Here is a 56,827-nt window from a genome sequence, read left to right on the forward strand (position 1 = left end):
AAAGTTAAAATTTAATCATACAAAGAAGATAGAAGGAGAAAGTACCAACCTCCCTTCAATTGAAGGTTCCTTTTCCAGGCTTCTACCAGAGCGTTTCCTCCTCGTCTTCTTCCTCTTTGCGGGAGCGGTAAAAACCAGCGCCATCGTGCAGAGGAGCACCTTTTCCCTCTAGATGGTTTTGTAGATCCTGATGCATCTTCAGTTGGTCTAAGTGCAGGAACTCCCGCCACAAAACCTGATCATTCAAGGACAAACTCTCCACAATCTCTTCCAGCTTCAGGCTTTTACCTTCGGCCACCTGGCTCTGCAAATGAGGATCTGTAGCTAATTGATGCCGAATTTTGTCCCGGAAATAGCCGTTCAACTCTCGGTAACGTTCTTTATTCCATCCTGTATTTTCCATAATCTTAGTAGGATAAGGTGCCTCCTTGTACGAAGGGGCCGGTCTAAAAGGTAAATAGGTCTTCAGTTTTGGCTTCCTTTTCAGAAAACAGGCACCAAAGGAGGAAAGAGCCAATTAAGTGCCTTACCTCAAGTTACGAAAGCAATATCAAGGGGAAAGATTCTCCCGGTAAGAAAACCCCTTTTTTTGCCGGAAGACTAAGCAGCCCGTCCGCTTCCAGAATACTGGTCAGATCACCCGAACCAGTGGAAGGAATGGGTGTTGCCTTCAGGGTGCCTTGCTCCACCTGCAATTTGACCGGTACATGGTACGTGAGTGCCGGCTTGAAAGTGATGCATTGGGTTAGTTGCGCTGTCCTTTCTTCTGCTTTCAGCCCTAAAGAAGCATGCAACCATGGCCGAAAAAAAAAATGAAAACAAACAAAAGTTGATATAGGATTGCCGGGCAACCCGAAAACTACCTTCGGTCCAGGGAAAGTGCCGAACAACATGGGTTTGCCCGGCTTTTGAGCTACTTTATGGAAAAGAGGCTTTAAACCCAACTCCTCCAAAACTTGAGGCAAATAGTCGAATTTACCCTTGGAGACTGCGCCAGATAAAATCAGTACCTCGTGTTCTGCTAATAAAGAACCAAGGATTTGCAGCATTTGCGCAGGTTCATCGGGGAGGTGGAAGAGGGTAGGCTTGATGCTTTCCTGCAACAGCGCGGCTGCCAGCATGTAGGCATTGGATCTCCTGATCTGGTGCGGAAGCGGAGTTTGTCCTATTTCTACTAATTCATCTCCGGTAGAACAGATAGCTATTCTGGGCAATTGATAAACCTTCACCTTTGCCAGACCCACTGAAGCCAAGGTACCCACAATTGCGGGGGTGATTTTAACTCCGGCAGCTAATAATACTTCTCCGGCTTTTTTGTCTGACCCCTGCCGGTGGATGTTCTGGCCGGGAAGAATCTGATCAATTTCTACAACTGCTACCCCATCCTGAAGGGTACAATCTTCATAGCGTACGACTGCATCTGTTTCCTTTGGGAGCATGGCCCCAGTCATCACTTCAATGCAGTTTTTTGCTTGCTGGAGAATAGTCTGAGGAGCGCCGGCTGGCTGAATCTGCTCAATGGGAAAGGATCTGGTACCCGAGGCGAATGTCTCTGACCGTAAGGCGATTCCATCCATGGTGACCCGGTCGAAGGGAGGAAAATCGCGGTCAGCGGTTACATCCTGGGCAAGTACTCGTCCAACGGATTGTAGTAACGGCGCCACTTCGGTCTGTAACACTAGTGTATGTTGCAGTACCAGGGGTAAAGCTTCCTCAACGGAGATCATGAATGGAAGAAATTAGGTTAGAGATAAGTGAACACCAGTTTCAGACCGATGAAGAGCACGAACACGCCAGTTAGCCCTTTCACCGCCTGCGGTTTAATTTTCTTAAGGCTCACCCGGGTTCCTAATTGTCCGCCCAGAAACACGGCTATTAACAAAGGAAAAAGAGGGGTGGAATCTACATGAAAGTTACCTGCTGCTACCTGGCCCAATAAACCGGCAATTGAGTTTACCAAAATGAAAAAGGAAGCGAGGGCGGCAATGGTGCGGGCATCTGCCCAACGTAGTAAGTGTAGCACCGGAGAAAGCAAGATGCCGCCACCAATTCCTACCAGTCCCGAGACAAACCCTGAACTGGTGCCCAGGAAAACATTGAAGAAACGAGAATGTTGATCATACTGAACTCTTTCGGCGACGGGTTGGGTAAAGAACTGAAGAACCAGGAGAGCCCCTGAGAAGGCCAATACTGCGCCTAAACAAAGAAAGAAAACGCCTTGGGTAAGGTGAAAGGTAGCCCCCAGAAAAGCCGCTGGTACACTGCAGAAGACCAAGGGCAAGAACTTCTTCCGGTCAAATAGACCCTCCTTTAGGAACAGGTAGGAGCCACTGCTGACCACCACCAGGTTGCACAGCAAAGCCGTGGACTTAATCTCCTGGAAATTGGGAAGGAAAAGCGCCAATAAGGCCAGGTAACTGGAACCGCCCCCAAACCCCACTGACGAGTAAAGGGTGGCAATCAGGAAAAAGCAACCGATAAGTAACAACAGGTTCCAATCCATGTTCCTTATTTAGCGACTAATTTGTTTGGCAAGTGCGTGTGCCATGCTTCCATTCCGCCGGTTAAGCTGTAAACCTCGGCTTTTCCATCCTGCTCCAAAAGCAGCTGGGCAGCCTTTTGGCTTCGGCTTCCTTTCTGGCAGATGGTGACAATAGGTAGGTGCTGAGGCAGGTGTTCCAGTTGGTTTTTTAATACCGACAAAGGGGTAAGCAAAGCTTTTTGTAAATGGCCTGTCACATACTCTTCCTGTTCCCGCACATCCAACAGCAGCATTTTCCTGCCTTCCTGAACCCAGCCATATAATTCTTCCGCTGAAACCTCAGGAACTTTGAAGCAGCTATCTACCTCGTAAGAACCCTGCAGAGAAGTAATTTTCTGGTTTTCAGGCCGGGCTTTCAGTTTGATTTTGTATTGACTCTGGTTTAGGTAGTCCCGCACCAGCAGATAACCTGACAGGGACTTGCCTATTCCTGTTAAAACCTTTACTGCTTCCAAAGCCTGCTGTAGACCAATGAGCCCGGGCACTACCCCCAAAACCCCACCCGTGTTGCAGTCCGGGATTTCCTGAGCCGATGGTGGGGTGGGATAAAGGCAACGGTAGGTAGGACCTCCTTGGAAGTTAAACACACTTACCTGACCTTCAAACTGGTGCAAAGCTCCGTAAACAAAGGGTTTATGCAACTGAACACAAGCATCATTGATGAGGTATCGGGCCGAGAAATTATCGGTGGCGTCAATTACCAAGTCGTAGCTCTCCAGTATTACCAGGGCATTCTGCGGGGTTAGGTGTGTAGGATAGGGGAGTAGCCGGATTTCCGGGTTCAGGGCTGCCAGTTTTTGAACCGCCACTTCTACCTTCAGTTGCCCTACCTCATTTGTGCTATAGAGAACCTGCCGGTGAAGGTTGGTAAGGCTGATGGTGTCTCCGTCTACTATTCCTAAGGTTCCTACGCCCATGCCCGCCAGGTACTGCAGCACCGGCACTCCTAAGCCACCCGCACCCACCACTAGAACCCGGGCTTCCTGTAATTTCTGCTGTGCCTCTGGCCCGAAACCCGGAAGTTGCAGTTGTCGGCTATAACGGTTATCCATGGCTTAGCTTTTGGGTGATGTAGGCAAATTCATCGGGGCTGTTGGCGTTATAGAGTTCTTCGTCATCTGCCGGGTAGATGAGTTTGGTATCTGCATTGAGCAGGAACTTTCGCGGGCAAGTTTTCCCGGTTTCGGTAAAAGCCAGAGCCGGTTCATAGGCTTTCGGTTCCCAGATGGCTAGTAAGGGCTCAGGTAAGGGAGAACCGTTAGCGGCGTAAGCAGTTGCCACCCGATGAAGATCCCGTTCGTGTACCAGTTTCTCCAAAGTCCCGGCGTGTACCAGGGGCAGATCGCAGGCCACCACCAACCAAGCTACTTGTGGGTACTGGCGCAAGGCACTTAAGATTCCGTTCATGGGGCCACGTACCTCGTGGGTGTCCCGCAGGAAATTCATCTGGCTTTGTTCATCGGCCACCTGGCCTGGCCTTAGGCTAAGAAATACCTTTGTGCAGAAGGGTTGCAATAAGGAATACAGGTATTCCCTCTGCGGAACTCCGTGGTATTGTAGCAGCCCTTTGTCTTGCCCCATGCGGGAACTCTGGCCTCCGCTCAGTACTAAGCCGTAAATTTCTTTAGACAGCTGCATGTAGGTCTGATTTACCGCCGGTTTTCTGAACCAACTTTATATCTGTAAGAGTGATATCATGCGAAAGGGCTTTGCACATGTCATAAATGCACAACGCCGCCGCCGATACTCCGGTCAAGGCCTCCATTTCCACGCCTGTTTTTCCTTCGCACCGCACTAGGCAGGTGATTTTTAAGGTGAAGTTTGGGGCTGGTTCAATGTCAATTTTACAGGTAGAAAGCGCCAAAGGGTGGCAAAGCGGAATAATATCAGAGGTCTTCTTTGCGGCCATCACCCCGGCAATGATCGCGGTCTGAAACACGGCCCCCTTTTTGGTAAGGAAGTTCTGTCCGGTTAATTGCTCAAATACCTCTTCGGGGAAAAGAACAAACCCTTCCGCCACAGCGGTTCTGGTGGTCAAGGCCTTGGTTGAAACATCCACCATACTGGGCTGGCCTTGTTCATTTATATGCGAAAGTGCACTCATGCTTTCTTACTAGTTTTGAAAGTATTTTCAGGATTTCAGCCCAAAAACAGCATTCTACTTTATTTCATTTTTTGGTGAAAAGAGTCTAAAGCTCCTTTCTTGGGAGGTTTGCGAAACTCATCCACCTAAAACCGACATAGATTCATGCTTGGAATGCACGTAACTAGCCTCAGCCGCGAAACCGTCTTTTTCCCGTTTGCTTACCGCAGATAAAATCTCTTCTTCTAATTGGGCCGGTGTAGCCCCCATCCGGAGCAAGTCTCTGAGGTTGGTGGCAGGAGGGCCGTACAGGCAGGTACGAAGCTCACCGGTGGCGCCCAACCTGATGCGGTTACAGGTGCCGCAGAAGGTTCTGCTGAACGAAGGGATTATGCCGAAAGAGCCTTTATAGCCCGGTACCTGATAGTTTACTGAGGTGGACGTGGGTTCGCTTTGCAGTTTCTCCAAGACCTGGTACTGGTTTTGGATATGCTGGAAAATCTCGCGGTGGCTCCACTGAGGCAAGTCAAAGGTGTCGCTCCCGTTGAAGGGCATCTCTTCCAGGAAACGCACCGCCAGGGCATGTTCCTTGGTCAATTCCACAAAAGGCAGAATGTCCTGGATATTTTTGTTTTCGGCCACCACGCAGTTCAGCTTAAGGTCAAACCCTAACTCCAGGAGGTGAAAGATACTGGCGAATACGGCTTCAAAACTATCGCGGCGGGTGATCTTGAAAAACCTTTCCCGGTCAAGGGAGTCCAGGCTGATGTTGATTTTCCGGATTCCGATTTCCTGAAGTTCCTGTATTTGCTTCCGGGTCAGGGTTCCGTTGCTGGTAACGGTAATTTCCTCTAAACCCGGTAATTGGCTTAATTTCCGGAGGAAAGGGAGAATACCCGCCCGTACGAAAGGCTCACCGCCGGTAATCCTGATTTTAGATACGCCCAAACGGCAGAAGAGCGCCGACAACTGGTACATCTCGTCAAATGACAGTAGTTCCTGACGCGCGGCAAAATCCATTCCTTCCTCGGGCATGCAGTAGTAACACCGGAAGTTGCACCGGTCGGTGACCGAGAGTCGCAGGTAGGTAAGTTGCCGGCCGTATTTATCAATCAAAAGTGGTTCGCTCATGGCAGTTTACGGATGGGCGTTGACCCACACGCTGTTGTCTTGATAATATTCTTTCTTCCAGATGGGCACCGTCTTCTTCAGCTCATCAATCAAAAACCGGCAGGCAGTGAAAGCAGCGTCCCGGTGCGCCGATGCTACGCCAATAATCACCACCGGTTCTCCTACCTGTTTCTCACCTACCGCGTGCAGCATCACCAGTTTTTCAATGGGCCATTGTTGCTGGGCGGCTTCGGCCAGTTTCCGCATCTCCTTTATGGCCATAGGCGCGTAGGCCTCAAACACCAGTTTTACTACGGTTTTCCCCTGGGCATGGTCGCGAACGGTACCCACAAACAGGTCAATTCCACCGGCGCTTGGGTCCTGTAAGTATAGGTAGGCTTCGTTCAGGTCTACCTCTTCTACTATCTTTATCAGCATGCGGTATCGATTAACCCCCGCTTACGGGAGGAATGAGGGCAATTTCCTGGCCCGGGGTGAGCGGCTGGGCATCTTCGGCGTATTCACTGTCAACGGCCACGGCCAGGGAACTCAAGTTCTTGATAGCCGGGTACTGTTCTCCCAGCCATGCCTTCAACTGCCCCACCGTTTGGAGTTCTTGTCCGGCCGGAAGCTTCAAAGCAGACTTTCCCACGATCTCCCGGGTAATCCCAAACAGGAGTATTTCCATGATTTTGTACTTAGGTTCATTTGCCCAGGCCTTTCGGGGGGCAATACTTCTAAATTTACGGCTCTTTTCACCAAAGGCCAAACTTGGATGCCCTTAGGTGTGATTTTGAGCTGTTTTCCTGAAAAGGGTCCTAAAAGAAGCTATAGCATTATATCTAACGAGGTAGGTAACTCCTTGTTGTTTGTAGGATAGGAAGGAGAAGAAAAGCAGTAAAGTTATTGGAGGTCTTTAAGGAAGTTTTCAGGAAAATGGCCTTAAAACTAGAATCAAAATAAGTTTCCTTTTAAGCGATAACTGCTGATCTGAAAGGAGTTAAACTACCTAAAGAATTACTTCGACTGGGATTGCTTTAGAGCTGCATAATCTTCCGCCGTGTCAATGTCGATGGCTCCTTCGGGAAAGAGTAAGGAAGCAACTTCCTTTCGGTAAATTGAAAGTAGTTTTTTGGCTCCTTCTTGACCATTTAAAAGCAAAAGCTCGGAAAAAAACCGCTTGGTAAAAAGCACCGGTGCACCCAAGGTCTCCTGATACGAACAAGCCACGATATTTTTTCCTGATTTTTTTTGTCTTTGGACCAAGGCATCCAAGAGGTTAGTGGAAACGAATGGTTGGTCACAGAGCATAAACAAAGCGCCGGAGCTTTGTGGCGCGACCGAGAGCAAGTGGTTTAAACCGGCTCGGATGGAAGAAGCCATGCCTTCTTGCCAATCGGGGTTGGTCACGAGGTGGGTCTCTGGGAATTGCAGTTGGGGCAAGATCGCTTCGGCGTTAGCCCCTAATACCACAATGACGGGAGAACCTTCGGCTTTTACCGCGGCTTGAATAGACCGTTGCAGGAGCGTTTGGCCTTGGAACAAAAGCTGTTGTTTGGCTTGGCCCAATCTGCTGGAGGAACCCGCTGCCAGGATAATGATTCCCGTCATTTGGCTTTATCAGGAAGAAACTGTTTCAGAAACGATTGACGCCGAAGATGCGTGGATGCTCTCTGCCTTTTCCCGGAGGAACCCTGCGTTTCTTCTTGACAGTACCGCTTTGATTTCGGCCATCACGGAAAGGGCGATTTCTTCGGACGTTTCGGCCCCGAGATCAAGCCCCACCGGTCCGAATACTTTTTTCAAATGCTCTTCTTTCAGGTTGATTCCTTCTTCCTGTAGCTCAGAGAACATCCGTTCCATTTTCTTTTTTGGGCCTAAAACTCCAACGTACCGAAGCTCTAACGGAAGCAATTCCCGCAGCATGGCCAGATCATAGTTGTAGTTGTGGGTAAAAAGCAGGAAAAGGGTGTTTTGGTCCACGGGTACCTGGTTAAGAACTTGCTCTGGCTTTGCGACAACGACTTGTTCAGCCAAGGGAAACCGTTCTGCAGTAGCATAGTTGGCTCGTCCGTCTACCACCATAGTTGGCCAGCCCAACAAACTTGCCAGGTTTACCAAGGGCATGACATCGTTCCCCGCACCGCAAATCACCAGGACTGGAGCGGGTTGGATCAACTCCACAAAAGCGGTGAAATCTTTTCCATCGAAACGGAAGTCTTTGGTTACTGAACTTTTTTGTTCAATCGCTTCCAGTGCGGCTTTTTGCAACTGGGGTAAAAGGGTGTCGGGAAGGTTTGGAGTGTAGATTTCTCCTTTAGATTGGGCAAGGAAACAGGTGCCGGGTTGGTCTGCTTTCCGGTCTTGCAGAGAAAACAGGGTGACGATCACAGCCGTTTCCCGTTGACTTATGACTTGCTGAAGCAAAGCCAAGGGATTCCGGGGTTGGGTAAGGTCAATGGGTTCAATCAAAATATGGATGATGCCGTTGCAACCTAGCCCAACGCCTAGTTTAGCGTCATCATCGTCCATGGTATCGTACTTCACAAGAACAGGTTTTCCCTGGCTCATGGCTAAACGGGCTTTTCTCAGGGCATCGCCCTCCAGGCATCCGCCGCTGATGGCCCCGGTTAATTGCCCATCCTCCGAAACCAGCATACGCGCCCCTGGCCGGCGGTAAGAAGAACCTTCCAGGTGCACCACCGTGGCCAAAGCCGTTTGTCTCCCCTCCGACGTATGTTGGGCAAAGGCCCGCACAATATCCTGTATTTCCTTCATGTCTGGACCTGGTACTTTTGGAAATTCATCATCCTGCTAAAAAGGCAGGATAGGCGTTCCGTTCTACTTCAAAGGCTTTATTAAGTTACCCAAAGATAAAAACCAGTATTAAAAGGGCAACCTGACTACTTATTTGTGTTGAAACAAACGAGAGCCCTTTAAAGCTGTTTTTAGAAAATGAGCCTAAAAACGACCACCGGGTAGACGAAGCAAAACTTCAAACAAAGAAGCCTTTTAAAGCCAACGGAGGAACAATCCTAGATAGTACCAAAGCATTGTGCCAATTTCATAGAAACTGCTTCAAAAAAGGAGTCTCTGTTTAAGCCCTGTTTTGTAAAAACGTGACTTAAACAGAGACTCCTTTTTTAAGTAAGTGATGGTTTACTTCAGAACATGAAGCCTATTTTAGCGGACAATCTTTTAAAAGAATGCCTCTCTGTGACAAAGGAGCTGCTCCAGGGAAGGGGCTCGGTGGTGGTGGCACGCTGTACTTTGTAGCCGAGGCTCAAAGCAAAAGCGGTATTGTTTCCGGAGGCCACCTGGAAGCCCAAGGCAGGGTTGATCATCCAGCCGCCATCGTTACTGATCTGGTTTGATTCATCGCTCAGGAAAGTGGAGCCGTAGCCCGCATCAAGGCTGTAGATAGGGCTTACACGGGTTTTCAGGAGGGTGCCCCTGATTCCCAGCGCTAAGGGTGTTACTAAAACCTGGTTGTAGAAATCCAGTCCCAGAGTTGCCCCAATGCTTAAAGCCCGGTGAATACGGTAGCCGTTGAAGATGGTCAAGGTGGGGGATGAATCTGCGGTATTGGGTGCGTTGTTTTTGTTGTCCTGATACAGGTAACCCAATTCTACCATTCCTAGGTAGCGGCTGGGAGGTACGGGCTGGCCGGAGTTCTCCTGTGCCTTCCCTTTTGTATAACACAGAAGCAGGAGGCATAGGGCGAGTAGCGATTTTTTCATTTAGGACTGAGTGGGAGTAACCGGAATTTTACTGAGTAATTTAAGTTGGGAGGGGTTCCTGGAGTCATATTGGTATAGGCCGTCATCGCCCACCATGATCAGGATATTGCCCAAGGGAATCACGTCGTAGGCATGTAGGTCTTTGAAATGCTGCAGTTGGTTTTCGGCAACCCGAAGCGGATTTTTGATATTGAAGGTTTTCAGCCCGAATGCCCCTTCGCAAAGAAAGAGGGTAGAGGCATCAATGCCCAAGCCGTGCGGATGCTGCATGGGATAGGTCTTGATCAGTTGGGGAGCCCGCGGATTACTGATATTGATGACCTCTAATTGGTTTGTGAAACCGGCACAGGCATTTCCGGAGCGAAGCGTCACCCAAGCTAAATCCCCGTCAACAACAACCGGATCGCAGCTGTTGACGTGGGCGTAAGTAGACAGATGCACCGGGTTGGTAGGGTTGCTGTTGTCATAGATGTGCATGCCCGTAGTGGACCCGATGAAAAGTTTATCCTGGTAAGGGAAAATCGTTTCAATGCCCCAGCCCAACTGAATGGATGCGCCCCGTTGTGGGTGAGCCTGATCGGTGATGTTAAACAGTTGCAGGGAGTTGGTGTTAACGATGTAGAGGTGATCTTCAGAAATAGTAAACCTGGCCATAGAGCCCCCCTTTCCAGAGGGTACGGCTCCCCTAAATCCCGAAGAATTGAACTGGGCGGCTGAACCTGTTCCATCAGTAAAAAACACCCGGTCCTGTATGTTGCCGTCGCAATCTAAATAGGTGGAAGGCTCTGTGACTATCCTTTCTTTATACCTGGCCACAAAAGACTCCTGATTACCATTTACTGCATACCCGTTTAGCTGGAAGATATTTTCAACCCGGTTTTGCTGCTTAACTGCTTGGGGATTGCTGATGTCAAAAACCACCAGGTCAATGTAGTTGTCGGCGTAGAGGGTGTTGCCTTTTACGGCAAGGTCCACGTTGCCCGGTATAGCCAGAAAGCTGAGACGCTGCGGTGCCGCCGGGTTGCTGTTATCAATAATGTGGATGCCTTCCTGCTGTTCATTCACAAAAAGGTAATTCCCGAAGACATAGATCTTGCCGGGCTTCTGTAAGGCACGGGCCGGCTCCACTTTCACCGAATTCCTTAACTCGGTTTTCGTCATCATTACCGGTTCATAGGTGGTGTACGTGATGGTGGATTCACATTCATCTGTACAGGAGGTGAGTGAAAGCCCCGAGAACAAGGCCACCCACAGAATCATCAATCGGAGGAGAGGTAGAGGTTTTTGCATATACAGTCTGTTTTTAAAGAAAGCCCGAAAACACGTAAACTACTTTAAAAACAAGAGCCTATTTCTTCCTGAAAGGTTGCATCCCTCTTTTGGTATAGTAAAAACTCAAGCCTTCTGTTTTAGAGTTGATTTGGATAAAAGGAAGCGAAACTGAGCCTAGACCAGCAAAAGATTTTTTATTGGACGAAGTTAAAATATCCCTCAATGTCAGATACCCTCATCATCGGGGTCCTGAGCCTGTACGCCAGGCGGATTGAAGAGACCCCAACGGTCATTGACAAAGTTCCAGGGATCAAAGCCCTGCACCCAATCCACGAAAAGGTACCGGTATTCTTCAATGGCTTCCCGAAGGAGGTTCAGATACTGCACGTCTTTGTACCCAAACATCTCCAGGCTTTTGCACTGGGAGAGCAGGTCCTGGGCAGCCTTCCGGATGAGCGTTGCGTTCTCCATGCGCAAATCATAGAGATCAGCAGCTTCGGCCCCGGCCACTTTGACCGTCAGGAGAGAGGCATCCAGAAGCATGTACTCTTTGAGGGAAGACAGGATCTCGTCCTCTTCCTCAATCAGGCTGGCAATCTTCTTGGTAAGATCGTACACCTCTCGGCCTTTGAGGTACAGCGGAAGTTGCTCTGGCACCGTGAAGCCTTCAAAATCATCAGGAGGTAGCATAGGCAGGAAGCATTTAAGTAAATCTAACAAAGAAATGATAAAAGATTACCATGCCTACTTCCAAAATTTCTTCTGAAACTCAGGTTTTTAGGCGGTTTATTATCCTCCTTCAGTATAATAAAAGCCAGTTGAGTGGCGAATTGACATAGTTAAAAGGAAATTCTTAGGGAGCAGAGTGCCCTCCCGGAAGTAGTCCTGGTTTCAAAAATGAAAAGAGGAATTGAATGCTGCCTTTTGGGCCTATTTTCCTAAAAACAGGCTAAAAGCAGAATTAAGGACTTTGAACCTGCAATTGTTTAGGAATGCCGACACTTCTAACCCCAGATGCTAAAAGCAAAAGGTGCCTCCTGATGAACCTTCTTAAATGGAATAGGTTAAGGTTGTTTTCTTTCCGGAAGGGTAAGCTCAGGGCAAGGTGCCTGCATGTCTGACGTGAAAGGTATGGGGCTCCAGGAGCCGGTCACAAAATCAGTGATATAGTCCGGCGAATGTCCCATCCGGTTCAGCCGCATGGCCAAAATTAGGTTAGCCACAGAAATCTGTGACGAAGGACCTGAATACTGATGCGAGTGTAAATTGCTTCCATACATATGATCCATAAGACAAATAGTAAACCCATTTGGGGGGTGGCTTTTACTACTTTAGTATACGGGAAATACTAACAGAAAAATGAAAAATTAAAGAAAAAAATTTCTAAATCTATAAGTTTATCAGCTTTTTATTGCTTAATAGTCTTTATAAAATCCTTCTTCTTTTCGAAATATAATCCTTAATCACTTGAATTATAGCCTTATAAAAGGCGCTGATTTGTATCTATTGGTTCAATACTGCTTTTTCCTAGTTACTTAGGGGGCTAGATTGCCAAATGGATCCTCAAAATAAAGTTATATTTAAGTGTCTGTAAAAATATTAACCTCCAAAATCTTGGACCTTTTTGGTGATCTCTTCTATCACTTCCTCGCTCCAACGTTCTGCTATTTCTTCCAGCTCCTGGCTTGACCAAGCCTGAAGGTAAGCCTTCTCTGACCATGTGGAATTTTTATCTGGACCTACTTCATAAGACGAGTACTCTAACCTAAACACCAGGTCCTTGCTCAAGTCAAAGGTATTGCCTCCCGCCTGTTGAAATCCCGACAGCCTTAGCCTTAGGCCCATTTGCTGCACGTTGCCGTTCTCCATACTTATTTCCTTTTCTGAAGAGGCGTGTTTGTCTTTGGTCCAGGTGTCTACCACCTTTTCAAGACCGAAATCATCAAACATAGGGAAAACTGGGGTGAGTTGCTGGTAGATGCGTTCCGCTAGTTGCGGCAGGATCTTGTTGTATAGGTGAAGAATGCCTTCTTTGTCTCTGGTGTGCTGCACTTGAGGAGGAGTTTAAAGTTGAGGGATTTATACCTTCTATGGTTTCAAAGATAAGACCAAAGACTTTTAAACTTAATAGAAGCCGGAGAATTTAGAAGTAGTTAAACCATTTGCAAACCCTACTAACAGGAAAGGAATCAGAGGGGAAACAGAAGCACTAGCTTTGAATCCCGATTTCCGTTTGTTAACCATTTTCCTAAAACAAGCAGTAAACCCAAGCAGAGAGCATAAAAAAAAGCCTTGCCAAAAGGCAAAGCTTTTTTTGTTAATGTCTTTATCTCAAAAGACTAAGCGAGTCTAACGTTTACCGCGTTTAGCCCTTTTTTGCCTTCTTTGAGTTCAAAAGTCACTTCGTCATTTTCTCTGATTTCATCTACCAAGCCAGAAACGTGCACGAAATACTCTTGGTTTGAATTGCTGTCTTTAATGAATCCGAAGCCTTTTTCGGTGTTAAAGAATTTTACTTTACCGTTGTTCATATTGTTTTTTGATTATACAGGTACTACCAAGTAAGTAAAAAAATCGTTCAAAAGTATCTTTTAAAAGAAAAATAATTTTCTTTCTGGAAGCAAAATTGGTCAAATTATCTAAAAGTAAGCCAAAATTAACTTAGATAAACAAAAAAAGGCTACTTAGAACGACCCCCTTTTGTTTTTACCAGAAGGTATATCTCGTTAAAACCCTCTTGTTGCTGAACCATTTACCCACTGCAGATACCTTATGCAGGTAAGTACACCTGGGCAGGTTGTCTTCCTTGAAACCACTGAATAAATGAAGGCTACTTTTCTTCGGCTTTCAGTTGCTAACATTGCTCCTGTGCAGGTTGAACACCCCAACGAATACAAAACCTACTTTCACAATGGAGTAGGAGATAGGGGTGCTTCAGGAAAAAGCGTACTTGTAGAAAGTAACCCCATGGGAGTAGTCTATGGCAGCTTACTCATTCAGGTTATCGTCACTTATTTCTTAAACTTTATGATCCAACGCGATTAAAGCGAAATGAAAAATCCTTTTAAAAGAGTAGGTAGCTCTGTGCTAAAAATAGCGGTAAACTGTTAAGAATTTTTGCAGAATACATAAAAGGAGTTTCAAGAAAAGGAACCATCTAAGGGGTCTGTAGACAATCCTAAAATTTTACTATTACATCAATAGGTTCTTTGCTCCTTCCTGCTTCCTAAGTGATTTCCATAAAGAAGGTGATTTAAGGTAAAAAGGAATATAGCCTTACAAATGATTAAGTTTCATTCAATAGAGGTATAGAATCAATAAAACATCAATTATTGGCTTTAAGAAGTGAAATCTCGTCTGTTTAACAGGAAAATTGGTGCAAATTTCAAATCCCTTTTTTTAAAAGCACAAGAAATTAAATTCCAAGTATTTATCCGAAGCGTGGGTTTAAGATTGTAGATATTGTCAGAACCTCTTAATTTTGCCAGAGTAATCTAACCTAACCCTTTATGAAAAATTTTATACTCTCTCTCATGTTTATGGTTCCAGTGGCCGTAGCTGCTCAGGATGTGAAAAAACACAGCCAGCCCCTGCCTACCAAAGACGTGAACATTCTGGATGTTACCTCTAATAAAACCACTGCGGTGATCTATGACACCCCAAAAGAGCTACAGGCAAAAATCCAAAAAGATGCCCGTGCTAAGAAGTGGAATGAGGCAATGAAGAAAGAAGAACTGTCAAAAGTGCCTGTTGGTGGCGTCTTGCAATTTGATATCGCTCGCTATAACATGGCGGCCGTAGATGCGAAACTCTTCACCATCCTTGTTTTGGATCCTTCCGGGAACGAGAAAATGAGAACCAAAATCAATGGTGTGGTATCTTCTACCATTGTAGCCGGTGTGTCGGCTTACAAAACCTCAGGTAAACTGGTGTTGGAACAGCCCCTGAAAACCGGTGACTTCGTGTGCGTACTGGATGAGAAAGAAAACAAGCGCTACGAGTTCCTGGTAAAGAACGATTAAGCTTAAGTCATCCCTTTAGGGAAGAGCTAAAAACATAGGAGATCCCGTTCGTTTCTGCAAGGCAGAATTGGACGGGATCTTTTTTGTGCCCTTTTCAGGAAAACAGGGTTAAATCAAAATTCAAACAAACATTTGATAAATTGGCAAAGGTTTTGTAAAATTGTTCTACAATACGGTTTACCGTTCAACCCAATGCCTCTTTAAAAGGGGATACTTATAGGAGAGGGGCAGTAAGTTGGTTTAGGAACATGACCAGAAAAAAGAAAGACATCCGGCGGGAAGGCATCATGGAGGCGGCAGCGCAGCTTTTCAAGCAGAAAGGCTTCGGGGGCACTTCCATGCGCGACCTGGCCGAGCAGGTAGGAATGGACGCGGCCACCATGTACCATTACATCAGCTCCAAAGACCAGATCCTGCAAACCATTTGCTTTGCCATCGCCAATACCTACGTGACCCAGTTGGCAGAGATAGAGCAAGCCCAGACCTCCTTCAAGGAAAAGCTGAAAGCCTTGGTGCGGCTGCACATTCACCTGATGGTCACCAAAGGAGCTGAGGTTTCGGTGACGAACAACGACTGGAAGTACCTTTCTTCTGGAGCGCTGGAGGAATTCAAAGAGCTGAGAAACCAATACGAAAAGCGGTTTGCCTCTCTTATAGAACAGGGAATTGCGGCGGGCGAGCTGCAGGAAGTAAACCGGTCGGTGGCGTTGTTCACGTTATTGTCGGCGGTGCGTTGGGTAGAACTCTGGTGGAGACCCAACCGCGGCATCTCCCTGGAAGAACTGGAAAACACCATCCTTACTATATTATTTAAGGGGTTGGAGAAAAAAGAAGCATGAGCAGATTCCATAAAGTAAAAATAAAGCAGGTTCACCGCGAAACGCATGACAGCGTAACCGTTACCCTGGATGTGCCCGAAGACCTGAAAGGCACCTTCCGGTATACCCAGGGGCAGTACCTCACGTTTCGGCGGCACCATAACGGCGAGGAGCTCCGGAGGTCTTACTCCATCTGCTCCAGCCCCTTGGAAAACGAGTGGAAGGTAGCCATCAAGAAGGTACCCGAAGGCCGCTTTTCTTCGTTTGCCAACGAGGCGCTGAAACCCGGCGAAGAGCTGGAAGTCATGCCGCCCATGGGCAAGTTTTACACCCCTTTACATCCTGACAAACAAAAAAGCTACCTGATGGTGGCGGCAGGCAGCGGCATCACACCCATTCTTTCCATCATCAAAACCGTGTTGCGCGCAGAGCCCAAAAGCCAAGTGCTGCTTCTGTACGGCAACCGGGGCCGCAACTCCATCATGTTCAAAGAGGAGATTGAGGGCCTAAAAAACAAGTTCCTGGAACGCCTCAGTGTCTACCACATCCTTAGCCGCGAGCACGGTGACACCGACCTCCTATTCGGCCGCATTGACAAGGAGAAAACGGGCTTGTTTCTCCAAAAGCTCATCAAACCAGAGGAAATAGACGAGTGCTTCCTTTGCGGACCCGAGGAAATGATTTTCGGGGCGAAAGAGGCGCTGGAAGAAGCTGGAGTAGCCAAAGACCATATCCACTTTGAATTGTTTACCTCCGGAGAAGCAGGCCAGAAAGCCGCCGAACGCAAAGAAAGGCCTGCGGGCGAGGAAGACCGCAAAAGCCGGGTGCAGGTGCGGCTAGACGGTAATTACCTTAATCTGGAGATGTCGTACTATGGCAACACCATTCTGGATGCCGCCGCCGAAACCGGAGCCGATGTGCCATATTCCTGCAAAGGAGGTGTCTGCAGTACTTGCCGGGCCAAAGTGCTGGAAGGCGAAGTGGAAATGGACGTGAACTATTCCCTGGAACCCGAGGAAGTTGCCGCTGGCTACATTCTTACGTGTCAGGCCCGGCCTTTGACAGAACGCGTGGTCGTGGATTTTGATCAATAAATACAGATAGAGTCAATCCTTGGTGGTTGCCCATTGGTCTTCGGAACTGAAAGGGCAACCACCAGGGATTGCCCCACAAACCAGAATTCCGTTCTAAGCCCGTTTTCTAGAAAACAGGCTCAAAATGAAAAAGCCGCCTCAAGGCGCATCAGAAACGTAAGTATCAGTACAAGTGTTAGAAAGGTATGGAAACGATCATAGATAAATCACTGGAAGAACTGTTTGAGGAGAAGATCGCGAACGAGATCCGGATTGAGCCCAAAGACTGGATGCCGGAACAGTACCGCAAAACCCTGGTGCGCCAGATTTCGCAGCACGCCCACTCCGAAATTGTAGGCATGCTGCCCGAGGGCAACTGGATCACCCGCGCCCCATCGCTCAAGCGAAAAGCCATTCTGCTCTCCAAAGTGCAGGACGAGGCCGGCCATGGATTGTACCTCTACAGCGCCGCCGAGACGCTGGGCACTTCCCGTGACCAGATGATCGCTGACCTTCACTCGGGCAAAGCCAAGTACTCCAGCATCTTCAACTACCCCACTTTGTCCTGGGCTGATATCGGGGCGATTGGCTGGTTGGTAGATGGGGCGGCCATTATGAACCAGGTGCCTTTGATCCGGACTTCGTACGGACCGTATGCCCGGGCCATGGTGCGGGTATGCAAAGAAGAAAGCTTCCACCAACGCCAGGGCTTCGAGATCATGATGACCTTGTGCAACGGCGCTCCGGCTCAGAAGAAAATGGCGCAGGAAGCCTTCAACCGTTGGTGGTGGCCCACGCTCATGATGTTCGGTCCTAAAGATTCTGAATCGCCGAACACTGAGCAATCCATGCGTTGGAAAATCAAGCGGTTTACCAACGATGAGCTGCGACAGCGGTTCGTGGACATGATGGTACCGCAGGCCGAATTCCTGGGCCTCACCGTGCCAGACAAAGACCTGAAATGGAACGAAGCTAAAAACGGCTATGACTTCGGGGACGTGGACTGGGAAGAGTTCTGGAACGTGGTGAAAGGAAACGGTCCCTGCAACAAAGACCGCATCAATACCCGCGTGAAAGCCCACGAAGAAGGGGCCTGGGTGCGCGAAGCTGCCTTGGCACATGCCCAGAAACGTGTCCAGCGCGAAGCAGCAAAGAATGTAGCTTAACCTTTTCCTTCACTCCATCAACAATACAAACAATGAGTCAGCAGAAAGAATGGCCCCTGTGGGAAGTCTTCATCAGAAGCAGACAGGGCCTTGACCATAAACACGTAGGCAGTTTGCATGCCGCAGATGCCGAGATGGCTATACAGAACGCCCGCGATGTGTACACTCGCCGCATGGAAGGGGTGAGCATCTGGGTGGTGGAGTCAAAGCACGTGCACGCCTCAAACCCAGACGAAGCCGCCGCTTTCTTTGATCCCGCCAACGACAAAGTGTACCGTCACCCCACGTTCTACGAGGTGCCCGCCGAAATCAAAAATATGTAAGCCCCATGGATTTACAGCACACCCCCACGGTTCACCTGCAGAACTATTCCCCCGAGCTTCGGGCGCAGTTACTGGACTACACTCTGCAACTCGCAGATACTAGCTTAATCTTAGGCCATCGTTTGTCTGAGTGGTGTGGTCACGGCCCTATATTGGAGCAGGATCTTGCCATGGCCAACATCGCCCTTGATCTGATAGGAGAGACCCGCAGCCTGTACCAATACGCCGCCGAGCTGGAGAGCCAGGGCCGTACCGAAGATGACTTGGCCTATCTCCGGGAAGCCGTGGAGTACAAGAATCCCTTGCTGGTGGAACAGCCTAACGGTGATTTTGGAGATACGGTAATGCGTCAGTTTATCTTTGACGGTTTTCACTTCTTTTTGCTAAAAGACCTGCAAAACAGTCCAGATTCCGGATTGGCAGGCATCGCGGCGAAATCGTTCAAAGAAGCCAGCTACCACATCAAATGGAGCTCAGAATGGATCATCCGCTTGGGCGATGGCACCGAGGAAAGCAAACGCCGGATTCAGAAGTCCCTGGAAAATCTCTGGATGTATTCGGGGGAGCTCTTTTCCATGACTCACACCGAAGAACAACTTTCGCAAGCCGGCCTCATTCCGGATTACCGCACGTTGCAACCCCAATGGGAAGCCCACGTGGGAAAAGTATTTGCTGAGGCAACCCTTGAAGTGCCCCAGAACGTGTTCATGCAGAAAGGCGGGAAAACCGGTCGGCACACCGAACACTTAGGCTACCTGCTTACGGAACTGCAATACCTGCAGCGTGCCTACCCAGGCCTGGAATGGTAAGGTGATTCTGACCTGTTTTCCAGAAGATTGCCTCAAAGCAGCGAATGCTTACTTAAACAAACCAATGGCCTTGTGCCTGAACACCTGCAAATAGCCTTTAAAGAAGTGACCACCGAAACCCACATCTGGAAACTGCTGGAAGATGTCTCTGACCCGGAGATTCCCGTGCTGAGCATCCTGGATTTGGGCGTTCTCAAGAAGGTACAGGTGCAGGAAGACGGAAAAGTGCAGGTGACCATCACGCCCACTTACTCAGGTTGCCCGGCCATGAACACCATCGCCGCGGATATTCGGCTGAAGCTATTGGCCGAGGGGTTCAAAGACGTGGTGGTGAACCTACAACTCAGCCCTGCCTGGACCACTGATTGGCTTTCGGAGGATGGTCGGCGGAAGTTGGAGGAATACGGCATTGCTCCGCCGGTTGAGCCCGATGGAGACATTCATGCGCTTTTCGGGAGAGATACAGTAGTGCGGTGTCCGGTTTGTCAATCAGAAAACACTAAATTAGTAAGCCAGTTCGGTTCTACTTCCTGTAAGGCGCATTACCAGTGCAACGCCTGCCTGGAACCCTTTGACTATTTCAAGTGCCTCAAATAAAACTATGACCCAAAGCAATTTTATTATCTACTCTTTGGAGAACGGCGTGGCAAGGCTCACCTTAAACCGGCCCAACGTCTTCAACAGTTTCAACCGCGAGATGGCCTTGGCCTTGCAGGCCCGTTTGCAGGAAATCGCCCTAGACGAGGCCGTACGAGCGGTGGTACTTACCGGAGAAGGAAAGGCTTTCTGTGCCGGTCAGGATCTCGCCGAAGCCACCGGACCTGAGAGTCTGGAGATTTCCCAGATTGTGGTACAGCACTACAACCCCATCATTTTGCTGCTGCGCCAATTAAACAAACCCGTGATCGCTGCGGTGAATGGCGTTGCCGCCGGAGCCGGGGCAAATCTGGCGTTAGCCTGTGACCTGGTAGTGGCCAAAGAATCATCCTCGTTTATCCAGGCTTTCAGCAAAATAGGCTTGATTCCTGACAGCGCCGGCACCTTTTTCCTGCCCCGTTTAATTGGGCAACAACGGGCTTCGGCCCTGATGATGACCGGTGACAAGGTAAGCGCCCCTGAGGCTATGCAAATGGGCATGATTTACAAGGTTTTCCCTGACGATTCTTTTGACAGCGAGGTAACTGCTTTGGCCCTGAAAATGGCCCAAATGCCTACCAAAGGCCTGGCGTACACCAAGCAGTTGCTGAACGTCACTTTTGAAAATACCTTAGCCGAGCAACTGGAACAGGAAGCCGTTTTTCAGCAGAAAGCCGGGCAAACCCAGGACTTTAAGGAAGGAGTAGAGGCCTTCATTCAGAAACGTAAACCAAACTTCACAGGCCAATGATCATCGGGATTATAGGAAGCGGAGCCATGGGCGCCGGCATTGCGCAAGTCATCGCCTCGGCGGGTAATAAAGTGTATCTGTTAGACAAAAACGGCCAGGCGTTGGAACGGGCCGCCAAAAGCATCAAAGACTCCCTCCGGAAACTATCCTTTAAAGGGAAACTCTCGGAGAACCAAGCGGCAGAAATCCAGGATCGGCTAAACTTTACTGAGAACCATCAGGATTTCGGGGATTGTGACCTGGTACTGGAAGCCGTGGTGGAGGACCTGGAGGTAAAGCAGAACCTGTTCAGGGAAGTGGAAATGATTGTACCAGAGACCTGTATCCTAGCTACCAACACTTCTTCTTTGTCCATCGCTTCCATTGCCGCGGCCTGTGAGAAACCCGAGCGCGTGGTCGGGATTCATTTTTTTAACCCGGCACCATTGATGCCGTTGGTGGAGATCATTCCGGCTGTGCAAACCCGTGAAGGTTTGGCTCAGGAAATCAAGAACATGGTGCAGTCCTGGGGCAAGCTGCCGGTCATCACCAAAGATACTCCTGGCTTCATCGTGAACCGAGTAGCCCGTCCGTTTTACGGTGAGGCCATAAGGCTGTACGAAGAAGGCATCGCCGACATTGCTACCATAGATTGGGCCATGACGGAGTTAGGCGGATTCAAAATGGGGCCTTTCACCTTGATGGACTTCATCGGGCACGACGTGAACTACCGCGTCACTGAATCGGTTTTCACGTCCTTTTTCTTTGATCCCCGCTATAAACCCTCTTTTACCCAGAAGCGGTTGTTTGAGGCAGGCTTTTTTGGTCAGAAAACGGGCCGAGGTTTTTACGATTACCGCGAAGGCGTTGCCCGTCCTGAACCAATTAAAGACGAAGAACTGGGCCGGTACATCCTGAACCGCATCCTGGCCATGTTAATCAACGAAGCCATTGATGCCTTGGCCCTGAACGTGGCCTCCAAAGAAGACCTGGAACTTGCCATGACCAAAGGCGTGAATTACCCCAAAGGTTTACTGGCCTGGGCCGATGAACTTGGCCTGGAGCATGTATTAGCCAACCTGGACGGCCTCTATAAAGAATACCACGAGGACCGCTACCGGGCAAGTCCGCTCCTGAGGAAAATGGTCCGTGAGAATACTAGCTTCTTTCCAGATACTCAGCAAGGGGTTTAGGACCTACTTTGCGGAAAACAGGCTCTAAGCTCAATTATAATTTGAGCCATTACAAGATTCAAGCATAAACCGGCACACAAAAGGTGGCTTAAAGCCACGGAATAAACAAACATGAAGCAAGCATACCTAGTAGACGGCATCCGCACGCCCATCGGGAATTTTGGAGGAACTCTGGCCATGGTGCGTCCTGATGATTTAGGAGCCCTCGTGATTCAGGAACTGATGAAGCGAAACCCATCCGTTGATCCGGCCGCTATTGCCGATGTTATTATGGGCTGCGCGAACCAAGCCGGGGAAGATAACCGAAACGTGGCCCGCATGTCGCTGCTCCTAGCGGGTTTGCCCTTCTCCGTACCCGGCGAAACTGTGAACCGGCTGTGTGCCTCGGGGTTGTCAGCCGCAGTGGCAGCGGCCCGTGGTATTCAGTGCGGAGACGGAGACCTGTTCATCGCCGGAGGGCTTGAAAACATGACCCGCGGACCTTGGGTGATCTCCAAAACCAGCACGCCTTTCGGTCGCGATGCTCAGATGTATGACTCCAGCTTCGGCTGGCGGTTCGTAAACCCCAAAATTCATGAGGTATTCGGCACCGATGGAATGGGCGAAACCGCCGAGAACCTGGCCCGCCGGGAAGGCATCAGCCGCGAAGACCAGGATGCGTTTGCTATGTGGTCTCAGCAAAAAGCCGCGAAAGCGCAAGAAGCCGGAAGGTTTATTGAAGAGATTGTGCCGGTCAAGGTTCCTCAGAAAAAAGGAGCCTTTAAGGTTTTTGCCCTGGATGAATTCATCAAACCTACCACCAGCCTGGAGGTATTGGCCAAACTGAAACCCGCCTTCCACAAAGAAGGGACCGTGACCGCCGGCAATGCCTCAGGGCTGAACGACGGAGCGGCCGCGCTTTTATTCGCCTCGGAAGAAGGACTTAAAAAATATAATCTTACACCCAAAGCCCGCTACGTTTCCATGGGTGCGGCTGGAGTTGAACCGAAATACATGGGCATGGGTCCGGTGCCTGCCACCCAGATGGCACTTCAGAATGCCGGACTCACCCTGAACGACATAGACCTGATTGAGATCAACGAAGCCTTTGCCTCGCAGGTGCTGACCTGTACCCGGGCATTAGGTTTGGATGACCATGACCCTAGAATCAACCCAAATGGTGGCGCTATAGCCTTGGGTCACCCTCTGGGCATGAGCGGAGCCAGAATCCTGAACTCGGCGGCCCTTGAACTGCACAGACAAAACAAGCGCTATGCCTTGATAACCATGTGCGTGGGCGTGGGGCAGGGATACGCCGCTATCATTGAACGGGTATGATCTACGAATTCAACGGTTACGTTCCGGTCGTCCACGAGAGTGCTTTTGTGCATCCACAGGCAACCGTTACCGGTAATGTGATTATCGGGAGGAACGTGTACGTGGGACCGGGCGCCGCTATCAGGGGCGATTGGGGCGAGATCATCATTGAAGACAATTGCAACGTGCAGGAAAACTGTACCCTCCATATGTTTCCGGGTACCACGGTGCTTCTGAAGGAAATGGCCCACATCGGGCACGGAGCAATCATCCATGGGGCCACCATCGGAAGAAACGTGATGGTAGGCATGAATGCTGTGGTGATGGACCGCGTAGAGATTGGTGATGAAAGCATCGTAGGGGCGCTTTGCTTTGTGCGGGCCGATGAAAAAATTCCGCCCAGGAGCGTAGTGGTAGGCAATCCGCATAAGATTGTGAAAGAGGTAAGCGAGGAGATGCTCAGCTGGAAAACCGAGGGCACTAAAATCTACATGCAACTTCCCGCCGATTGCCATACCACTTTAAAGCCTTGCGAACCCCTGCGGGAAGTTCCGGAAAACCGAAAAAGGCAGGAACCCAGCTACCAAACCTGGAACGAGCGAAAGAGCGAATAGTGGTCTAATTTCGGCCTGTTTTCCCGAAAACAGCCTCAAAACCTACGGAAGCTTTTGTTCAAAGCTTGCAGATCAACCCATTTACCATCAGCAACTAACAACCAAAAATATGACCGCAGTATTACAGAATTTTGCCATGGGGCAATGGACCCCGGGTTCTGGAAAAGAAAGCGAGATAGTGGATGCCGTCACGGGCGACCTGATTTGCGTGGCGTACAGCGGCGGACTTGATTTTAACGCCATGATGGAGTACGCCCGGACTAAAGGAAACCGATCCCTCCGGAAAATGACTTTCCAGGAACGCGGTCGCATGCTAAAAGCCTTGGCGCTGCACCTGCAGGAAAAAAAGGAAGACTTCTATAAACTGAGTTACCGCACCGGAGCCACCCGCGCCGATAGCTGGGTAGACATTGAAGGCGGCATCGGGAATTTATTTGCGTATGCCTCGCTGCGCAAACAGTTTCCAGATAAGCCCTATTTTGTAGAGGATGAACCGGTTGGTTTGTCTAAGGGCGGCACGTTTATGGGTCACCACATCCTGGTTCCTAAAGAAGGGGTGGCGGTGCACATCAACGCCTACAACTTTCCGGTGTGGGGCATGCTGGAGAAAATTGCCGTGAACCTGTTAGCGGGCATGCCCGCCATTGTAAAACCGGCGCCCATCACGGCTTTTCTAACCGAAGCTGTGGTTCGGGAAATCATCGCTTCTAAGTTATTGCCCGAGGGTGCCTTACAACTGGTGACCGGCAACGGCGAAGGCATTCTGGACCACGTGACGTATCAAGACGTGGTGACTTTTACGGGGTCGGCGCAGACAGGGCGATTGCTCAAAGCACATCCCCGGCTTATTCAGGAAGCGGTGCCTTTTACCATGGAAGCCGATTCACTGAACAGTTCGGTTTTGGGCCAAGATGCGGTGCCCGGAACCCCTGAGTTCGATTTATTTATAAAGGAAATAAGGAAGGAGATCACGGCCAAAGCCGGGCAGAAATGTACCGCCATCCGCCGCGCGATTGTTCCCGAGAACCTGGTGGAGGATGTGCAGATTGCCTTGGGCAAGGAATTGTCCAAAACGGCCATCGGTAATCCGCAAGCCGAAGGGGTTCGCATGGGATCTTTGGTAGGTCGCGAGCAACTAAAGAAACTTCGGGAGCAGGTGAAAGAACTGGCCAAACAGACGCCCATCATCTACGGCGATCTGGACAAAGTGAACCTGATTGGGGCCGACCAGGAGAAAGGTGCCTTCATTTCGCCCATTGTGATGCTGAACCCCGAGCCGTTCAAATTTACCCACACCCACGAGGTAGAAGCTTTCGGGCCGGTGGCCACGCTCATGCCCTACAAGCACCTGGAGGAAGCCATAGAATTAACCAAGATGGGCAAAGGCTCCTTGGTGTCTTCCATTGCCACGGCAGACCCGACCATTGCGCAGGAATTTGCCATTGGGGCCGCCACGCACCACGGCCGCATTCTGGTACTGGACAATGCCTGCGCAAAGGAAAGCACTGGCCACGGTTCGCCCATGCCCATGCTCACGCACGGTGGTCCGGGCAGGGCCGGCGGCGGCGAAGAGATGGGAGGCATCCGGGGGGTGAAGCACTTCATGCAGCGCACCGCCATCCAAGGCTCGCCCACCATGATTACGGCTATCACCGGCGTCTACCAGCAAGGCGCCCAGCAGATCGAAAAAGACGTGCATCCGTTCCGGAAACACTTTGAGGAACTGGAGATCTCTGAGACTTGGGTAACCCACCGCCACACCGTAACCGAAGCTGATATCACCAACTTCGCGAACGTCTCTGGTGACCATTTCTACGCCCACGTTGACGCCACCTCCTTAGAAGGTACCTTGTTCACCGGCCGTGTGGCCCACGGCTACTACATCCTTTCCAAAGCCGCCGGGATGTTCGTTGACCCTAAAAAAGGCCCGGTCCTGCTGAACTACGGACTAGAGAACTGCCGCTTCACCAAACCGGTGTACCCTGGCATGACCATCGGGGTGAAACTCACCGTGAAGGAGAAAGTAGGCCAGGAGAAACGTAGCGAGGAAGATGTGGCCAAGGGCATTGTGAAATGGCTCGTGGATGTGACCGATGAAACCGGCGAAACCGTGGCCATCGCCACCATCATGACCATGGTGAAAAAGCTGGATCAGAAGTAAGGCCGTTTTCCAGAAAACAGGCCAAAAGCAAATAAACAGAACCTATTTCCACCCAAATACATGAACCCCATGACCGAGACCGGGAACGTTGCCTTTACCGTTGATGAAGCCGGAGTTGCCACCATTTCCTTTTTCCATCCGTCCCATAATTCTTTACCAGGCGCTTTATTAAAAAAGCTGGCCCATACCATATTGGAAGCCGGGCAAGAGGAAAGCGTACGAGTAATTGTGCTCAGGAGCGAAGGAGAACGTACTTTCTGCGCCGGGGCCAGCTTTGACGAACTGATCTCTATTCAGAACAAAGAACAGGGCCTGGAGTTCTTCTCCGGTTTTGCAAAGGTGATCAATGCCTGCCGTACATGCGGAACGATCATTGTAGGAAGAATCCAGGGCAAAGCCATTGGCGGTGGCGTGGGCGTAGCAGCTGCCACCGATTACTGTTTCGCCACGGAACAGGCAGCCGTGAAACTGAGTGAAATAGCGGTAGGAATAGGACCCTTTGTGGTTGGCCCGGCGGTGGAACGGAAGATTGGGTTGTCGGCTTTCTCGCAGCTGGCCTTGGATGCAACAGAGTTCAGGTCGGCGGCTTGGGCAAAAGATAAAGGGCTTTATGCCGAGATCTATGAAACCATCCCCGAAATGGATGCCGCGGTACAGGATTTCGCCCTGAAGTTAGCCTCTTACAGCCCCGATGCTTTGACTGCCTTGAAGGAGGTTTTCTGGAGCGGTACCCAGGATTGGGAAACCCTGTTGGAGCAGCGCGCAGGCATTAGCGGTACCTTGGTTTTGTCTGATTTCACCCGCAACTTCATTCAGGAATTTAAAAGCAAGTAACCTCTTGTAAAAATCTATCGGTAAGTTACTTATTAATAGTTTCTGAAATAAATGGTATAGGGCAATTCAATGCGTTTAGGGCCTGTTTTCTGAAAAACAACCTAATTCTAATCTAAGCTTTTCAAGCAAAGGTCACTGCCTCTTCTTGGCAGTGACCTTTGCTTTTCTGTACTTTTAACAAAAACCATCCTACTTCTCATGCCTACTTCCCAGCTTTCCCTGGAGGACATCACCATCAGAACCTTTCTAAAATCAGGAGACTTGGGCTATCTCACGTACCTCCACGGCATTTTGTACCAACAGGAATATGGCTACACCATGGCCTTTGAATCTTATGTAGCAGCGGGCCTAAATGAGTTTTACCAGCAGTACACCGATGCTCGTAATAGGGTGTGGGTGGCGGAGCACAACGGGAAAATGGTGGGTTTCTTGCTGACCATGGACCGTGGAGAGTGGGCGCAACTGCGTTATTTCCTCATCACACCGGGGTATAGAGGCTTAGGCCTGGGCAAGAAGCTATTGAGGCAGTCAATTGAGTTTCTGGTAGAAGTTGGGTATTCGAAAACCTATCTCTGGACCACCCATGAACAAACCCAGGCGGCTCAACTATACCGAAATGTGGGGTTTGTGCTAAGTGAGGAAAAAGAATCCGATGCCTTCGGGAAGCCCTTGCGCGAGCAACGGTACGATCTGCTTCTTTGATTTTGGTGCAATGGGCTAGTACTGGCTTGTTTGACTTTTTTGCATCGTTTTAAGCAAAACACTTGAAAAACATATGGTAATTAAGTAAAAACCCTTAAAATTAGGTAACTCAAAGGTTTGTTACCTATGTCTTCGGTCTACAAAAGAATAATTGTTAAGATTGGCTCAAACGTTCTGACGCAGGAAAACGGCATGCCTGACGAAGCTCGGATGCAGCACCTGGTGGAGCAGATCTCCACGCTGAAGAAGGAAGGAAAAGAGGTCATCCTGGTCTCTTCCGGGGCCGTGGCCTCGGGCAGAAGCCTCATCCGGTTATCTGAGAAGACCGATGCGGTGAGTGCCCGTCAATTGCTTGCCTCAGTGGGTCAGGTAAAGCTCATCAACACGTATTCCCAACTCTTCAGCCAGCATCAACTGGTCTGCGCGCAGGTGCTGGTCACCAAAGAAGATTTTAGAGATCGGGGCCATTACCTGAACATGAAAAACTGTTTCCAGGTACTGCTTCAGAACAACGTGATTCCGGTGGTGAATGAAAACGATGTGATCTCGGTCACCGAGCTGATGTTCACCGACAACGACGAACTGGCCGGACTGATCGCCTCCATGCTCAACGCCGATGCTCTCTTGATTCTCAGCAATGTGAACGGCATTTACAACGGTGACCCTAAAAATCCGGCAAGCTCCGTGATCAAAGACATTGACAGTTCTATTACCGGGTTTTCTTCCTTCGTAACCACCCAGCGCTCCCAATTTGGCCGGGGCGGCATGATCACCAAATGCCACATGGCCCGCAAAGTGGCGCAGTTGGGCATCACGGTGCACATCGCCAACGGCAAAACTGAGAACGTGCTCCTGAAACTCCTGAAAGGTGAGGCAGAAAACACCCGCTTTCTCCCCGATAAAACAGCCTCTGGCAAGAAAAAGTGGATCGCCCATTCCGGAACGTTCGCCAAGGGAGTGGTCCGGATCAACGAAGGAGCTAGGGTTGCCCTGTGCTGTTCAGACGAAGCGAAAAGTTTGCTGCCTGTGGGAGTGGTTCACATCCAGGGTGAGTTCCAGAAAGGAGACATCGTGAAACTGGTAGATGAGCACAACCAGCAGGTAGGTTTCGGGATTGCGGAGTACGGCTCTGAGAAAGCCTTGGAACGGCTGGGCCAGCAGAAGCAAAAACCATTGGTCCATTACGATTACCTTTTCCTTAACCCGGAGCAAAAATAAAACCCAAGCTTTAAGCCTGTATTTACGAAAACAAGGCTAATAGCATTTCCTAGTGTAAGTTATCGATTTGATTTAAGGCAATGGACTACTCAGAATATTTCAGGAAAACGCAGGAGGCCAGCCGAGGCTTAGGGTTGCTTTCCCAAGCTTTGGTGAATACGGTTCTCAGAGAGGTGGCAGCAGAAACCCTGGAAAAGCAATCATTCATTCTCTCTGAAAACCAGAAAGATTTGGCGAAGATGTCTCCGGAAGATCCTAAATATGACCGCCTCAAACTAACCGAAGCTCGGTTGCAGGACATTGTCCAGGATTTGGAAAACGTTGCCCATCTTACTTCCCCCTTGGGAGAGCTGCTGCTCCAGAAAGAATTGCCCAATGGATTGCACCTCTCCAAAGTTCGGGTTCCGTTGGGTGTGGTAGGGGTGATCTACGAAGCCCGGCCCAATGTCACCTTTGATGTGTTCTCGCTTTGCCTGAAAACCGGAAACGCCTGCCTGCTGAAGGGGGGCCGTGATGCTGATTTCTCTAACCAAGCCATCGTCTCTGTTTTGCGGCAGGTTTTGGAAAAACACGGGCTAAACCCACACATCGTCACCTTACTTCTCGCAGAGCGACAAGCCACCGAAGCCCTGCTCCAGGCCGTTGGCTTTGTTGACGTACTTATTCCCCGAGGAAGTCAGGGCCTGATAGATTACGTGCGGCAAAACGCGAAAGTACCCGTCATTGAAACTGGGGCAGGCATTGTGCACACGTACTTTGACCTTTCCGGTGATCTGGAAAAGGGCCAGCAAATCATCCACAACGCCAAGACCCGACGGGTGAGTGTCTGCAACGCCCTTGATTGCCTTTTGGTGCACCAGCAGCGTTTGCCAGATCTAGGTGCCTTAACCGCACCTTTAGCTAATGACCGCGTGGAGCTCTACGCAGATGAACCGGCTTACGCGGTTTTGGAAAAAACGTACCCTTCAGAATTGCTGCACAAAGCCAATCAGGAGCACTTCGGGACCGAGTTTCTGTCTTTGAGGATGGCGGTGAAAACGGTTCCAGATTTGAATTCAGCCCTTGATCACATCGCCCAACACAGCTCCAAACACAGCGAAGCCATCATCTCGGAAGATCCAATTTCCATTGAAACATTTCTGAACCAGGTAGATGCCGCCGCCGTGTACGCCAATACTTCCACTGCTTTCACGGATGGTGCGCAATTCGGTTTAGGGGCCGAAATCGGGATAAGTACCCAAAAACTCCATGCCCGAGGACCCATGGGTTTGGAGGAACTCACCAGTTATAAATGGCTCGTAAAAGGAGAGGGGCAGATTAGAAGGTAAACTTGTCGCCACGCTTTGTAAATCCTTTGATTACAAGGGCGTATGAAAAATCCCTTGTAACAATTACAAGGTTTATAAACGATGTACAGGCCCTCAGCCAACTTAGTCAAATCCTTCATCAAAACTTCGGCCTAGCCCATCACGCTTTAAGGCTGATTTACGTAAAACAAAATTTTTGTACGAACCCCAGCACTTATGAAAGCGCTTCTGCTGATTGATATTCAAAATGATTTTATACCCGGTGGCGCTCTGGCAGTGCCCGATGGAGATGCCATTCTCCCGATTGTCAACGCCCTGCAGCCGCAGTTTGACCTGGTGATAGCTACACAGGACTGGCACCCGATTCTCCATAAAAGCTTTGCTTCGCAATATGAAGGGAAACAGGTTTTTGAAACAACCCAGTTACAGGGATTGGAGCAAGTGCTCTGGCCCGACCATTGCGTGCAGGGCACCCAAGGGGCTGAGTTCTCACCGGTACTGAAACTGAACAGGGTAGAGGCTATCTTCCGGAAGGGCACTGATCCGGAGATAGATTCCTACAGCGGGTTCTATGACAACGGGCACCTGAAATCAACCGCCTTGGCGGAGTATCTGCGCGGAAAAGGAGTAACCCAGGTGTACCTGGCTGGACTTGCTGCTGATTATTGTGTGTACTATACTGCCTTAGACGCTTTAAAGGAAGGTTTTGAGACCTTTTTTATTGAAGATGCCACCCGAGCCATTAATACAGAGGGTTTCCAGAAAGCCAAGGCCGATGTTCTTTCCAAAGGAGGACATTTCATCCAAAGTTCTTCCCTTATTGCCTAAGAAAACTGCCTTTCCTTTTTAAGAGCCGTTTTCTGAAAAAGGTCCATCAAACAGGAAAGGCATACAGATTAAGCTTCTTTGCTCTGCTCCGTTTTTCTGAGTTCAATGATGAGTTCCATCTTCATGTCGTGGAGTTGCCTTTCCAGGCCTACTTTGTAGATGTGGGGGTTAAGGAAGCGGCGGTACGTTTCATGCAGTGAAGAGAGTTGCTGTTTGGTACGCTCCTGAATGGCTGGCAAATCGGGGGAAGTGTAGACGGTCCGGCCTCCCCGGATAACTGGAACCAAAAGGTCTTCGTGGCGGCACTCCTTAGAGAAGCTTTTTTGTTGAGTAGGGTCGTTGGGGTGCACCATGGTGGCGGCTTCGTTTATCTGAAGGGGCTCTGAGTAAATCATGTCACCCACCATTACGTTCCCTTTGTAGAAGCGGCGCACCTGCAGAATGCCGGGCGTTGAAACCTTGATGAGTTGCTCCGAGAGCTTAAGTTTATATTCCCAGGTTCCACCTTGTTCCCGGATGGCGGCAAGTTTGAACACGCCCCCTAAAGCAGGCTGGTCATAGGCCGTAACCAGTTTGGTGCCGATTCCCCAGGTGTCAATGCGGGCGCCTTGAAGTTTCAGGCTTTGGATCAGGTGCTCGTCCAGGTCATTGCTGGCCAGAATAGATATCTCAGGGAAACCCGCTTCGTCCAGCATTCTCCGGCCTTCAATGCTGAGGTAGGCTAGGTCGCCTGAATCAAGCCGAATTCCTTTCAGCTCGCTGCCGTTCTCCCGCATTCTTTGGGCCACCTCTATGGCTTTCTTTATCCCTTCTAACGTGTTGTAGGTGTCCACCAGGAACACAGAGTCTTCGGGAAAAACATCGGCGTACGCCGAGAAGGCATCCTGTTCTTCGTCAAACGACATTACCCAACTATGGGCGTGAGTTCCTTTCACAGGGATGTTGAATAACTGTCCGGCCAGCATATTGGATGTGGCCCCTACGCCCCCAATGAAGGCCGCGCGGGCCGCTGACAAGGCTCCGTCTGGGCCTTGGGCGCGGCGCATGCCAAACTCCAGCACGCGGTCTCCCTGAGCGGCATCTACCACGCGGGCGGCCTTTGTCGCAATTAAGGTCTGGAAGTTAAGGATGGTCAGCAAAGGGGTTTCCAGGAGCTGGCACTGCAGAACGGGACCTTTGATGCGGAGCAGCGGCTCATTGGGGAAAACCACCGTTCCTTCGGGGATGGCGTCTACATCGCAGCTGAATTGGAGCTGGCGCAGGTGATCCAGAAACCCGTCTTCGAACAAGGGCTGGCCTTTGCTGCCTTTCAGGCTTTTCAGGTAGACAAGGTCTTCCTCGGCAAACCTGAAGTTCTGCAGAAGGTCAAGGGCATCGGCTAAGCCGGCGCTAATGGTATACCCTCCTTTGAAAGGGTTTTTCCGAAAATACAGGTGAAAGACCGCTTCCTGGTCGGCCATTCCTTTCTTCCAGTACCCCTGGGCCATGGTGAGTTGGTACATATCGGTGAGCAGGGCAAGAGAAAGCTGGTACCGTTGGGTAAGGTTCATATACTTCCATTTGAAACGTACTGTATTGCACTACGAAGCTGGCAAGATAAATCTGCTTTTAATGGGCAGTTTATTTAAGCAAATCAAATGAATACGGGGCGATTTCCAAGAATAATCAAAAAATGCAGCAGCATTAACGATGACCATAGATCAACTTGAATCTTGCTTTAATTAATAATAACTAAGTTAAAGTCAACTTAAATTCAAATTTTGAGAATCAAATTGTAAGAATGTAAGACTATAATGTAACAATGGCAAAATACAATCGTATAAAATACCAAGCATTGTTATACATAATGCGATTTTACAATGGTTTGCAATAGGGATCTTAAAACAGGAAATCATGAAAAAAGACCAGTTATCCACCCTGATTGCCGTTGGTTTCTTCGCTGGAACATTTGTGATAGCGTTTACCTCCAATGACAGCGACATAGCCGCCCTGCGGGTTTTAGCCTACCTGGCTATCGGCTGTTTCCTATCTCTCGTAGCTATTTTCTGGGACAAGATCCTTGCCACCGGGCAGGAGGAAGGTCACTCCAAAATAGACCATGTATTATATGACGCAGAGAAATTCTCTGAAGAGTATGGCGACGTTTACGTACTGGCCGATAAGTTGAAAAAACAACGTAAGTTGTCTAAAGGCCAGAAGTTTGATGGCAAAGCTGTTTAAAAGCATTTTCCAGACATTTTAACTAAAAGGTGTATGATGTAAACTCTACAAAATCTTCAAAAAAGCCTCTCAGTGTATGAGAGGCTTTTTTGTTTTAGGCTAATTTTAACCAAAACGGTCCTAAAAGAACCCCTGAAATCAGGTATCATCCGTTATCTTCACTCCAACCCCAATTAACTACCCATGCATAAAGTAAACCTAACCGAGAAACTGGCCCTTTTCACTGACCATTGGAACCCAAGAATAGTAGGCGAACTGAATGGGCAATACGTAAAACTGGCGAAACTGAAAGGCGAGTTTGTCTGGCACCACCATGAGCAGGAAGATGAGTTGTTCCTGGTGGTGAAAGGGCAGTTTAAGATGGAGTTCAGAGACAAAACCATAGACCTGCACGAGGGAGAATTCCTGATTGTACCCAAAGGAGTGGAGCACAGGCCCGTGGCCGAGGAAGAAGTAAGCGTGCTGTTGTTTGAACCGGCCTCTACTTTGAATACCGGGAACCGCGACGATAGTGTTCAAACTCGCCACCAGTTGGAACATTTGTAAAACCTTCGATCTAAAACCTAATATTTTCTTTCAGTGATTTCGCACAAACACGTGGTTTTCTTTGAGGTGGCCAGGCAGCTTAGTTTTACCAAGGCCAGCCAGATTCTGTACATCAGCCAGTCAGCGATAAGCAAGCAGATCAAAGCACTGGAAGACTACTACAAAACGGGTCTGTTTGAGCGGCACGGAAACTCCATTAGCCTCACGCCCGCCGGGCAGCTCCTATTCCAGAAACTAGAAGCGGTTCAGCAGATCCAGAACGACCTGCACCAGGAACTTCCGCTCATCAGCCAGGAGTTTCAGCCGCAGATTTCGCTGGTGTTGGGAGCAAGTACCACCATCTCATTGTACATCTTGCCGCCGGTGCTTTCGGCTTATCTGACCCAGTACCCACACGTACAGTTGAGCCTCCGGAACCGAAACAGCGAGAACATCCTCAAAGCCCTGCTGGACCATGACATTGATCTGGGCATTATCGAGGGAATCAATAAAGTCAGCAATGTCACCTATACGCCCTTTCTTACCGATGAAGTTATTGCGGTTTGTTCGCACCGAAATCCTTTGAAAAAGCATGAGCTGGAAGTGAAGGATCTGTATCAAATTCCACTGGCTATTCGGGAGGCTGGTTCCGGAACCCTGGCGGTGTTGGAGGATGCTCTGGTGCAGAAAGGAATAAAACTCTCCCAGTTGCCGGTTCGGGTGAGATTGGGGGGGACCGAGGCCCTGAAGAATTTTGTGCGCGTAGATACCTGTTTGGCGTTTTTGCCCCGGCAGGCAGTGGTGAAAGAACTGGCATCTGGTGAACTGGTGGAAGTGACCATCAAAGACCTGCATGTGAAGAGAACCTTTAATTTCATCCAACGCAAAGGCACAGAAAACAACGCCCCGTATAAAAACTTCATCCAATTCATGAAACGTCAGTATTCCAAATCGGAATAGACTATGCCTAAAAGCTATTTGATTTGCTCATAGCAGTTGTACTACTTGCCATGGTAAACAAATACCTATGGCAACGCAAGTAGAAACCAACCTCAGCAGTATTTCCACGCTTACCTGTTCTAAGTGTGGCCTGGAACACGACTATGACGTTCAGCAACGGGTTTCCACTTGCTGTGCCATGCCGTTGCTCGCACAGTACGACTTTTCGAGCCCCTTTTCCAAAAACGACCTCCAAAACAGGGAGGCAACCATGTGGCGGTACCATGAAGTACTTCCCGTATTGGACGAAAAGTACAAGGTATCCATGGGCGAAGGGTTTACGCCTATTCTTGAGTTGAAGAATTTAGCCCATGCTTACGGATTCGAAAACCTGATTTTAAAGGACGAAGGCCAAAACCCTACAGGTTCCTTTAAAGCCCGAGGCCTGAGCATGGCTATCTCCAAAGCCCTGGAGCTAGGCTCTGAAGGCTGTATTATTCCTACTGCCGGAAATGCCGGGGTTGCGATGGCAGCCTATTGCGCCAAAGCCAACCTTCCAGCCATTGTGGTCATGCCGAGGCATACTCCTAAGGCTTTCAAAGAAGAGTGTTACTGGTACGGTGCCGAGATCCACCTGATAGACGGCCTCATCCATGATTGTGCGGCCCAAGTCAGGAACCTGAACCACGAAGGGCACCTGTTGGATGTCTCCACCTTGAAGGAACCCTATCGCCTGGAAGGCAAGAAAACCATGGGCTACGAGATTGCCGAACAGCTCCAATGGCACCTTCCTGATGTGATTCTGTATCCCGCTGGTGGCGGAACGGGCCTGATCGGGATATGGAAAGCTTTTCAGGAAATGATTGCCCTTGGCTGGCTGAAGAAAAACGTGAAGCTTCCCAGAATGGTAGCAGTTCAGGCCCAGAACTGTCGTCCTTTGGTAGACACCTACCTGGGCATCCACGCCAATTCCCAGAATTACAACGGATCTCCTACCATCGCCAACGGGCTTGCCGTTCCACGGCCTTTGGGCGAACCGCTTATGCTCCAAGTCCTGGAACTGTCGGGTGGCACGGCTATCTCCATCACCGAAGAAGAAATGTTGGAAGGAGTGCGGGAAATGGCCCGTAAAGAAGGCTTGTTTATAGCCCCCGAAGGAGCGGCCGTCTGGATGGCTGCCCGCAAACTACTCACCCAAGGCTGGCTACAACCCCAGGAACAGGTTCTAATCCTCAACACAGGGTCCGGCCAGAAGTACATGGAAAACATAGAAGGAAGATATTTAAGTTAGTCCTAAGTCTTGAGTTCTGAGGTAAATAAACTGTATCCTGACTCAAGACTCAGGTCTCAGGACATCCACTCTTGTCTTCTTGCGCGATATTGTGTAAACTGGGATCGCCATTCTTGATACTCGTATTGCCTCAACCATGAAAATCTCTTCTTCTTTCCTTGCCGCTTCGGCATTGGGGTTTCTCTTTTCCTGCAACAGTTCCTACCAAGCCCTACATCAAAAAGCCATTTTGGTAGATACCCACAACGATGTACTGTCGCAGGTGGTCATGGAAGGGCAATCCATGGAGCGGGATTTAACCGGCAAAGCCCACACAGATTTAGCCCGCATGAAGAAAGGCGGGGTAGACGTGCAGGTGTTTGCCGTTTTCTGTGATGAGACGTACGGCCCCGGAAAAGCATATGCCTTTGCCAACCAACAGATAGACACCCTGGAAGCCATCGTGAAGCGGAACCCCGATAAGTTGCAGATGGTGTACTCTCCAGCGCAAATACAGGAAGCGGTAAAAGCCGGTAAGATTGCCGCCCTGACCGGGGTGGAAGGCGGTCACATGATTGAAGACAATCTGCAAAATATTAATCACCTCTATAACCGAGGAGCCCGTTATCTCACCCTTACCTGGAATAACAGCACTTCCTGGGCCTCTTCAGCTGCTGATGAAACAAAAGGCACCGGGTTCAACGGGAAGAAAGGATTGAATGACTTCGGGAAGCAGGTTGTCCGCCGAATGAACGAACTGGGTATGCTGGTAGATCTCTCGCATGTGGGGGAGCAAACCTTTTGGGATGTCATGGCCACCAGCTCAAAACCGGTGTTGGTATCCCATAGCTGTGCTGCCGCGCTGTGCCCGCATCCCCGTAACCTAACAGATGATCAGATCAAGGCCATCGGGAAAAACGGAGGCGTTATTCACCTGAACTTCTTCTCTGAATTCCTGGACAGCGCCTTCTCTAAACGCATCAGAACCTTTATGGCCAACCATGAAGCCGAAATTAAGGAGCTTCGGGGAAAAGGATTGGACGGAATGGCCCTGAAAACAGCCCTCTACCAAAAGTACCCTGAGGAGTCTAAAACCATAGAGCCGCCCATTTCCCTTTTGATAGACCACATTGACCATGTAGTGAAGTTGGCAGGAATTGACCACGTAGGCCTTGGCTCAGATTACGACGGCATTGGGTCGGCCCCCATCGGGTTAGATGACGTGAGTACCTATCCGCTGATTACTAAAGCCTTGCTGGAACGTGGGTACAACAAGAAAGACATTGCCAAGATCCTGGGCGGTAACTTTATCCGCGTATGGGAAGCTAATGCGGGTACAAGGGTTGCTAAGAAGTAGGGGTTCGTTTTCAGCCTCTTTTACCTAAATCAGGCTTAAAGTCCCGCATTAGTAGTTTGGCCTGCGAATACCTCTTCCTGTAATTGGGTGATTAGTTGGGGCTTTGACGTAAGGTTTTTTCCTTCCAAGGATTGTATAATCCGCAGCCCTGTTACGTTTCCTGAAAATACCGCATCTGCGGCTGTTAATTCATTGGGCTGGAACAAACCTTCGTTTACTTGCCAGTTCCTTCGGAGCGCCCATTGCAGAAGTTTACGGCGCATAATCCCGTTTAGGCAGCCTGTCTGTAAACCCGGAGTGTAAAGCGTTTCACCTTTCACCCAGAACAGGTTAGAGTAAGTCAGTTCAGCCAGGTTTCCGGAAGGATCAAGCAAAATCAAATCATCGAAGGATCGTAAGGCTTTTTCGCGGCTGGCAAGTACGTACACAGGAGACTGAATTCCTTTAAAGGAAGAGAAAGGAGAAGGCAGGGTACGTACCGTTTGGCAAATTCCCACCTGTAAGGGTGCTATTGGGGCCTTCTGCATGGGGTGAGCGGTCACCAGCCAATCGGCTGCATCTGTTTGTGGCGTGTATAAACCTTCGCCCGCGCGCCAGACCTTTAGTTTTACCCTGGCTAGGTTACCGCATTGGTTCTGCTCGGCTAATTGCCTAATAAGGGAAAGAAAATCTTTGTTTAGGAGCTCTTTTGGCAAAGTAAGCCCCAAAACAGAAGCGGCTTCCTTTATCCGGGCCTGGTGTTCAGGCCAGAACCTCAAAGTTCCGTTTTCAAGGATGATGGTCTCAAAGAACCCGTCGTTGTACTGGAAAGCCCGGTTAGTAAGGGGCAGGCGAAGTTCATTTTCTGGCAGAATCTGACTGTTGTAAAGCAGGAACACGAAAGAAGGAATTAAAATAAAGAGGTAGGTTTTGTTCAACGAAAGAAGGACTACACCAATGCGAACTGCTTACCTGGCAGACTTTTAACCTTGCCGCTAAACTCAAGGGTAAGCAGGATGGTGGAGAGTTGGTTCATGGAAAGTTGGATGTGTCGGCTTAGCACGTCAATGTGGGTGGGACCGGCCTCTTTTAACGCCCGCAACACCCGGCGTTCTTCCTCGGTGAATTGAAAGGAATTAAATTCTTCCTGTAGATCAACTGCCGGAGAGGCCAGTGCTTTGTCCCAGTTCAGGAGTTCCTCCAGGTCTTTGATTTGGGTGAACGGAACGGCTTTTAAGGTTTTAATGAGTTGGTTGCAGCCCTGCGAGGTTTCTGATGTAATTGGCCCGGGTACAGCCATCACTTCGCGGTCATAGCCATGCGCGATGTCAGCGGAGATCAGGGAGCCGCCTTTTTGGGTAGATTCCACCACGATGGTACAGTCTGCCAGACCGGCAATGATGCGGTTTCGGGCGGGGAAGCGGGGAGCATCGGGTTTGGTCTCATAGGGGAACTCGGTGAGCAAGCCTCCCTGGTGCAGCATTTTATCGGCTATACTTTTATGTACCGCTGGGTACACCGATTCAATTCCAGTGGCCATCACACCCACTGTGGGTAATCCGGCCTTCAGGGCAGCCCGATGGGCGGCAACATCAATCCCGTAGGCAAGACCGCTGACCACCAAGGCCTGGTGCTTCACCAACCCTTGCACCAGTTGCTCCGTCACTACCCGGCCGTACTCGGTGCTTTTGCGCGTGCCCACGATGCTGATGATTTTGGAGGCATTCAGGTCGGCGGTGCCTTTGTAATACAGCAGGAGCGGGGCATCGGGCAGGTTCCTGAGGCGGGTGGGGAACTCCGGAGAAGTGTAGAATAGAATTTTCACGGCTTCCTGAGTTGCCCGCTTCAGAATCAGCTCGGCCTGTCTTAGAACCGCCGATTGGTGGGAGGCAATCCTACTGGCCAGGATTTCCCCAACCCCAGGGATCTTCTTCAATCTATCCTTAGAAACCAAGAAAACCTCCTGCGCCGATCCGCAATAACTCACCAGAAGCCGCGCGTTTCCGCCGCCAATTCCCGGAATCAAAGGCAAAGCAACTTCGTGGAGCATAGGAGAAAGTTCTGAGTCTGGAGTTCTGAGTCTGGAATTGAAAGTCTGAGCAAGAGTATACGTAATTACGTCATCTGGTTCTCACTCAGCACTCTAGACTTAGAACTCAGGAATCCTTACGGTAATTGTGACTTGATGCTTATCAAGAACTCCTTCACTTTCTCCAGCGACTGAATCATATCAAATTTGTCTTTGGCCTGCACGCCACGGGTTTTTAGCATTTCGCGGGCGCCCTGGATGGTGTAGCCTCGTTCCTTTACCAAATGGTACACAAAGCGCAGGTTTTCAATGTCTTTTGGTGAAAAGAGCCGATTTCCCTTTTTGTTTTTCTTGGGCTTAAGGATATCGAATTCTGTTTCCCAGAACCTGATCAGCGAGGGAGCTACCTCAAACATGGCGGCAACTTCTCCAATGCTGTAATATTGCTTTTCTATGTCTCGTTCTTTGTAAGGCACTTTGGTTTAGTTCTGAGTCTTGGATTCTGAGCGCTGAGTCTGGAATCACTCAAGCCGACTCAGGACTTAAGACTCAGAACTCAGGACTCTTTTAAGCTTGTTTTCTGAAAAACAGAGCGAAAACCCGCTGGCCACCACCGCAGTTTGCCAAAAAAGCTTACTTTTGCAGAAGGCGTAAGGCGCGCAGGAATGGCAAAAATTCGCTTTTTCTTTCGCATTTACAAGCCCTTGCGCCTAGTTTAAGAAAGCAATTATTTAGATACATGACCTCCGCTGAAATTCGTCAGAAGTTCCTGGATTTCTTCGCCTCCAAAGGCCACCAGATTGTTCCGTCTGCCCCCATTGTGGTGAAAGACGACCCAACCCTGATGTTCATCAACTCAGGAATGGCGCCCTTCAAAGATTATTTCCTGGGCAACAAACCCGCGCCCTACGCCCGGGTAGCCGATACCCAGAAATGCCTTCGGGTGTCTGGCAAGCACAATGACCTGGAGGAAGTAGGCTACGATACCTACCACCACACCATGTTCGAGATGCTGGGCAACTGGTCTTTTGGTGATTATTTCAAGAAAGAGGCCCTGGAATGGTCTTGGGAACTGCTCACGGAAGTATACAAATTACCAAAGGACCGGCTTTACGTTTCCGTTTTCCAAGGTGACGCTTCTGAAAACCTTCCCATGGACCAGGATGCTTTCAATATCTGGAAGACCATGATTGCCGAAGACCGGATCCTGATGGGAAACAAGAAGGATAACTTCTGGGAAATGGGCGATACGGGTCCCTGCGGTCCTTGCTCCGAGATCCATGTTGATTTGCGTTCAGAGGAGGAAGTAGCCAAAATTTCCGGTAAGGATCTGGTGAACAATGACCACCCGCAGGTGGTGGAAATCTGGAACAACGTATTCATGGAATTCAACCGGTTAGCCGATGGCTCTTTGGTGAAACTCCCTGCCCAACACGTAGATACAGGCATGGGCTTCGAGCGTTTGTGCATGGCCATCCAGGGCAAGCAATCGAACTACGACACAGACGTTTTCCAGCCGCTTATTCAATACATTGCCAAAGAGGCAGGCGTGACCTACGGCCAAAACGAGAAGACTGACATTGCTATTCGGGTGATCGCTGACCACATTCGGGCCATCTCATTCACGATTGCTGATGGTCAGTTGCCCAGCAACAACAAAGCCGGATACGTGATCCGCCGGATTTTGCGCCGAGCCGTTCGTTATTCCTTTACGTACCTGAACTTCAAAAAACCGTTCCTGAATACCATCGTTCCGGTTCTGGCTGATCAGTTGGCGAACGTGTTTCCTGAGTTGAAGGCGCAGCAAGCTTTTGTGCAGCGCGTGATTGAGGAAGAAGAAAATGCGTTCCTGCGCACGTTGGAAAACGGCTTAAAACGCTTGGAAACTTTACAGGATACCTTCAAGGGAAATGGGAATACTATTGACGGCAAAACTGCCTTTGAACTGTATGACACCTTTGGGTTCCCCTTGGATTTGACGGCCTTGATCGCTAAAGAAAACGGTTTCACCATTGACGAGGCCGGATTCACCATTGAGATGGAGCAGCAGAAAAACCGCTCCCGTAATGCGGCACAGACGGAGCAAGGCGACTGGGTGGTTCTGCAACCAGACGTAGAAACCGAATCTCTGGCCTATGATGCCGAGCAGGTGGAAGCAAAGGTAGTGCGCTACCGTCAGGTGACCACAAAAAACAAAAAAGAATTCCATGTAGTGCTGGATCGTACGCCTTTCTACGCTGAAAGCGGCGGACAGGTGGGTGATACGGGCGTACTGGAATCAGCCTCTGGCAACGTTAAGGTGCTGGATACTAAAAAGGAAAACGACCTTACCCTACACATCACCGCGGAACTTCCTAAGGACTTAGATGCTCCGGTAATCGCCAAGATTGACACCAAACGTCGGGCTCTGATCCAGAAAAATCACTCCGCAACGCACTTGTTGCACGCGGCGTTGAAGCAGGTTCTGGGTGACCACGTAAACCAGAAAGGCTCTTTGGTAAGCGATAAATTATTACGATTTGACTTCTCGCACTTCACCAAGGTAACAGAGGAACAACTTCGCGAAGTGGAGCAGATCGTGAATGAGCGCATTCGGGAATCCATTGAGAAAGACGAACGCCGCAACGTTCCCATTGAAGAGGCCAAAGCCTTTGGCGCCACGGCTTTGTTTGGCGAGAAATACGGTGACTTCGTTCGGGTGATCACCTTCAACCGTGATTATTCTATTGAATTGTGCGGCGGGACCCACGTGGGCAACACCGGCAACATCGGGTTCTTCAAGATTGTGAGCGAAAGCTCGGTTGCCGCTGGCGTGAGGAGAATTGAAGCCGTTACCGCAGATGTGGCCGAGCAATTCGTGGATGAGCAGATTACCCAGTTTGAGGAAGTGAAACAACTCCTGGGCGTTCAGAAAGAATTCGGGAAAGCCATTGAAAAACTGCAGGACGAGAATGCCGCCCTCCGCAAACAACTGGAAGCCTTTGAACTGAAGCAGGTAACTGCCCAGAAAGAAAAGCTGGCTTCTCAGGTGCAGAGCCGCGATGGCGTAAACTTCCTGGCTGCCCGCGTAGACGTGAGCTCCGCCGATTACCTCAAGAAGCTGGCCTTTGACCTACGCAGCGTGGTAGATAACCTGGTTCTGGTGCTGGCCGCCGATGTAGAAGGGAAACCCCAATTGGCGGTGATGCTGTCAGATGAAGTTGTTTCAGGCAAAGGCTTGAATGCCGTGCAAATGGTAAAAGAACTGGCCAAGGAAATCAAAGGCGGCGGCGGCGGACAGCCGTTCTACGCTACCGCTGGCGGCAAAGAAGTAGCCGGTTTAGAGGCAGCTTTGGCTAAGGCCGAGTCACTTCTTTCCTAAACATCTGCTGCTTTGGTGCTGTTTGTGAGAAAACAGGCGAAAAGCAGCAGGTTTACTTCCGCTAAAGCAAATGGCTGTAGTTAATCCTAGTCGTTTATCGGCTACTTTAAAGAAAATAGACCTAAAACAGAAATCGTGTTACGTGCTGCGTGATACGTGCTACTAAAAAATGAACGAAGAGATCCGTTCCCAATACCAAGCCATCATCGGTCTGGAGGTGCACGCTCAGTTGCTCACCGAGAGCAAGGCGTATTCTTCAGATTCAACGGAGTACGGCATGTTGCCGAACACCAACCTTAGTGTGATCACCCTGGGTCACCCAGGTACCTTGCCGCGCGTGAACCGTAAAGTTGTGGAAATGGCCATGAAAATGGGTCTGGCCACCGACTGCCAGATTACCCGGAACAACTATTACGCCCGCAAAAACTATTTTTACCCCGACCTGCCCAAAGGCTACCAGATCACCCAGGATAAAACCCCGATCTGCACCAAAGGACACCTGGACATCAAAACCAAAGATGGCGGAGAGAAACGCATAGGGATTACCCGCATCCACATGGAAGAGGATGCCGGGAAGTCCATGCACTTGGCCGGCGAGACTGAGACCTTGGTAGACTTGAACCGGGCTGGTACGCCGTTGATCGAAATCGTGTCGGAGCCAGACATCCGGGATTCTGAAGAGGCTTATGCGTACCTAACCCAGATAAAGAAATTGGTGCAGTACCTGGAGATCTGTGATGGTAACATGGAAGAAGGTTCTCTGCGCTGCGATGCCAACATCTCGGTGATGAAAAAAGGCGCTGACAAGTGGGGCACCAAGGTGGAGGTAAAGAACATGAACTCCTTCCGGAACGTGCAGCGCGCCATTGAGCACGAAATTGACCGCCAGATCGAGGTTCTGGAGAATGGCGGCACTATCGACTCTGAGACCCGGAACTTTGACGCGAACACCGGCATAACCACCGGCATGCGCTCTAAAGAAACCATGAACGATTACCGCTACTTCCCGGAACCAGATCTTCCGCCGGTGATTATTTCCGAGGAATGGCTGCAAGAGGTGAAAGATAGCATGCCGGCCCTGCCGCAGGTGCTGTACAACCGCTTCACACAGGAATACGGCTTATCTGACTACGATGCCGGCGTACTCACCGACAGCAAGGACATCGCGCTATATTTCGATACTTTGTGCCAGCATACCAAAAACTACAAAGCTGCTGCCAACTGGATCAGTGGACCGGTGAAATCATACCTTAATGAGTTGGCACTTTCAGTAGATGCTTTCCCTTTAAAGCCGGAGCAGATTGCGGGCCTTATTGAATTGGTAGACAGCAACAAGGTTAGCCATAGTGTAGCCGCCAAGCAAATCTTCCCGTATTTGCTGGAGAATCCGGAGAAAACGGCACAGCAGGTGGCTACCGAACAGAACCTGGTGCAGGAATCGGACGAGGGCGCTTTACAGGGTATCATTGACCAGGTCCTGGCTTCAAACCCCGGGAAAGTGGCCGAGTACAAAGCCGGAAAAGCCTCTTTGTTGGGCATGTTCATGGGAGATCTTATGAAACAAACCAAAGGCAAGGCAGATCCTAAGTTAGCTAATAAGTTATTGAAGGAGAGTCTGGATAGATAACCTCAATTCTATAAGAAGATGAAGAAGCAAATGATAGTGGCTGCCTCTGCCCTGATGGTGATGGGCGCCTGCCAAAAGAAAGGAGTGACCACCGCCGATACCGATAAAAGCTATCGGATTTCAGGGAAGATCACCAACATGACCACCGGTAAGGTTTTCCTGGACGAATTGGGCGAGCAGGCGTTTGTGCCCTTTGACACGGCTACCATCAACAAAGACGGTACGTTTGTCATGGAAGGTTCTGTAGCCGAGCCCGCCATCTACAAACTAGGGTTCGAGAACCAGGAAGGCATCATGCTGGTGGTGGAAAACAAAGCCATTGAAGTAACCGCAGATTCCGGAAAAGTGGCTCAGAGCTACACCATACAGGGATCTAAGGAGTCGGAGCTGATCAAGCAGCTGAACACCATCATGCAGGGCATGCAGCAAAACGCCACCGCCTTGAACCAGCAGTTCCAGGAGGCCGCCAATGCCGGTAACCAAGCCGAGATCCAACGGTTGCAGGAGAAGTTCATGGCGCTTCAGCAAGAAAACCAAAGCCAGTTGAAGGCGTTTGTGAAAGCAAACCCAACCTCGGTGGTATCTGTGTACACGGCGAGCAACATCCTGAACCTGGATGAACACTACACCTTTGTGGACAGCATGAACACGGCCGCTTTTAAAGCATCGTTGCCGAATTCAAAATACACCAAGTCTCTGGAAGCACGCTTGTCTAAAATGCGCAGTACCGCGTTGGGCAGCGTAGCTCCAGACATTAAACTTCCTTCGCCTACCGGACCCGAGGTAGCCTTATCTTCCCTGAAAGGCAAATACGTGCTCATTGATTTCTGGGCCAGCTGGTGCGGTCCTTGCCGTCAGGAGAATCCCAATGTGGTGCGCATGTACAACAAGTACAAAGAGAAAGGCTTCGAGATTTTTGGCGTGAGCTTGGACCAGGACAAAGCCAAATGGTTGAAAGCCATTGAAAACGACAAGCTTACCTGGCCCCATGTTTCTGACTTGAAAGGTTGGGAAAGCAGCGCAGCGGCACTTTACGGGGTTACCGCAATTCCGCAAACCGTTCTTTTAGACAAAGAAGGCAAGATCATTGCCAAGAACCTGCGTGGACCCGCGCTGGAACAGAAACTTGCTTCACTGTTGCCATAATAATTAAGGCTATTTTAGCCCTGTAACAGAAGAGGCTGTCCTATACATCTAGGACAGCCTCTTCTGTTTTAGGGCAGTTTTATCAATTCTGCTGCAAAAAGATCTTTTGCAGGACATCCCAGAGTTTCTTTTTCAGCTCCACGCTTTTCTCGATGTCTTCCAGAGAGTCCACCAAAACGAAGCGTGACTCCTCAAACCGATACATCCGGTAGAACTCCATGCGTGAAAGGTTGGCAACCGGTAATCCTTGACCGAACAGAATAATGTGTTTGGCTTTGTTCTGGGCGGCAATCTGCTTCACGTCATGCTCCAGTTCCCGTGACATATTCCCGAATTTTATTTGGCTGGTGGTTAACCCCACGGCTGCCATTACTTTCTGTAGAAACGCATGCTGAGGCAGCCTTCCGAAAACCTCCTCCGGAACATCGAACAACAAATAGGTTCCGCGCTCGGCTTCACCTAACCATTTAATTTCCTCCCGCCGAGCGGCGGGTGCAGGTATTTCTATTGCAGGAACTGAAGCTGTTTCTTGGGCCAGGGGTTCTGGTGTTTCCATGGAGATGGAAACCGGAGCAGGAACAGGTTCTTCTAAAGCTACCGGAGTTTGGGCAGCTACCGCTTGGGCGGCTTTAGGCAAGGAAATGGCTTCTGTATTGGCTTCTTCCGGAACCACGTAAAGCGTGTCCTGTCCATACAGCTGCTGGAGAAACAAAAGGTCGTTAACCGAAGAAGTCATGTGGTGAGGATTAGGGTTCTAACGTACCAAGATTAATCTTCCAGTTCAAAGATCGACTTCAATTCATTGGCGTCGTTTGGTTTCATGCGGCCGGCCAGAATCAAGCGTAATTGACGGCGACGAAGGGCTCCTTCGTAGAGTTTTACCTCTTCTTCGGTTTCAGGCACCGCTTCCGGCACGTCTATTGGGTTACCCGATTGATCCACTGCCACGAAGGTGAAGAACGCCTCATTTGATTTCACCTTGGTTCCAGAAGGGATGTCCTCTGACCAAACCACGATGTTCACTTCCATGGAAGAACTGAAAGAACGCGTCACCTGAGCTTCCAGCGTAATCACGTTACCTAGTTTTATGCCTTCTTTAAACGATACATTGTCTACCGAAGCAGTGACCACGATCCGGTTGGAGTGTTTTTGGGCTGAAATGGCAGAAACGATGTCCATCCAGTGCATCATTCGGCCTCCCATGAGATTGTTGAGCGTGTTGGTGTCATTGGGCAGGACGAGCTCGGTCATCCTTACATAGGAATCTTTTACGGGTTTTTGCTTACGCATAAAGAAGGAGTGAAATTGAGTCCGTAAAGATACAGCGGAAACCCAAAAACAACCCTACTTTTTTATGGTACCGATAAGGACCTTTTCTTGTTGTTTCAGGCCTGTTTTCTGAAAAGAGGGGCTAAAATAGAATTTATTGCCAGCCCTGTTTGCCAAGCAACGGCACAAACTTAAAGTTGCCGAAAACCTCCTTGGTGAATTCATCCTCGCCCATACGCGTGATGCGCAGCATTTTCTGAAGACCAGTGTCTCCCACTGGAATCACTAATTTGCCGCCTAAGGTTAGTTGCCGGAGAAGGGTTTTAGGGATGATAGGCGCACCTGCGGTCACCAGAATTTTATCAAAAGGCGCATGTTGAGGCAACCCTTCGGAGCCATCGCCCAGGAAAGTGAACGGGGAGAGCCCCATCAACTGGAACTGCCGATTGGCCTTGTGAAACAGCACTTCGTTGTACTCAATGGTGTAAACGTGCGGGGTAAGTTGCAGCAGAATACTGCATTGGTAGCCAGAGCCGGTTCCTATTTCCAGGACCTTATCGGTGGGCCGCACATCTAAGAGCTCGGTCTGATAGGCTACGGTATAAGGCTGAGAGATAGTCTGTCCTTCCCCAATAGGAAAGGCTTTGTCCTGGTAAGCTTGCTCCAGGAAAGCTTTCTCAAAGAAGAAGTGGCGGGGCACCTGGTCAATCGCCTGAAGCACCTTCTTGTCTTTGATTCCTTTTTCCTGAACAATACGCACCAAGCTTTTGCGCATGCCTTTGTGTCGGTAACTGTCTGTGAGCATAAATGAGTCAGGTAGTAAACTTTTATACGTGAAGCGGCCAAAACCAAAGATACGATGACGCGAAATTAGCAATAAGACCGGCAACCCCATGAAATTTAATTTTTACCCAAGCGTTTAGATTTTGCTTGTAGCTTTGTACTAGAATGGAGCCAAACTCTGCTGCCTTGTTTTTCTAAAATCCATGCAGTTCACCCAAAACCACCACGTTTATAAATTAATTTTTGGAGATTTTCTAGCCGCCTTTTTGGCTTGGTCTGTCTTTTATTTATCTAACAATTATTTATTTGTTGACCTGGGCGACATCCTCAACCCGGCTTTCTTAATCAGATCTTTCATCATTGCTTCCTTTTGGGTGATCTTGTACACCCTGTTGGGCCGCTACCGTGACATTTTCAGGATCTCCAGGTTCCGGGAGGTAGTTTTATTGGCAGGAATGTCCTTCGGGGGGGCTATTGCCATATACCTGGCCTTTTTGTGGGAAGACCCAGACCTGAACAAGTTTCAGGTGTACTCCCGGCCCATCGGGATCTATTTCCTCCTGCATTTCTTTTTTTCGGTGTTTTTCAGAATCTACGTCTTAAGCCACCTTAAAAAGCTGGTCTATAGCGGGCAGGTCTATTTTCATACGGTGGTGGTGGGCTCCAGCAGTAACGCCCGCGAAGTCTATAACGAGCTAGAAAGCAACAACCGCCACCTAGGCTTCCGTATTCTGGGTTTCGTTCAAAGCCAGCCTTCACAGCCGCACGCGTTCCAGGAAGAAATTCCCTCCCTGGGATCTTTCCATAAGCTCCCCGAGGTCATCAAAGAACTGGAGGTAAAGGAAGTCATCATCGCAATTGAACCTTCAGAGCACCGGCTCATTGAACAGATTCTGAGTTCCCTAGAAGGAGAAGACGTCCGGATCAGTATTCTGCCTGATGTTTACCAGATTCTGTTGGGTTCGGTGAAGGTGGCCCATTTGTTTGGCACCCCGCTGATTGAGGTGAAACGCGACCTCATGCCCGTATGGCAACAACTCCTGAAAAGGATTATTGACTTAACAGCCGCCATTCTGGTATTGACGTTACTTTCCCCGCTGTATGCTTTACTAGCCATTTTGGTGAAAACCTCTTCACCCGGACCGGTGTTTTTCAGGCAAGAGCGGGTAGGCCAGCACGGCAAACCCTTCCATATCCTTAAATTCCGGAGCATGTACCTGGATGCCGAGAAAACCGGTCCCGCCCTTTCTTCAGACGACGACCCTCGGGTTACCAAACTGGGCCGCTTCATGCGCAAGGTTCGGTTGGATGAACTACCCCAGTTTTACAACGTGTTGATTGGCGAAATGAGCTTGGTAGGACCCCGGCCCGAACGACAGCACTTCATTGACTTGATTACAGAGCACGCCCCGCATTACAAACATTTGCAAAGGGTTAGGCCCGGCATTACTTCCCTGGGCCAGGTAAAGTTTGGGTATGCCCAAAACGTGCAGGAAATGGTACGCCGCCTGAAGTATGACATCCTTTACATCGAAAACATGTCCTTGGTAATGGATTTCAGGGTAATGCTTTACACCATCAAAATCATCATCCAGGGAAGGGGGAAGTGATTTATTGTTAGATTGAGTGGTTGAATGAATGAGAATGTAAGTAAAGTTTGAGCACTGCTTCCTTAATTAACATTTTTCAACTTTATGTTTTATTGTGTTATTGAACATTAATCAACCTGCATTCACTCAATCATTCAATTACGTAATCACTCATTTTCTTATTCTCTCGTTCATTCAACCACTCAATCTCTCATTAAAATGTTCACAGGAATCATAGAAGCACAGGCCGAAGTAGTAGCCATCAGGGATGAACAGTCTAACCGGCATTTCACTTTGGCTTGTCCATTTACGCAGGAGTTGAAGATTGACCAGAGTGTGGCTCATAATGGGGTGTGCCTTACGGTGGTGGCACTGGAGGAAAATGCCTATACAGTGACGGCCATTGCCGAGACGCTTTCCAGAACTAACCTGGGGCAACTGAAACAAGGAGATAAGGTGAACCTGGAGCGGTGCCTTTTAGCCAACAGCCGTTATGATGGGCACATCGTGCAAGGCCACGTGGACCAGGTGGGCATCTGCGAAGAAGTGAAAGATCAGCAAGGCAGTTGGCTTTTCAGGTTTCGGTACCAGCCCCAGGCTGCCGGAAACGTGACGGTTGAGAAAGGCTCCATCTGTGTGAACGGCATCAGTTTGACGGTGGTGGAATCTGGGGATGACTTTTTCTCGGTGGCCATCATTCCGTATACCTATGAGTTCACCAACCTGCACGCGGTGAAACCCGGCGACCAGGTGAACCTTGAATTTGACATCATCGGGAAATACGTAGCCCGCTTGCTTCAGAAATAAGCATCTGTTTTGGGCTTCGTTTTTTAAAACGGCACTTAAACGGATGCTTACTTAAGCAGTAAGCTCTGTTTAGTTCTGCCAGAAGGGGTAGCCTTCAGAGACTTTCCGGTAGAAGTACATGCTGAGCCAGGCGGTTGCTATTCCAATCAAGGCGCCGCATGTAATATCCCCGGGATAATGTACCCCCAAGTACACGCGGCTATAGGAGATGGCAATGGCCCAAATCAGCAGCAAGCCTTTGAGAAGCCACTGTTTTTTGGGCAGCAACAAGATCACAAAGATAGCTACGGCAAAGGCATTGGCGGCGTGCGAAGACACAAACCCGAATTTACCGCCACAACCGTCAATAGCATTTACAATGGCCCCCAATTGGTCATGGCAAGGTCTCAGCCGGCCGACGGCGGGTTTGAGGATACCAGAGGAAACAAAATCTGCTAAGCCCACGCTGGCTCCCAGCGAAAGCACCATCAACCATCCTTTTCTTTTGTAGAAATAGATGAAAAGCCCCACCAGAACGCCGTAGAAAGGAAACCACACGTACTTGTTGGAAATCAACACCATCACCACGTCCCAAAAAGGGGAATGGTGACTATTCAATTCCAGAAAGAGGGCCTGGTCCAGGGCTATAAGTTCGTCCATTTTAGGGGAGGTTTACCCAATCAATGTCTTTTTTGAAACAAGCCAAGGCCTGAGCCTCGGCAGATCCTTCCTGCGGTTCGTGGCTGTAATGCCAGCTGGCCAAAGGCGGAAGACTCATCAGAATAGATTCGGTGCGTCCGTTGGTTTCGAGCCCGAATTTTGTACCCCGGTCGTTCACCAGGTTAAACTCAACGTATCGGCCCCGCCGGATTAATTGCCATTCTTTTTCTTGGGAGCTGAAGTCTTTGTTCTTGTTCTCGTTTACGATGGTGGTATACGTTGGAGCGAAGGTGTCTGCCACGCCCTGCACAAACGCGAACCGGTCTTCCAAAGTGATCTCGGGGGTAGGGGTGAGCCGATCAAAGAAGATGCCGCCAACGCCCCGGGTTTCCTCGCGGTGCGGAATGTAGAAATAGTCATCAGCCCACTTCTTGAACTCAGGGTAATAGAGTGGATGAAACCGTTCACAGGTGTTTTTCAATTGCTGGTGGAAAAACCGTACCTGATCTCTGTTCACGTAAATGGGCGTGAGGTCGATGCCTCCGCCGAACCAGGCTTCGCCATTTCCGGCTTCAAAATACCGAACGTTCATGTGCGTGATGGGCACGTGTGGATTGCGCGGGTGAATCACCACAGAAACCCCGGTGGCAAAGAAATGTGGATCGGGTAGGTGAAGGGCCGCCGCTGCCTTGGGGGGCAATACGCCTTCCACCGCAGAGAAATTCACGCCTCCTTTTTCAAAAACAGCTCCATTCTGGATCACGCGGGCCGCGCCGCCGCCGCCGCCGGGGCGTTCCCAGTAGTCTTCCTGAAAGCGGGCTTCCCCGTCGCAGGTTTCCAGGTCTTTGCAGAGGCGTTCCTGAAATGACTTAAACCATTTTTGTATCGTATCACTCATTACTATTTCCATGTTCTGTTTTGGCCACGTTCTGGCAAAAGTAGGCGATAAATGGGAGAGCCCCATAATTTCCTGATTTTGCTTTTCACCAGATATGCCGTACTTTAGAAATCCGAACAAATGTTAGCTTATGAACCAACCTTCTGTTGAAGCTCCCCCGCAAGTGGAGTTGGATCTTCTGTTGAAAGCCTACCGCCTGATGCTCACCGCAAAAGCCATGGCTGACACCTACGAAGAAAACAAAGCCATTTGCAGCAAATACGTACATAGCACTTCCCGCGGCCATGAAGCCATTCAGTTGGCTACGGCTTTTCATATCACCGAGAAAGACTTTCTATCGGTTTACTACCGTGATGAGTCCATTTTATTGGGTCTGGGGTTGACGCCGTATGAGCTCATGCTCCAACTCATGGCCAAGCGCGACGATCCTTTCAGCGGGGGCAGAACCTACTACGGGCACCCCTCGCTCAGAAGAGAGGGCTTTCCGGTAATTCCGCACCAAAGCTCCGCCACCGGCATGCAGGCCATTCCAGCTACCGGCATGGCGCATGCGCTCTCCTATCTAGAATCTCAGAACCTGATGGACTCGGCAGAAGGGCGCGTGGTGATCTGTTCCCTTGGCGACGGATCAGTGACCGAAGGCGAAGTAGCCGAGGCTTTCCAGATGGCGGTCCTCAAAAAGCTGCCCATCATTTACCTGGTACAAGACAATGAATGGGGTATCTCGGCGAAAGGTACCGAGATGCGGGCCATGGATGCCTACGAATACGCGGCCGGTTTCAAAGGCCTGGAGCGCTTACGGGTAGATGGCTCCGATTTCCTGGATTCCTATACCGGACTCACCGAAGCTTTCAGGATTGCCCGCCAGGAACGACGTCCGGTGTTGGTGCACGCCAATTGTCCGTTACTAGGACATCATACCTCCGGAGTAAGAAGAGAATGGTACCGCGGCGATAACCTGACGGAACATAGTCTCCTGGACCCTTTGCCAAAACTTGGCACCTATTTGTTAGAACAAGGCATCACCGCCGATGAATTGATTTCCATAGCCCAGGAGGTAAAGCAGGAAGTACAGGCCCAGTATGAAAAAGCGCTTGCCGCTCCCAACCCGGACCCCGCTACGTTCAACCAACACGAATTCGCCCCAACACCCATCATTGAGGAAACTGGAGACCGATCTCCGGAGAACGCTGAAAAAACCACCATGGTAGACGCGGCCCTCCATGCCGTAGACGATCTGCTCAAACAATACCCTGAATCTCTCTTTTATGGGCAGGACGTAGGTGGCGAATTAGGCGGCGTTTTCAGGGAAGCAGCTTTATTGGCAAAAAAGTACGGCGATAACCGGGTATTCAACACGCCCATTCAGGAAGCCTATATTGTGGGTTCTACCGCCGGAATGTCAGCGGTTGGGGCCAAGCCGATTGTAGAGATTCAGTTCGCGGATTACATCTGGCCGGGCATCAACCAATTGGTGGAAGAACTCTCAAAAAGCTGTTACCTGAGCATGGGCAAGTTCCCGATTCAATCCCTGATCCGGGTGCCCATTGGGGCTTACGGCGGAGGCGGACCTTACCACTCCGGCAGCATTGAATCTACGCTACTGAATATACGTGGCATCAAAGTGGTGTACCCCAGCAATGCTGCCGACATGAAAGGGCTGATGAAAGCTGCCTTTTTGGATCCAAATCCCGTGGTGATGCTGGAGCACAAAGGCCTATATTGGTCTAAAGTACCCGGCACCGAGGACGCCAAAACCACCGAACCTGCCGCAGACTACATCCTGCCATTGGGGAAAGCCCACGTAGTACAACAAGCGTCTGAGGAGCAGCTAAGTCAAGGAAACAGCCTCACCGTGATCACCTATGGCATGGGCGTATACTGGGCGAAAGCGGCCAGCAAACAAATTCCTGGTTCAGTGGAAATCGTGGATCTGCGAACGTTGAATCCGCTGGACTATGACACGGTGGAAGCATCAGTGAAACGCCACGGCAAAGTGCTGGTACTAACCGAAGAACCGCTCCTGAACTCCTTCGCCGAGTCACTGGCGGGCCGCATCAGCAAAACCTGTTTCCGGTACCTGGATGCCCCGGTTTTTACCCTGGGTGCCGAGAACCTGCCCGCCGTTCCCCTGAATGTGGAATTGGAGAAAATGATGCTGCCCAACGCTGATAAGGTTCGGGCTTCTTTGCAGGAACTGCTGGAGTATTAGGTAAACAAAACAACAGGAAAGACAACCAACATTTGATAAACTCTCATTTATCATCCTAAAAGAATCATGTGATCCAACTGTAATGCCGCTTTTATTAATGTGATTAAATGTTTTCGAGTCCCTCCCGAAAATAAATGAGAGGTTATAAAAAGAGTAGCTCCAGTTTAGGCGGTGTTTTCATAAAACATTGCTAAAACTGGAGCTACCCTTTTTGCTTTAAACCTCACACTTTCTTGGAGGCAAAAAGCTTCGTTTAGAAGGGATACCCAATACCTAGGTTGAAAGTGGTTTGTGTGTTATTTCCGAAGATCCGGTCGCTGCGGAATTGGTTGATGACAAAACGGTTGCCCTGCGTCAAAGAAGGGTCGTAGACTTTGGTAGCGATATCGAAGCGCAAAATGGCGAAGGTAAAGTCTAACCTCACTCCAAAGCCAGTGCCCACCGCTAGTTCTTTGTAAAAGCGGTTGATCTCAAACTTAGCCCCGGGTTGGGCCACATACAATTCAGGGTTAGGGTTGGTGTTCCGCTCGTTGAACAACCAAATGTTACCGGCATCCAGGAAAAGGGCTCCGTTTACATTGGTGTTGCCGAAACGGAACATCCTGAAGCGGAATTCAGAGTTGAGTTCCAACAAGATCTCCCCGGTCTGTTCGAAAAGGTAATCAGATTCGCCGGTTTCCTTGTTGATGAGGGCGCTGGAGCCTGGTCCCAATCGGCGGGGCAGCCAGGCCCGAACGCTGGAAGAACCTCCCGCAAAAAAGTACTTGTCGTACGGCAGCGCCCGCGACTCTCCCAGGGGTTTGGCAACTCCGCCGTTGGCGCGGTACACAAACGTCATGTTATTCCCAAGTGCATGGTACCGGCGGTAATCAAGGTTCAGTTTTGCAAAGCGGTAAGTATTGAAATCCTGGACCTGCTCGGCTATATAATTCCACAGCAACCCGCCGGTTTCCGCAAAAAGGCGGAATAGTTTGGCGTCGTTGGATTGGTTGTAATTTGCAGTGTTGTAGAGGCTGGTGAAGTTGATGGAGGAGACAAAGGCATTTTTAAAACTTTCGTTCAACGGGTTACCAGACTGTTCCAGGGTCTGAAGGTACTGATTGAAAAGTGGGTCAATCCGGGGAGTACTTATGACGTTAATATCCAGGGGCGAGAAGCTGAACTGATGGATGTTGAGCCGCTGCCAGATGTAGTCAAATGAGAAATCAAGGTTGGTTCTGGTGTATTCGTTTCGGTCTACGTAGGTGTAACCCGTACTGAAACGGGTGCGCGGATTAAACCGGATCAACACATCGTTGGTCCTGAACGGAACCAGGATCTGGGGGAAAGTTACGCCCATGTCAGCCCCAATCTCGGTTCTTCTTCCTACGGTGGTGGTATTGCGTTGCAGCTGTCCCTCGATTCCGGCCCGTACCCCGATGTCAAAGATTTCGGCTCCGCCAAAGATATTCCTGATCCTGAAACGAAGGCTGGCGTAAGGACCCGGCACTTGTTCGGTAAAGGTGCCGCCAACCTCCGTGGTTTCCTGGAAGCGGGGCAGCAGGGCCGTGTTAATCTGGGCATTCAGCAATCCCTTGTTGGGCTCTGAGCCCAGAGAGTCAACTTTGGTGTAACTGATGGTGGTGTACTTGAAAACATCCAGGTTGCTGATGATGCGCTGGTTATTTAAGGTACGGTTAGCTGAGTAAGTCTGGCCTTTCCTGACGATGACTTTCCGGATCAGGATACGCGGTTTTACTTGTTGCTCATACGCTAGGAAATGGATGTTATTCAACTCAACCGTATCCCGGGACCGGCCAAAGCGGTTGAGCCCGGCATCTGAAGTAAAAAAGACATCGTTGATGGTATAGACTTTATGCACCGTGGTATCACTTGGGTTAGACACCAACGTGTTCAGCCGCACGGTGTACTCCTCATAACTGGTGTCTGCCTCTACGGTGATGAACTGCTGCCGGAAATCATAAAATCCGTTGTTCTTCAGGAGCTGCTCCAGGCGGGAACGTTCCTGGGTAAGCAGGGCCTCGTCAAAGTTCTGGTTCAGTTTAATCAGGCTGGCGGCTTTATTTTCGTTCAACAGCCGGAGGATGGTGGTATCAGGAACCTGGTAGGTGTCCTGGGTGATCACATACGGTTTATCTTCCTGCACCTGCAGGGTGACGAACACTTTCTTGTTTTTAACCTCGGTGGTGGAGGAAACCTTGTTCCGAAAGAAGCCTTTGGAGGCCAGGTAAATGCCCACCTGATCCACGGTCTGCACCAGTTTTAGGGAGTCAAAGATGGCGGGGGGCTCCCCAACGGTACGCATGAGCCAGTTGCCGTTCTCCTTCTTGTTCTGCAGTTTGTTTAAGTGGTTCTCTTTTTTTTCGATGAGCTTGTCCACCTTCACAGAGTCGCTGCCCGCCCGCTGAATGCGGCGGTTGTGGTCAGCGGTTTCTTCTTCTATGTTCCGCTGGATGCGCTCTGGGTTGTAGAAGCGTTTTCCTAAATAATACAGGTTCAAATAGATAGGAGCACCCAGCACCCGGCGGTTAGGTTTCTGTTGGTATAAGGGCGTAATGGCAGATTTGTCGGCTTGTTCAACTCCCTCTAGTTTTATTTTCCAGAGCAGGCGCTCATTCTGGGCAAGGTGATGGGTGGGCGTACAGCCCATGGATAAGCCCAGCATTGTGAATACCGCGCCGAATACGTAATATCGTAGCTTCAAACGTAGAAAGGTTATGATCTCAAAGGGGCTTTTGAAGTACATTAGGTCACTGCAAATAAAGAAATATCGGTTGCTTCACCAAGCTTTCACCGTGGAAGGTGAAAAGAGCGTGGCCGAACTGCTGCAATCAGACTTTGAACTGGAAACGGTGCTGGCCACGGAAAAATTTCTATCCAAACATACCCATCTGTTCAGGAAAGGTTTTGAGGTAATTACCGTAGGAGAGGAGGAACTTGGAAAAGCCGGTTCCATGGAAACCAACAACGCTGCCCTGGCCATCGCAAAGATGCGCCCCATTCCCCAATTTACCTGGGAAAACCACCCCTTTGTACTTGCCCTGGACGAAGTAAGAGACCCCGGCAACCTGGGCACCATCATCCGCATCGCAGATTGGTACGGCCTCACCTCCATTGTACTCTCTGAGACTTCCGCTGATTTCTACAACCAGAAAGTCATTGCCGCCACCATGGGTTCGTTCACCCGTATCACCCCTCATTATGTTGATTTAGTAGCTTTTTTGGAAAAAAGGCCACAAAACGTGGATGTCTACGGCGCAGCCCTGGAAGGGGAAAACGTGCACCGGATAAACCTGCAACCCGAAGGTGTGCTGGTCATGGGCAACGAGTCCCACGGCATCCGGCCAGAGATCATGGAACTGGTCACGCAACCGTTGCACATACCAGGAAGGGGCGGAGCAGAGTCCTTAAATGTAGGGACAGCCACTGCTATTCTACTGGATAACTTCTTCCGGAATATCTAACCATACATATCTGTATTGGGGCCTTTATTCCTTCTGTCATCCTGAAGGGATTTTTTGGCCGAACTAATTATGCAATAAAAAAGCGCTACTTCTAATGCCCCCATTTTTTTAAGGGTGGCACCAAGAAGGAAGTAATTCCCAATCTTCTTGAAAGCCCTTACTGGCGCTTTAATCCCTTGAAGGCTGAAGTTTTGTTTTAATGGTACTTTACAGAAAAGGCCTTCAAAACAGGAATT

The 56,827-nt window shown here is 49.7% G+C and carries 56 protein-coding genes; 29 read left to right on the plus strand and 27 right to left on the minus strand.

Features of this window, described 5'->3' with window-relative positions; all coding sequences use genetic code 11:
* Positions 1-82 precede the first annotated feature (82 nt).
* The 17 genes from EFB08_RS04870 to EFB08_RS04945 all read right to left on the minus strand — a co-directional run bounded on the left by EFB08_RS04870 (position 83) and on the right by EFB08_RS04945 (position 13,278).
* Positions 83-403 carry a hypothetical protein gene (locus EFB08_RS04870; protein WP_123125801.1) on the minus strand — a complete coding sequence of 107 codons (321 nt, stop codon included), beginning with the start codon at positions 401-403 and terminating at the stop codon, positions 83-85.
* A 133-nt stretch (positions 404-536) separates the two neighbouring features.
* A complete protein-coding gene (locus EFB08_RS04875) occupies positions 537-1,727 on the minus strand; it encodes a molybdopterin molybdotransferase MoeA (RefSeq protein WP_123125802.1) in 1,191 nt (396 codons plus the stop codon).
* Positions 1,728-1,744: 17 nt separating this feature from the next.
* The gene (locus tag EFB08_RS04880; RefSeq protein WP_123125803.1) at positions 1,745-2,503 is read right to left on the minus strand and encodes a sulfite exporter TauE/SafE family protein; all 759 of its coding nucleotides are present in this window, start codon (positions 2,501-2,503) and stop codon (positions 1,745-1,747) included.
* A gap of 5 nt (positions 2,504-2,508) precedes the next feature.
* Entirely contained in the window at positions 2,509-3,594 is a 1,086-nt protein-coding gene (locus EFB08_RS04885) for a HesA/MoeB/ThiF family protein (protein WP_123125804.1), read from the minus strand.
* Positions 3,587-4,180, minus strand: coding sequence for an NTP transferase domain-containing protein (locus tag EFB08_RS04890; protein ID WP_123125805.1), 594 nt, complete (start codon positions 4,178-4,180; stop codon positions 3,587-3,589). Before EFB08_RS04890 ends, EFB08_RS04885 begins: the two co-directional genes overlap by 8 nt.
* A complete protein-coding gene (gene moaC, locus EFB08_RS04895) occupies positions 4,167-4,646 on the minus strand; it encodes a cyclic pyranopterin monophosphate synthase MoaC (RefSeq protein ID WP_123125806.1) in 480 nt (159 codons plus the stop codon). Before moaC ends, EFB08_RS04890 begins: the two co-directional genes overlap by 14 nt.
* A 117-nt stretch (positions 4,647-4,763) precedes the next feature.
* Positions 4,764-5,756, minus strand: a complete 993-nt coding sequence (gene moaA / locus EFB08_RS04900; RefSeq protein WP_123125807.1) for a GTP 3',8-cyclase MoaA — start codon at positions 5,754-5,756, stop codon at positions 4,764-4,766.
* Between the two features lie 6 nt (positions 5,757-5,762).
* Entirely contained in the window at positions 5,763-6,173 is a 411-nt protein-coding gene (locus tag EFB08_RS04905; RefSeq protein WP_123125808.1) for a molybdenum cofactor biosynthesis protein MoaE, read from the minus strand.
* A 10-nt stretch (positions 6,174-6,183) separates the two neighbouring features.
* The gene (gene moaD / locus EFB08_RS04910) at positions 6,184-6,423 is read right to left on the minus strand and encodes a molybdopterin converting factor subunit 1 (RefSeq protein WP_123125974.1); all 240 of its coding nucleotides are present in this window, start codon (positions 6,421-6,423) and stop codon (positions 6,184-6,186) included.
* Positions 6,424-6,752: 329 nt separating this feature from the next.
* A complete protein-coding gene (locus EFB08_RS04915) occupies positions 6,753-7,346 on the minus strand; it encodes a nucleotidyltransferase family protein (RefSeq protein WP_123125809.1) in 594 nt (197 codons plus the stop codon).
* Between the two features lie 9 nt (positions 7,347-7,355).
* Positions 7,356-8,513, minus strand: a complete 1,158-nt coding sequence (locus EFB08_RS04920; protein WP_123125810.1) for an XdhC family protein — start codon at positions 8,511-8,513, stop codon at positions 7,356-7,358.
* Positions 8,514-8,899: 386 nt separating this feature from the next.
* On the minus strand, positions 8,900-9,475 hold the full coding sequence (locus tag EFB08_RS04925; protein ID WP_123125811.1) for a hypothetical protein: 576 nt from the start codon (positions 9,473-9,475) through the stop codon (positions 8,900-8,902).
* Positions 9,476-10,765: an LVIVD repeat-containing protein gene (locus EFB08_RS04930; protein ID WP_227006221.1), complete on the minus strand. Its 1,290-nt coding sequence runs from the start codon at positions 10,763-10,765 to the stop codon at positions 9,476-9,478.
* A gap of 207 nt (positions 10,766-10,972) precedes the next feature.
* Positions 10,973-11,437, minus strand: a complete 465-nt coding sequence (locus tag EFB08_RS04935) for a hypothetical protein (protein ID WP_123125813.1) — start codon at positions 11,435-11,437, stop codon at positions 10,973-10,975.
* Positions 11,438-11,811: 374 nt separating this feature from the next.
* On the minus strand, positions 11,812-11,970 hold the full coding sequence (locus EFB08_RS23435) for a hypothetical protein (protein WP_165864804.1): 159 nt from the start codon (positions 11,968-11,970) through the stop codon (positions 11,812-11,814).
* Between the two features lie 376 nt (positions 11,971-12,346).
* Positions 12,347-12,799 carry a hypothetical protein gene (locus EFB08_RS04940; protein WP_123125814.1) on the minus strand — a complete coding sequence of 151 codons (453 nt, stop codon included), beginning with the start codon at positions 12,797-12,799 and terminating at the stop codon, positions 12,347-12,349.
* A gap of 287 nt (positions 12,800-13,086) precedes the next feature.
* Entirely contained in the window at positions 13,087-13,278 is a 192-nt protein-coding gene (locus tag EFB08_RS04945; RefSeq protein ID WP_123125815.1) for a cold-shock protein, read from the minus strand.
* 978 nt (positions 13,279-14,256) lie between these two features.
* On the opposite strand from EFB08_RS04945, the gene EFB08_RS04955 reads away from it, so the two are divergent.
* The 17 genes from EFB08_RS04955 to pncA all read left to right on the plus strand — a co-directional run bounded on the left by EFB08_RS04955 (position 14,257) and on the right by pncA (position 30,477).
* Positions 14,257-14,769 carry a hypothetical protein gene (locus EFB08_RS04955; RefSeq protein WP_125077651.1) on the plus strand — a complete coding sequence of 171 codons (513 nt, stop codon included), beginning with the start codon at positions 14,257-14,259 and terminating at the stop codon, positions 14,767-14,769.
* Between the two features lie 248 nt (positions 14,770-15,017).
* Entirely contained in the window at positions 15,018-15,608 is a 591-nt protein-coding gene (locus tag EFB08_RS04960; protein WP_123125818.1) for a TetR/AcrR family transcriptional regulator, read from the plus strand.
* Complete coding sequence (gene paaE, locus EFB08_RS04965) at positions 15,605-16,681, plus strand: 1,2-phenylacetyl-CoA epoxidase subunit PaaE (RefSeq protein ID WP_123125819.1); 1,077 nt, start codon at positions 15,605-15,607, stop codon at positions 16,679-16,681. Before EFB08_RS04960 ends, paaE begins: the two co-directional genes overlap by 4 nt.
* A gap of 185 nt (positions 16,682-16,866) precedes the next feature.
* On the plus strand, positions 16,867-17,826 hold the full coding sequence (gene paaA, locus EFB08_RS04970) for a 1,2-phenylacetyl-CoA epoxidase subunit PaaA (RefSeq protein WP_123125820.1): 960 nt from the start codon (positions 16,867-16,869) through the stop codon (positions 17,824-17,826).
* 32 nt (positions 17,827-17,858) lie between these two features.
* Positions 17,859-18,149: a 1,2-phenylacetyl-CoA epoxidase subunit PaaB gene (gene paaB / locus EFB08_RS04975; RefSeq protein ID WP_123125821.1), complete on the plus strand. Its 291-nt coding sequence runs from the start codon at positions 17,859-17,861 to the stop codon at positions 18,147-18,149.
* 5 nt (positions 18,150-18,154) lie between these two features.
* Positions 18,155-18,958: a 1,2-phenylacetyl-CoA epoxidase subunit PaaC gene (gene paaC / locus EFB08_RS04980; protein WP_123125822.1), complete on the plus strand. Its 804-nt coding sequence runs from the start codon at positions 18,155-18,157 to the stop codon at positions 18,956-18,958.
* A 72-nt stretch (positions 18,959-19,030) separates the two neighbouring features.
* Positions 19,031-19,555 carry a 1,2-phenylacetyl-CoA epoxidase subunit PaaD gene (gene paaD, locus EFB08_RS04985; protein WP_227006222.1) on the plus strand — a complete coding sequence of 175 codons (525 nt, stop codon included), beginning with the start codon at positions 19,031-19,033 and terminating at the stop codon, positions 19,553-19,555.
* Between the two features lie 4 nt (positions 19,556-19,559).
* Positions 19,560-20,345 (plus strand): enoyl-CoA hydratase-related protein, encoded by a 786-nt coding sequence (locus EFB08_RS04990; protein WP_123125823.1) that lies wholly within the window; start codon positions 19,560-19,562, stop codon positions 20,343-20,345.
* Positions 20,342-21,517, plus strand: a complete 1,176-nt coding sequence (locus tag EFB08_RS04995; protein ID WP_123125824.1) for a 3-hydroxyacyl-CoA dehydrogenase NAD-binding domain-containing protein — start codon at positions 20,342-20,344, stop codon at positions 21,515-21,517. Before EFB08_RS04990 ends, EFB08_RS04995 begins: the two co-directional genes overlap by 4 nt.
* A gap of 111 nt (positions 21,518-21,628) precedes the next feature.
* Positions 21,629-22,834, plus strand: a complete 1,206-nt coding sequence (gene pcaF, locus EFB08_RS05000) for a 3-oxoadipyl-CoA thiolase (protein WP_123125825.1) — start codon at positions 21,629-21,631, stop codon at positions 22,832-22,834.
* The gene (locus tag EFB08_RS05005; RefSeq protein ID WP_123125826.1) at positions 22,831-23,427 is read left to right on the plus strand and encodes an acyltransferase; all 597 of its coding nucleotides are present in this window, start codon (positions 22,831-22,833) and stop codon (positions 23,425-23,427) included. The genes pcaF and EFB08_RS05005 overlap by 4 nt, the downstream gene beginning before the upstream one ends.
* 109 nt (positions 23,428-23,536) lie before the next feature.
* Positions 23,537-25,588, plus strand: a complete 2,052-nt coding sequence (paaZ, locus tag EFB08_RS05010; RefSeq protein ID WP_123125827.1) for a phenylacetic acid degradation bifunctional protein PaaZ — start codon at positions 23,537-23,539, stop codon at positions 25,586-25,588.
* Positions 25,589-25,657: 69 nt separating this feature from the next.
* Complete coding sequence (locus EFB08_RS05015; RefSeq protein WP_227006223.1) at positions 25,658-26,422, plus strand: enoyl-CoA hydratase/isomerase family protein; 765 nt, start codon at positions 25,658-25,660, stop codon at positions 26,420-26,422.
* Positions 26,423-26,620: 198 nt separating this feature from the next.
* The gene (locus tag EFB08_RS05020) at positions 26,621-27,124 is read left to right on the plus strand and encodes a GNAT family N-acetyltransferase (RefSeq protein ID WP_123125829.1); all 504 of its coding nucleotides are present in this window, start codon (positions 26,621-26,623) and stop codon (positions 27,122-27,124) included.
* Positions 27,125-27,250: 126 nt separating this feature from the next.
* Positions 27,251-28,342 (plus strand): glutamate 5-kinase, encoded by a 1,092-nt coding sequence (gene proB, locus EFB08_RS05025; protein WP_123125830.1) that lies wholly within the window; start codon positions 27,251-27,253, stop codon positions 28,340-28,342.
* 80 nt (positions 28,343-28,422) lie between these two features.
* Entirely contained in the window at positions 28,423-29,670 is a 1,248-nt protein-coding gene (locus EFB08_RS05030; protein WP_123125831.1) for a glutamate-5-semialdehyde dehydrogenase, read from the plus strand.
* Positions 29,671-29,865: 195 nt separating this feature from the next.
* Entirely contained in the window at positions 29,866-30,477 is a 612-nt protein-coding gene (gene pncA / locus EFB08_RS05035; protein WP_123125832.1) for a bifunctional nicotinamidase/pyrazinamidase, read from the plus strand.
* A gap of 68 nt (positions 30,478-30,545) precedes the next feature.
* Here the strand turns inward: pncA and EFB08_RS05040 are convergent, their stop codons facing one another.
* Positions 30,546-32,027 carry a nicotinate phosphoribosyltransferase gene (locus EFB08_RS05040; protein ID WP_123125833.1) on the minus strand — a complete coding sequence of 494 codons (1,482 nt, stop codon included), beginning with the start codon at positions 32,025-32,027 and terminating at the stop codon, positions 30,546-30,548.
* Positions 32,028-32,370: 343 nt separating this feature from the next.
* On the opposite strand from EFB08_RS05040, the gene EFB08_RS05045 reads away from it, so the two are divergent.
* The 5 genes from EFB08_RS05045 to EFB08_RS05065 all read left to right on the plus strand — a co-directional run bounded on the left by EFB08_RS05045 (position 32,371) and on the right by EFB08_RS05065 (position 36,788).
* Positions 32,371-32,697, plus strand: a complete 327-nt coding sequence (locus tag EFB08_RS05045; RefSeq protein ID WP_123125834.1) for a hypothetical protein — start codon at positions 32,371-32,373, stop codon at positions 32,695-32,697.
* A gap of 183 nt (positions 32,698-32,880) precedes the next feature.
* Positions 32,881-33,243: a cupin domain-containing protein gene (locus EFB08_RS05050; protein ID WP_123125835.1), complete on the plus strand. Its 363-nt coding sequence runs from the start codon at positions 32,881-32,883 to the stop codon at positions 33,241-33,243.
* Positions 33,244-33,276: 33 nt separating this feature from the next.
* Entirely contained in the window at positions 33,277-34,182 is a 906-nt protein-coding gene (locus EFB08_RS05055; RefSeq protein ID WP_123125836.1) for a LysR family transcriptional regulator, read from the plus strand.
* Between the two features lie 67 nt (positions 34,183-34,249).
* Entirely contained in the window at positions 34,250-35,452 is a 1,203-nt protein-coding gene (locus EFB08_RS05060; protein ID WP_123125837.1) for a threonine synthase, read from the plus strand.
* 136 nt (positions 35,453-35,588) lie between these two features.
* Positions 35,589-36,788 (plus strand): dipeptidase, encoded by a 1,200-nt coding sequence (locus tag EFB08_RS05065; protein WP_123125838.1) that lies wholly within the window; start codon positions 35,589-35,591, stop codon positions 36,786-36,788.
* 35 nt (positions 36,789-36,823) lie between these two features.
* Here EFB08_RS05065 and EFB08_RS05070 read toward each other — a convergent pair whose 3' ends face one another.
* The 3 genes from EFB08_RS05070 to EFB08_RS05080 form a co-directional block, all read right to left on the minus strand.
* Positions 36,824-37,705 carry an aminotransferase class IV gene (locus EFB08_RS05070; protein WP_165864805.1) on the minus strand — a complete coding sequence of 294 codons (882 nt, stop codon included), beginning with the start codon at positions 37,703-37,705 and terminating at the stop codon, positions 36,824-36,826.
* 11 nt (positions 37,706-37,716) lie between these two features.
* Complete coding sequence (gene dprA / locus EFB08_RS05075) at positions 37,717-38,817, minus strand: DNA-processing protein DprA (RefSeq protein WP_123125840.1); 1,101 nt, start codon at positions 38,815-38,817, stop codon at positions 37,717-37,719.
* A 116-nt stretch (positions 38,818-38,933) separates the two neighbouring features.
* Positions 38,934-39,272, minus strand: a complete 339-nt coding sequence (locus tag EFB08_RS05080) for a MerR family transcriptional regulator (protein WP_123125841.1) — start codon at positions 39,270-39,272, stop codon at positions 38,934-38,936.
* 263 nt (positions 39,273-39,535) lie between these two features.
* Between EFB08_RS05080 and alaS the strand changes: the two genes are divergently transcribed.
* The 3 genes from alaS to EFB08_RS05095 all read left to right on the plus strand — a co-directional run bounded on the left by alaS (position 39,536) and on the right by EFB08_RS05095 (position 44,930).
* Positions 39,536-42,157, plus strand: coding sequence for an alanine--tRNA ligase (gene alaS / locus EFB08_RS05085; RefSeq protein WP_123125842.1), 2,622 nt, complete (start codon positions 39,536-39,538; stop codon positions 42,155-42,157).
* A 169-nt stretch (positions 42,158-42,326) separates the two neighbouring features.
* Positions 42,327-43,784, plus strand: coding sequence for an Asp-tRNA(Asn)/Glu-tRNA(Gln) amidotransferase subunit GatB (gatB, locus tag EFB08_RS05090; protein WP_123125843.1), 1,458 nt, complete (start codon positions 42,327-42,329; stop codon positions 43,782-43,784).
* A gap of 18 nt (positions 43,785-43,802) precedes the next feature.
* On the plus strand, positions 43,803-44,930 hold the full coding sequence (locus EFB08_RS05095; RefSeq protein WP_123125844.1) for a TlpA disulfide reductase family protein: 1,128 nt from the start codon (positions 43,803-43,805) through the stop codon (positions 44,928-44,930).
* A gap of 82 nt (positions 44,931-45,012) precedes the next feature.
* Here EFB08_RS05095 and EFB08_RS05100 read toward each other — a convergent pair whose 3' ends face one another.
* From EFB08_RS05100 to EFB08_RS05110, 3 genes are all read right to left on the minus strand, one after another.
* The gene (locus EFB08_RS05100; protein ID WP_123125845.1) at positions 45,013-45,666 is read right to left on the minus strand and encodes a hypothetical protein; all 654 of its coding nucleotides are present in this window, start codon (positions 45,664-45,666) and stop codon (positions 45,013-45,015) included.
* Between the two features lie 32 nt (positions 45,667-45,698).
* Entirely contained in the window at positions 45,699-46,220 is a 522-nt protein-coding gene (locus tag EFB08_RS05105; RefSeq protein ID WP_123125846.1) for an acyl-CoA thioesterase, read from the minus strand.
* A gap of 133 nt (positions 46,221-46,353) precedes the next feature.
* Positions 46,354-47,004: a protein-L-isoaspartate(D-aspartate) O-methyltransferase gene (locus tag EFB08_RS05110; protein ID WP_123125847.1), complete on the minus strand. Its 651-nt coding sequence runs from the start codon at positions 47,002-47,004 to the stop codon at positions 46,354-46,356.
* Positions 47,005-47,185: 181 nt separating this feature from the next.
* Between EFB08_RS05110 and EFB08_RS05115 the strand changes: the two genes are divergently transcribed.
* Both EFB08_RS05115 and EFB08_RS05120 read left to right on the plus strand, forming a co-directional pair.
* On the plus strand, positions 47,186-48,592 hold the full coding sequence (locus tag EFB08_RS05115; protein WP_123125848.1) for a sugar transferase: 1,407 nt from the start codon (positions 47,186-47,188) through the stop codon (positions 48,590-48,592).
* A 198-nt stretch (positions 48,593-48,790) separates the two neighbouring features.
* On the plus strand, positions 48,791-49,378 hold the full coding sequence (locus EFB08_RS05120) for a riboflavin synthase (RefSeq protein ID WP_123125849.1): 588 nt from the start codon (positions 48,791-48,793) through the stop codon (positions 49,376-49,378).
* Positions 49,379-49,447: 69 nt separating this feature from the next.
* Here the strand turns inward: EFB08_RS05120 and EFB08_RS05125 are convergent, their stop codons facing one another.
* Both EFB08_RS05125 and hemF read right to left on the minus strand, forming a co-directional pair.
* Entirely contained in the window at positions 49,448-50,017 is a 570-nt protein-coding gene (locus EFB08_RS05125; protein WP_123125850.1) for a phosphatase PAP2 family protein, read from the minus strand.
* Between the two features lies 1 nt (position 50,018).
* Positions 50,019-50,915 (minus strand): oxygen-dependent coproporphyrinogen oxidase, encoded by an 897-nt coding sequence (gene hemF, locus EFB08_RS05130; protein ID WP_227006224.1) that lies wholly within the window; start codon positions 50,913-50,915, stop codon positions 50,019-50,021.
* Between the two features lie 130 nt (positions 50,916-51,045).
* On the opposite strand from hemF, the gene EFB08_RS05135 reads away from it, so the two are divergent.
* Positions 51,046-53,127 carry an alpha-ketoacid dehydrogenase subunit alpha/beta gene (locus EFB08_RS05135; RefSeq protein WP_123125851.1) on the plus strand — a complete coding sequence of 694 codons (2,082 nt, stop codon included), beginning with the start codon at positions 51,046-51,048 and terminating at the stop codon, positions 53,125-53,127.
* A 253-nt stretch (positions 53,128-53,380) separates the two neighbouring features.
* Here the strand turns inward: EFB08_RS05135 and tamL are convergent, their stop codons facing one another.
* Complete coding sequence (tamL, locus tag EFB08_RS05140; protein WP_165864806.1) at positions 53,381-55,831, minus strand: translocation and assembly module lipoprotein TamL; 2,451 nt, start codon at positions 55,829-55,831, stop codon at positions 53,381-53,383.
* Positions 55,832-55,844: 13 nt separating this feature from the next.
* On the opposite strand from tamL, the gene EFB08_RS05145 reads away from it, so the two are divergent.
* Positions 55,845-56,591: an RNA methyltransferase gene (locus EFB08_RS05145; RefSeq protein ID WP_123125853.1), complete on the plus strand. Its 747-nt coding sequence runs from the start codon at positions 55,845-55,847 to the stop codon at positions 56,589-56,591.
* Positions 56,592-56,827: the final 236 nt, after the last annotated feature.

The sequence above is a fragment of the Rufibacter latericius genome (genome assembly GCF_003721515.1).
GTDB lineage: Bacteria > Bacteroidota > Bacteroidia > Cytophagales > Hymenobacteraceae > Nibribacter > Nibribacter latericius.

Bases quoted from the DNA above. Each gene is read 5' to 3' on its own strand.
- pncA (WP_123125832.1), top strand. From the start codon at position 29,866: ATGAAAGCGCTTCTGCTGATTGATATTCAAAATGATTTTATACCCGGT.
- EFB08_RS05030 (WP_123125831.1), top strand. From the start codon at position 28,423: ATGGACTACTCAGAATATTTCAGGAAAACGCAGGAGGCCAGCCGAGGC.
- EFB08_RS04960 (WP_123125818.1), top strand. From the start codon at position 15,018: ATGACCAGAAAAAAGAAAGACATCCGGCGGGAAGGCATCATGGAGGCG.
- EFB08_RS05110 (WP_123125847.1), bottom strand. From the start codon at position 47,004: ATGCTCACAGACAGTTACCGACACAAAGGCATGCGCAAAAGCTTGGTG.
- EFB08_RS04955 (WP_125077651.1), top strand. From the start codon at position 14,257: ATGAAAAATTTTATACTCTCTCTCATGTTTATGGTTCCAGTGGCCGTA.
- moaA (WP_123125807.1), bottom strand. From the start codon at position 5,756: ATGAGCGAACCACTTTTGATTGATAAATACGGCCGGCAACTTACCTAC.
- EFB08_RS04905 (WP_123125808.1), bottom strand. From the start codon at position 6,173: ATGCTGATAAAGATAGTAGAAGAGGTAGACCTGAACGAAGCCTACCTA.
- gatB (WP_123125843.1), top strand. From the start codon at position 42,327: ATGAACGAAGAGATCCGTTCCCAATACCAAGCCATCATCGGTCTGGAG.
- EFB08_RS05020 (WP_123125829.1), top strand. From the start codon at position 26,621: ATGCCTACTTCCCAGCTTTCCCTGGAGGACATCACCATCAGAACCTTT.
- EFB08_RS05065 (WP_123125838.1), top strand. From the start codon at position 35,589: ATGAAAATCTCTTCTTCTTTCCTTGCCGCTTCGGCATTGGGGTTTCTC.
- paaE (WP_123125819.1), top strand. From the start codon at position 15,605: ATGAGCAGATTCCATAAAGTAAAAATAAAGCAGGTTCACCGCGAAACG.
- moaC (WP_123125806.1), bottom strand. From the start codon at position 4,646: ATGAGTGCACTTTCGCATATAAATGAACAAGGCCAGCCCAGTATGGTG.
- EFB08_RS04990 (WP_123125823.1), top strand. From the start codon at position 19,560: ATGACCCAAAGCAATTTTATTATCTACTCTTTGGAGAACGGCGTGGCA.
- EFB08_RS04880 (WP_123125803.1), bottom strand. From the start codon at position 2,503: ATGGATTGGAACCTGTTGTTACTTATCGGTTGCTTTTTCCTGATTGCC.
- EFB08_RS04925 (WP_123125811.1), bottom strand. From the start codon at position 9,475: ATGAAAAAATCGCTACTCGCCCTATGCCTCCTGCTTCTGTGTTATACA.
- paaB (WP_123125821.1), top strand. From the start codon at position 17,859: ATGAGTCAGCAGAAAGAATGGCCCCTGTGGGAAGTCTTCATCAGAAGC.
- EFB08_RS04915 (WP_123125809.1), bottom strand. From the start codon at position 7,346: ATGACGGGAATCATTATCCTGGCAGCGGGTTCCTCCAGCAGATTGGGC.
- paaZ (WP_123125827.1), top strand. From the start codon at position 23,537: ATGACCGCAGTATTACAGAATTTTGCCATGGGGCAATGGACCCCGGGT.
- alaS (WP_123125842.1), top strand. From the start codon at position 39,536: ATGACCTCCGCTGAAATTCGTCAGAAGTTCCTGGATTTCTTCGCCTCC.
- EFB08_RS05105 (WP_123125846.1), bottom strand. From the start codon at position 46,220: ATGCGTAAGCAAAAACCCGTAAAAGATTCCTATGTAAGGATGACCGAG.
- EFB08_RS05060 (WP_123125837.1), top strand. From the start codon at position 34,250: ATGGCAACGCAAGTAGAAACCAACCTCAGCAGTATTTCCACGCTTACC.
- EFB08_RS05040 (WP_123125833.1), bottom strand. From the start codon at position 32,027: ATGAACCTTACCCAACGGTACCAGCTTTCTCTTGCCCTGCTCACCGAT.
- EFB08_RS04890 (WP_123125805.1), bottom strand. From the start codon at position 4,180: ATGCAGCTGTCTAAAGAAATTTACGGCTTAGTACTGAGCGGAGGCCAG.
- EFB08_RS04885 (WP_123125804.1), bottom strand. From the start codon at position 3,594: ATGGATAACCGTTATAGCCGACAACTGCAACTTCCGGGTTTCGGGCCA.
- EFB08_RS05050 (WP_123125835.1), top strand. From the start codon at position 32,881: ATGCATAAAGTAAACCTAACCGAGAAACTGGCCCTTTTCACTGACCAT.
- EFB08_RS05125 (WP_123125850.1), bottom strand. From the start codon at position 50,017: ATGGACGAACTTATAGCCCTGGACCAGGCCCTCTTTCTGGAATTGAAT.
- EFB08_RS05145 (WP_123125853.1), top strand. From the start codon at position 55,845: ATGATCTCAAAGGGGCTTTTGAAGTACATTAGGTCACTGCAAATAAAG.
- EFB08_RS04920 (WP_123125810.1), bottom strand. From the start codon at position 8,513: ATGAAGGAAATACAGGATATTGTGCGGGCCTTTGCCCAACATACGTCG.
- hemF (WP_227006224.1), bottom strand. From the start codon at position 50,915: ATGAGTGATACGATACAAAAATGGTTTAAGTCATTTCAGGAACGCCTC.
- EFB08_RS04945 (WP_123125815.1), bottom strand. From the start codon at position 13,278: ATGAACAACGGTAAAGTAAAATTCTTTAACACCGAAAAAGGCTTCGGA.
- pcaF (WP_123125825.1), top strand. From the start codon at position 21,629: ATGAAGCAAGCATACCTAGTAGACGGCATCCGCACGCCCATCGGGAAT.
- EFB08_RS04995 (WP_123125824.1), top strand. From the start codon at position 20,342: ATGATCATCGGGATTATAGGAAGCGGAGCCATGGGCGCCGGCATTGCG.
- EFB08_RS05115 (WP_123125848.1), top strand. From the start codon at position 47,186: ATGCAGTTCACCCAAAACCACCACGTTTATAAATTAATTTTTGGAGAT.
- EFB08_RS04875 (WP_123125802.1), bottom strand. From the start codon at position 1,727: ATGATCTCCGTTGAGGAAGCTTTACCCCTGGTACTGCAACATACACTA.
- paaA (WP_123125820.1), top strand. From the start codon at position 16,867: ATGGAAACGATCATAGATAAATCACTGGAAGAACTGTTTGAGGAGAAG.
- EFB08_RS05045 (WP_123125834.1), top strand. From the start codon at position 32,371: ATGAAAAAAGACCAGTTATCCACCCTGATTGCCGTTGGTTTCTTCGCT.
- EFB08_RS05120 (WP_123125849.1), top strand. From the start codon at position 48,791: ATGTTCACAGGAATCATAGAAGCACAGGCCGAAGTAGTAGCCATCAGG.
- EFB08_RS04870 (WP_123125801.1), bottom strand. From the start codon at position 403: ATGGAAAATACAGGATGGAATAAAGAACGTTACCGAGAGTTGAACGGC.
- EFB08_RS05015 (WP_227006223.1), top strand. From the start codon at position 25,658: ATGACCGAGACCGGGAACGTTGCCTTTACCGTTGATGAAGCCGGAGTT.
- EFB08_RS04930 (WP_227006221.1), bottom strand. From the start codon at position 10,765: ATGCAAAAACCTCTACCTCTCCTCCGATTGATGATTCTGTGGGTGGCC.
- paaC (WP_123125822.1), top strand. From the start codon at position 18,155: ATGGATTTACAGCACACCCCCACGGTTCACCTGCAGAACTATTCCCCC.
- EFB08_RS05005 (WP_123125826.1), top strand. From the start codon at position 22,831: ATGATCTACGAATTCAACGGTTACGTTCCGGTCGTCCACGAGAGTGCT.
- EFB08_RS05095 (WP_123125844.1), top strand. From the start codon at position 43,803: ATGAAGAAGCAAATGATAGTGGCTGCCTCTGCCCTGATGGTGATGGGC.
- EFB08_RS05100 (WP_123125845.1), bottom strand. From the start codon at position 45,666: ATGACTTCTTCGGTTAACGACCTTTTGTTTCTCCAGCAGCTGTATGGA.
- dprA (WP_123125840.1), bottom strand. From the start codon at position 38,817: ATGCTCCACGAAGTTGCTTTGCCTTTGATTCCGGGAATTGGCGGCGGA.
- EFB08_RS04935 (WP_123125813.1), bottom strand. From the start codon at position 11,437: ATGCTACCTCCTGATGATTTTGAAGGCTTCACGGTGCCAGAGCAACTT.
- proB (WP_123125830.1), top strand. From the start codon at position 27,251: ATGTCTTCGGTCTACAAAAGAATAATTGTTAAGATTGGCTCAAACGTT.
- moaD (WP_123125974.1), bottom strand. From the start codon at position 6,423: ATGGAAATACTCCTGTTTGGGATTACCCGGGAGATCGTGGGAAAGTCT.
- EFB08_RS05135 (WP_123125851.1), top strand. From the start codon at position 51,046: ATGAACCAACCTTCTGTTGAAGCTCCCCCGCAAGTGGAGTTGGATCTT.